The organism is Halomonas sp. KM007, assembly GCF_050709225.1.
GTDB classification, from domain to species: Bacteria; Pseudomonadota; Gammaproteobacteria; order Pseudomonadales; family Halomonadaceae; genus Vreelandella; species Vreelandella hamiltonii.
This window is the reverse complement of record NZ_CP136131.1, coordinates 3544262-3600730: the sequence shown is the minus strand read 5'-3', so window position 1 is coordinate 3600730 and position 56469 is coordinate 3544262. Positions and strand designations below refer to the sequence as shown.

The 56469-nt window shown below is 60.2% G+C and carries 54 protein-coding genes and 2 tRNA genes (2 of these 56 only partly in view); 26 read left to right on the top strand and 30 right to left on the bottom strand.

Annotated elements, in window-relative coordinates:
• Positions 1-635 carry the beginning of a cytochrome ubiquinol oxidase subunit I gene (locus RVM27_RS17120; protein ID WP_062360351.1) on the bottom strand. 781 nt of this gene lie to the left of the window's left edge, so only the first 635 of its 1416 coding nucleotides appear in the window; its start codon is at positions 633-635; its stop codon lies beyond the left edge, outside the window.
• Between the two features lie 220 nt (positions 636-855).
• The gene (locus RVM27_RS17115; RefSeq protein ID WP_498957077.1) at positions 856-1830 is read right to left on the bottom strand and encodes a sodium:calcium antiporter; all 975 of its coding nucleotides are present in this window, start codon (positions 1828-1830) and stop codon (positions 856-858) included.
• A 185-nt stretch (positions 1831-2015) separates the two neighbouring features.
• On the opposite strand from RVM27_RS17115, the gene RVM27_RS17110 reads away from it, so the two are divergent.
• The 8 genes from RVM27_RS17110 to RVM27_RS17075 all read left to right on the top strand — a co-directional run bounded on the left by RVM27_RS17110 (position 2016) and on the right by RVM27_RS17075 (position 10357).
• The gene (locus RVM27_RS17110) at positions 2016-3359 is read left to right on the top strand and encodes a PqiA/YebS family transporter subunit (RefSeq protein WP_287805981.1); all 1344 of its coding nucleotides are present in this window, start codon (positions 2016-2018) and stop codon (positions 3357-3359) included.
• Positions 3352-5028, top strand: coding sequence for a PqiB family protein (gene pqiB, locus RVM27_RS17105; RefSeq protein WP_498957076.1), 1677 nt, complete (start codon positions 3352-3354; stop codon positions 5026-5028). Before RVM27_RS17110 ends, pqiB begins: the two co-directional genes overlap by 8 nt.
• A gap of 11 nt (positions 5029-5039) precedes the next feature.
• Positions 5040-5636 carry a PqiC family protein gene (locus RVM27_RS17100; protein WP_287805977.1) on the top strand — a complete coding sequence of 199 codons (597 nt, stop codon included), beginning with the start codon at positions 5040-5042 and terminating at the stop codon, positions 5634-5636.
• Positions 5637-5883: 247 nt separating this feature from the next.
• The gene (locus RVM27_RS17095; protein ID WP_498957075.1) at positions 5884-7140 is read left to right on the top strand and encodes a DEAD/DEAH box helicase; all 1257 of its coding nucleotides are present in this window, start codon (positions 5884-5886) and stop codon (positions 7138-7140) included.
• 75 nt (positions 7141-7215) lie between these two features.
• Positions 7216-7719: a hypothetical protein gene (locus tag RVM27_RS17090; protein WP_039182141.1), complete on the top strand. Its 504-nt coding sequence runs from the start codon at positions 7216-7218 to the stop codon at positions 7717-7719.
• Positions 7720-7728: 9 nt separating this feature from the next.
• Positions 7729-8931, top strand: a complete 1203-nt coding sequence (locus RVM27_RS17085; protein WP_498957074.1) for an MFS transporter — start codon at positions 7729-7731, stop codon at positions 8929-8931.
• A gap of 29 nt (positions 8932-8960) precedes the next feature.
• On the top strand, positions 8961-10031 hold the full coding sequence (locus RVM27_RS17080; protein ID WP_498957073.1) for an asparaginase: 1071 nt from the start codon (positions 8961-8963) through the stop codon (positions 10029-10031).
• Between the two features lie 86 nt (positions 10032-10117).
• Positions 10118-10357: a DUF2789 domain-containing protein gene (locus RVM27_RS17075; RefSeq protein WP_016913978.1), complete on the top strand. Its 240-nt coding sequence runs from the start codon at positions 10118-10120 to the stop codon at positions 10355-10357.
• A 10-nt stretch (positions 10358-10367) separates the two neighbouring features.
• Here the strand turns inward: RVM27_RS17075 and RVM27_RS17070 are convergent, their stop codons facing one another.
• Positions 10368-11036: a TVP38/TMEM64 family protein gene (locus RVM27_RS17070; RefSeq protein ID WP_498957072.1), complete on the bottom strand. Its 669-nt coding sequence runs from the start codon at positions 11034-11036 to the stop codon at positions 10368-10370.
• Positions 11029-11445, bottom strand: a complete 417-nt coding sequence (locus RVM27_RS17065; protein WP_100731213.1) for an SRPBCC family protein — start codon at positions 11443-11445, stop codon at positions 11029-11031. The genes RVM27_RS17070 and RVM27_RS17065 overlap by 8 nt, the downstream gene beginning before the upstream one ends.
• Before the next feature lie 193 nt (positions 11446-11638).
• Between RVM27_RS17065 and queC the strand changes: the two genes are divergently transcribed.
• From queC to RVM27_RS17045, 4 genes are read left to right on the top strand one after another with little or no spacing between them, the layout of a single operon-like run.
• Positions 11639-12346, top strand: coding sequence for a 7-cyano-7-deazaguanine synthase (gene queC, locus RVM27_RS17060; protein ID WP_498957071.1), 708 nt, complete (start codon positions 11639-11641; stop codon positions 12344-12346).
• Positions 12346-13020, top strand: coding sequence for a radical SAM family protein (gene queE, locus RVM27_RS17055; RefSeq protein ID WP_498957070.1), 675 nt, complete (start codon positions 12346-12348; stop codon positions 13018-13020). The genes queC and queE overlap by 1 nt, the downstream gene beginning before the upstream one ends.
• Positions 13020-13853: a 6-carboxytetrahydropterin synthase gene (locus tag RVM27_RS17050; protein ID WP_498957069.1), complete on the top strand. Its 834-nt coding sequence runs from the start codon at positions 13020-13022 to the stop codon at positions 13851-13853. The genes queE and RVM27_RS17050 overlap by 1 nt, the downstream gene beginning before the upstream one ends.
• Complete coding sequence (locus RVM27_RS17045) at positions 13850-14134, top strand: CxxCxxCC domain-containing protein (protein WP_498957068.1); 285 nt, start codon at positions 13850-13852, stop codon at positions 14132-14134. The genes RVM27_RS17050 and RVM27_RS17045 overlap by 4 nt, the downstream gene beginning before the upstream one ends.
• On the opposite strand, the gene RVM27_RS17040 is transcribed toward RVM27_RS17045, so the two are convergent.
• Both RVM27_RS17040 and RVM27_RS17035 read right to left on the bottom strand, forming a co-directional pair.
• Positions 14131-18036, bottom strand: a complete 3906-nt coding sequence (locus tag RVM27_RS17040; RefSeq protein ID WP_498957067.1) for an ATP-binding protein — start codon at positions 18034-18036, stop codon at positions 14131-14133. The two genes, RVM27_RS17045 and RVM27_RS17040, sit on opposite strands and share 4 nt — an antisense overlap.
• A gap of 30 nt (positions 18037-18066) precedes the next feature.
• Positions 18067-18723 carry a MiaE family protein gene (locus RVM27_RS17035; protein WP_026001703.1) on the bottom strand — a complete coding sequence of 219 codons (657 nt, stop codon included), beginning with the start codon at positions 18721-18723 and terminating at the stop codon, positions 18067-18069.
• Positions 18724-19262: 539 nt separating this feature from the next.
• On the opposite strand from RVM27_RS17035, the gene acnB reads away from it, so the two are divergent.
• From acnB to RVM27_RS17020, 3 genes are all read left to right on the top strand, one after another.
• Complete coding sequence (gene acnB, locus RVM27_RS17030) at positions 19263-21866, top strand: bifunctional aconitate hydratase 2/2-methylisocitrate dehydratase (protein WP_287805946.1); 2604 nt, start codon at positions 19263-19265, stop codon at positions 21864-21866.
• A 143-nt stretch (positions 21867-22009) separates the two neighbouring features.
• Positions 22010-22504 carry a ribonuclease E activity regulator RraA gene (gene rraA, locus RVM27_RS17025; protein WP_287805943.1) on the top strand — a complete coding sequence of 165 codons (495 nt, stop codon included), beginning with the start codon at positions 22010-22012 and terminating at the stop codon, positions 22502-22504.
• A gap of 87 nt (positions 22505-22591) precedes the next feature.
• Entirely contained in the window at positions 22592-24475 is a 1884-nt protein-coding gene (locus RVM27_RS17020; protein WP_498941501.1) for a glycerophosphodiester phosphodiesterase family protein, read from the top strand.
• Between the two features lie 22 nt (positions 24476-24497).
• Here RVM27_RS17020 and ggt read toward each other — a convergent pair whose 3' ends face one another.
• Both ggt and ppsA read right to left on the bottom strand, forming a co-directional pair.
• Positions 24498-26285 carry a gamma-glutamyltransferase gene (gene ggt, locus RVM27_RS17015; RefSeq protein WP_287805937.1) on the bottom strand — a complete coding sequence of 596 codons (1788 nt, stop codon included), beginning with the start codon at positions 26283-26285 and terminating at the stop codon, positions 24498-24500.
• Between the two features lie 212 nt (positions 26286-26497).
• Positions 26498-28882: a phosphoenolpyruvate synthase gene (ppsA, locus tag RVM27_RS17010; protein ID WP_039182175.1), complete on the bottom strand. Its 2385-nt coding sequence runs from the start codon at positions 28880-28882 to the stop codon at positions 26498-26500.
• A 342-nt stretch (positions 28883-29224) separates the two neighbouring features.
• Here ppsA and ppsR point away from each other — a divergent pair, with 342 nt between their 5' ends.
• Complete coding sequence (gene ppsR / locus RVM27_RS17005) at positions 29225-30058, top strand: pyruvate, water dikinase regulatory protein (protein ID WP_498957066.1); 834 nt, start codon at positions 29225-29227, stop codon at positions 30056-30058.
• 9 nt (positions 30059-30067) lie between these two features.
• Here ppsR and RVM27_RS17000 read toward each other — a convergent pair whose 3' ends face one another.
• The 4 genes from RVM27_RS17000 to RVM27_RS16985 form a co-directional block, all read right to left on the bottom strand.
• A complete protein-coding gene (locus RVM27_RS17000) occupies positions 30068-30646 on the bottom strand; it encodes a hypoxanthine-guanine phosphoribosyltransferase (RefSeq protein WP_096922894.1) in 579 nt (192 codons plus the stop codon).
• A gap of 30 nt (positions 30647-30676) precedes the next feature.
• A complete protein-coding gene (nagZ, locus tag RVM27_RS16995; RefSeq protein WP_498957065.1) occupies positions 30677-31696 on the bottom strand; it encodes a beta-hexosaminidase in 1020 nt (339 codons plus the stop codon).
• 83 nt (positions 31697-31779) lie between these two features.
• On the bottom strand, positions 31780-32295 hold the full coding sequence (locus tag RVM27_RS16990; RefSeq protein ID WP_498274948.1) for a L,D-transpeptidase family protein: 516 nt from the start codon (positions 32293-32295) through the stop codon (positions 31780-31782).
• Positions 32273-32959 carry a TetR/AcrR family transcriptional regulator gene (locus RVM27_RS16985; protein ID WP_287805925.1) on the bottom strand — a complete coding sequence of 229 codons (687 nt, stop codon included), beginning with the start codon at positions 32957-32959 and terminating at the stop codon, positions 32273-32275. Before RVM27_RS16985 ends, RVM27_RS16990 begins: the two co-directional genes overlap by 23 nt.
• Before the next feature lie 224 nt (positions 32960-33183).
• On the opposite strand from RVM27_RS16985, the gene lexA reads away from it, so the two are divergent.
• Positions 33184-33861 (top strand): transcriptional repressor LexA, encoded by a 678-nt coding sequence (lexA, locus tag RVM27_RS16980; protein ID WP_287805922.1) that lies wholly within the window; start codon positions 33184-33186, stop codon positions 33859-33861.
• Positions 33862-33895: 34 nt separating this feature from the next.
• On the opposite strand, the gene RVM27_RS16975 is transcribed toward lexA, so the two are convergent.
• Both RVM27_RS16975 and purU read right to left on the bottom strand, forming a co-directional pair.
• A complete protein-coding gene (locus tag RVM27_RS16975) occupies positions 33896-34567 on the bottom strand; it encodes an energy-coupling factor ABC transporter permease (protein WP_498957064.1) in 672 nt (223 codons plus the stop codon).
• 23 nt (positions 34568-34590) lie between these two features.
• Positions 34591-35445, bottom strand: a complete 855-nt coding sequence (gene purU, locus RVM27_RS16970) for a formyltetrahydrofolate deformylase (protein ID WP_189464045.1) — start codon at positions 35443-35445, stop codon at positions 34591-34593.
• Positions 35446-35721: 276 nt separating this feature from the next.
• Between purU and RVM27_RS16965 the strand changes: the two genes are divergently transcribed.
• Positions 35722-37320 carry a ribonuclease J gene (locus tag RVM27_RS16965; protein WP_498957063.1) on the top strand — a complete coding sequence of 533 codons (1599 nt, stop codon included), beginning with the start codon at positions 35722-35724 and terminating at the stop codon, positions 37318-37320.
• A 92-nt stretch (positions 37321-37412) separates the two neighbouring features.
• On the opposite strand, the gene moaE is transcribed toward RVM27_RS16965, so the two are convergent.
• The 10 genes from moaE to RVM27_RS16915 form a co-directional block, all read right to left on the bottom strand.
• The gene (moaE, locus tag RVM27_RS16960) at positions 37413-37892 is read right to left on the bottom strand and encodes a molybdenum cofactor biosynthesis protein MoaE (protein ID WP_498957062.1); all 480 of its coding nucleotides are present in this window, start codon (positions 37890-37892) and stop codon (positions 37413-37415) included.
• A gap of 3 nt (positions 37893-37895) precedes the next feature.
• Positions 37896-38690, bottom strand: coding sequence for a cyclic pyranopterin monophosphate synthase MoaC (moaC, locus tag RVM27_RS16955; protein WP_498957061.1), 795 nt, complete (start codon positions 38688-38690; stop codon positions 37896-37898).
• Between the two features lie 4 nt (positions 38691-38694).
• Complete coding sequence (gene mobB / locus RVM27_RS16950; RefSeq protein ID WP_498957060.1) at positions 38695-39255, bottom strand: molybdopterin-guanine dinucleotide biosynthesis protein B; 561 nt, start codon at positions 39253-39255, stop codon at positions 38695-38697.
• A gap of 23 nt (positions 39256-39278) precedes the next feature.
• Complete coding sequence (locus RVM27_RS16945) at positions 39279-40508, bottom strand: uracil-xanthine permease family protein (protein ID WP_498957059.1); 1230 nt, start codon at positions 40506-40508, stop codon at positions 39279-39281.
• Between the two features lie 89 nt (positions 40509-40597).
• A complete protein-coding gene (upp, locus tag RVM27_RS16940) occupies positions 40598-41227 on the bottom strand; it encodes a uracil phosphoribosyltransferase (protein WP_039182214.1) in 630 nt (209 codons plus the stop codon).
• A gap of 97 nt (positions 41228-41324) precedes the next feature.
• Positions 41325-42008 (bottom strand): uracil-DNA glycosylase, encoded by a 684-nt coding sequence (gene ung, locus RVM27_RS16935; RefSeq protein WP_287805909.1) that lies wholly within the window; start codon positions 42006-42008, stop codon positions 41325-41327.
• Position 42009: 1 nt separating this feature from the next.
• A complete protein-coding gene (gpt, locus tag RVM27_RS16930) occupies positions 42010-42489 on the bottom strand; it encodes a xanthine phosphoribosyltransferase (protein ID WP_100731227.1) in 480 nt (159 codons plus the stop codon).
• Positions 42490-42495: 6 nt separating this feature from the next.
• Positions 42496-43041, bottom strand: a complete 546-nt coding sequence (locus RVM27_RS16925; RefSeq protein ID WP_039182221.1) for an adenine phosphoribosyltransferase — start codon at positions 43039-43041, stop codon at positions 42496-42498.
• 34 nt (positions 43042-43075) lie between these two features.
• A complete protein-coding gene (locus RVM27_RS16920) occupies positions 43076-44374 on the bottom strand; it encodes an NCS2 family permease (protein WP_287805905.1) in 1299 nt (432 codons plus the stop codon).
• A gap of 192 nt (positions 44375-44566) precedes the next feature.
• The gene (locus tag RVM27_RS16915; protein WP_287805903.1) at positions 44567-45193 is read right to left on the bottom strand and encodes a riboflavin synthase subunit alpha; all 627 of its coding nucleotides are present in this window, start codon (positions 45191-45193) and stop codon (positions 44567-44569) included.
• A 462-nt stretch (positions 45194-45655) separates the two neighbouring features.
• Between RVM27_RS16915 and RVM27_RS16910 the strand changes: the two genes are divergently transcribed.
• The 4 genes from RVM27_RS16910 (at position 45656) to RVM27_RS16895 (ending at position 48827) form a co-directional block, all read left to right on the top strand.
• Positions 45656-46699 carry a methionine ABC transporter ATP-binding protein gene (locus tag RVM27_RS16910; protein WP_096922883.1) on the top strand — a complete coding sequence of 348 codons (1044 nt, stop codon included), beginning with the start codon at positions 45656-45658 and terminating at the stop codon, positions 46697-46699.
• Complete coding sequence (locus RVM27_RS16905) at positions 46680-47333, top strand: methionine ABC transporter permease (RefSeq protein WP_026001709.1); 654 nt, start codon at positions 46680-46682, stop codon at positions 47331-47333. The genes RVM27_RS16910 and RVM27_RS16905 overlap by 20 nt, the downstream gene beginning before the upstream one ends.
• A 136-nt stretch (positions 47334-47469) precedes the next feature.
• Positions 47470-48264, top strand: a complete 795-nt coding sequence (locus RVM27_RS16900; RefSeq protein ID WP_096922882.1) for a MetQ/NlpA family ABC transporter substrate-binding protein — start codon at positions 47470-47472, stop codon at positions 48262-48264.
• Positions 48265-48359: 95 nt separating this feature from the next.
• Positions 48360-48827: a free L-methionine (R)-S-oxide reductase MsrC gene (locus RVM27_RS16895; protein WP_287805895.1), complete on the top strand. Its 468-nt coding sequence runs from the start codon at positions 48360-48362 to the stop codon at positions 48825-48827.
• A gap of 42 nt (positions 48828-48869) precedes the next feature.
• Here RVM27_RS16895 and RVM27_RS16890 read toward each other — a convergent pair.
• Positions 48870-48946: transfer RNA gene (locus RVM27_RS16890), tRNA-Val, on the bottom strand.
• Between the two features lie 20 nt (positions 48947-48966).
• A tRNA-Val gene (locus RVM27_RS16885) sits at positions 48967-49043 on the bottom strand.
• A gap of 181 nt (positions 49044-49224) precedes the next feature.
• On the opposite strand from RVM27_RS16885, the gene RVM27_RS16880 reads away from it, so the two are divergent.
• The gene (locus RVM27_RS16880; RefSeq protein ID WP_498957058.1) at positions 49225-50022 is read left to right on the top strand and encodes an endonuclease/exonuclease/phosphatase family protein; all 798 of its coding nucleotides are present in this window, start codon (positions 49225-49227) and stop codon (positions 50020-50022) included.
• Here RVM27_RS16880 and RVM27_RS16875 read toward each other — a convergent pair.
• The gene (locus tag RVM27_RS16875; protein WP_498957057.1) at positions 49997-51373 is read right to left on the bottom strand and encodes a class II fumarate hydratase; all 1377 of its coding nucleotides are present in this window, start codon (positions 51371-51373) and stop codon (positions 49997-49999) included. The two genes, RVM27_RS16880 and RVM27_RS16875, sit on opposite strands and share 26 nt — an antisense overlap.
• A 329-nt stretch (positions 51374-51702) precedes the next feature.
• On the opposite strand from RVM27_RS16875, the gene RVM27_RS16870 reads away from it, so the two are divergent.
• Positions 51703-52077, top strand: a complete 375-nt coding sequence (locus tag RVM27_RS16870; protein WP_039182247.1) for a phasin family protein — start codon at positions 51703-51705, stop codon at positions 52075-52077.
• A 100-nt stretch (positions 52078-52177) separates the two neighbouring features.
• On the opposite strand, the gene hda is transcribed toward RVM27_RS16870, so the two are convergent.
• On the bottom strand, positions 52178-52882 hold the full coding sequence (gene hda, locus RVM27_RS16865; protein ID WP_498957056.1) for a DnaA regulatory inactivator Hda: 705 nt from the start codon (positions 52880-52882) through the stop codon (positions 52178-52180).
• The gene (locus RVM27_RS16860; protein ID WP_498957055.1) at positions 52879-53982 is read right to left on the bottom strand and encodes an AI-2E family transporter; all 1104 of its coding nucleotides are present in this window, start codon (positions 53980-53982) and stop codon (positions 52879-52881) included. Before RVM27_RS16860 ends, hda begins: the two co-directional genes overlap by 4 nt.
• Positions 53983-54174: 192 nt before the next feature.
• On the opposite strand from RVM27_RS16860, the gene purM reads away from it, so the two are divergent.
• Positions 54175-55254 carry a phosphoribosylformylglycinamidine cyclo-ligase gene (gene purM / locus RVM27_RS16855; RefSeq protein ID WP_287805883.1) on the top strand — a complete coding sequence of 360 codons (1080 nt, stop codon included), beginning with the start codon at positions 54175-54177 and terminating at the stop codon, positions 55252-55254.
• Complete coding sequence (purN, locus tag RVM27_RS16850) at positions 55251-55994, top strand: phosphoribosylglycinamide formyltransferase (RefSeq protein ID WP_189463520.1); 744 nt, start codon at positions 55251-55253, stop codon at positions 55992-55994. Before purM ends, purN begins: the two co-directional genes overlap by 4 nt.
• 100 nt (positions 55995-56094) lie before the next feature.
• On the opposite strand, the gene dcd is transcribed toward purN, so the two are convergent.
• A protein-coding gene (dcd, locus tag RVM27_RS16845) for a dCTP deaminase (protein WP_039182260.1) crosses the window boundary here: on the bottom strand, positions 56095-56469 show its 3' portion. Its footprint extends 192 nt past the window's final position; the window shows 375 of its 567 coding nt (coding positions 193-567); its start codon lies off the right edge, out of view; its stop codon occupies positions 56095-56097.

The following is a 56469-nucleotide window of genomic DNA, read 5'->3' as shown; positions in this document are numbered from 1 at the left end:
GGGTCGCGACCACGCAGCAGGAACCAGGCACTCACACCGGCCACCACGAAGCCACCGGTCAGAAAAGATGCCATGGCCATGTGCGCGAAGCGGTAAGGAAAGGAGGGATTGAATATCGCTTCGGTCCAGGAAACCACGTGGAACCGATAGTCGATGAGTTCTACCCCTGCCGGCGTATGCATCCAGCTGTTGGCAGAAAGAATCCAGAACGACGAAATGAAAGTACCGATCGCCACCATGATGGCAGCAAACAGGTGAACCCCTTGTGGCACCTTGCCTCGGCCAAAGAGCAGGACACCGAGGAATGCCGCTTCAAGGAAGAAAGCGGTAACGACCTCGTAGCTGAGCACAGGCCCGAGGAAGTTGGACGCTGCCTGGGAGAAGTTGCTCCAGTTGGTGCCAAACTGGAAAGACATGACGATCCCGGAGACGACGCCCATTCCGAAAACCACGGCAAACACCTTGGTCCAGAACAGTGCCAAGCGGTCCCAAGCGGGGTTGTTGGTCTTGAAGAACAGCCCATGAAGCAGCGCTATGTAAGACGCCAGACCGATGGTGAAGACCGGAAAAATCGCATGAAACGATACAACGAAGGCGAACTGCATTCGCGATAGTAAAAGGGGGTCGAGTTCCATCACACGCTCCTAAGACCTGGATTAAAATCCCATCAATGGGTGTCACAAGCTTAGTTGAGCCTTAATGGCGCTGCATTTTAGTTATAAGCACTAAGCTTATTCTTTACATGTGTTGTAGTTTAACGTTTCGAGCGCCGTTATACAGCGATAGTTTGCCTGAAAAGCTGTGTCGCATTGACGCATACTCCTCAGACAAACCACCATTTTTCGGTGCAATCGTTTAAGACATCACCACAATGCTGACCATATAGCCTGTGTAGGCGATAAAAATGGCGAAGAGAACACCGCCTTCAACGCGGTTGATACGCCGTGGGCGACCACGCCAAGAAAATGCGAAGAGCACCATCATAAGCGTCATAAAGGTCATGACACTCCAGTCACGCACCAGCACCTCACGACCCACTTCGATAGGTGTGATGACACCCGCCAACCCTACCACGGCCAAACTATTGAACAGATTGGAGCCCACCACGTTGCCCAGCACCATATCGTGCTCTTTACGCCTCAAGGCACTGATGGACGAGGCAAGCTCGGGTAGCGACGTACCGACGGCCACCACCGTCAAACCGATGATGAGATCGCTGACACCAAATCCTACGGCAATTTCTACCGCGCCCCACACCAACAGACGCGAGCTGGCCACCAGCAGCACTAACCCCACCAGCGTCCACATCACTGCTTTACCACGTGACAGCGGCTTGCTGTCCAGGCTCTCCGTCACTTCATCGGTCAGTGCATCCGCCTGATGACGCCGTGACTGGATGATACTGACCGTAATGAAGATCCCCAGCGCGGCCAGCAGCAACACTGCCTCACCGCGGGAAATCCAGCCATCCATCAACATGTAACCGGTCAGCAGCATGACCGCCACCAATAGCGGCATCTCCTTGCGAATAACGCTGGAGTGCACCGCCAGCGGCGCTATAAGTGCCACAAAACCCAGCACCAGCCCTATGTTGGCAATATTGGATCCGTAAGCATTGCCAACCGCCAGCCCGGGATTACCCTGCATGGCCGCCAGCACGGAGACCATCATTTCAGGGGCCGACGTTCCGAATCCGATCACCAGCATACCGATCAGCAGTGGCGACAACCCCAACCACCGCGAGGTAGCAGCAGCGCCATCGATAAATTTTTCAGCACTCCAGATCAGCAGGAGGAGCCCTACCACCACTGCTACAAAGGCAAGCAACATTTCGGTTCCTTAATGTCATCGTATTAGGCACTATCGCGGCTGCATCCTTGTCGAACCGGGAGGCGGGGTCAAGCACCGAGTTCAAGAGAAGCGAGGTGTCCCTGATTTGACACTCACGTCTCGGCTCTATATTGATTTAAAATGCGCCAACTATCGAGAGTTTGCTATTACCTGATGTCTCTTTCATGAAACGACCCACCCTTTCCATGCATACCCCCGCCGTGGACTGCACGCCCCCCGAGGCACGCGTCCAGCGCAGGCGGCTGCGCGCCTGCCATGAGTGCGACTGGGTCTCGGCCCTGCCCCCTTTGGGCTCAGGTGAGAAGGCCTCCTGCCCACGATGCTCCCATGTGCTGGTCAAGCGCCACCGCTACCCCGCGCAACGTAGCATGGCACTGGCCATTGCCTCACTGGTGGCACTCATCCTGGCCGTTTCGTTTCCTTTCGTCAGCTTCAGCGTAGGCGGTATCGGCAACCGCATCGAGCTGACCCAGACGGCCACGGCGCTGATCAATTTTCATCAGCCTGTCGTGGCCATCGCAGTGATCATGACCATCGTGGTACTGCCTGCGGTCTACTTGACAGGGGTCATCTGGCTGCAGTTCGGGTTACTGCGCGCCCGCCCGCTGCCATTGAGTCGTGATATCGCTCGCTCGCTGGCCCACCTGACCCCCTGGATGATGGCCGATGTATTCATCATCGGCGCGCTGGTCAGCCTGATCAAAGTGGCCGGCATGGCACAGATCGAGCTGGGCATCTCCTTTTGGGCCTTCTGTGTGTTCGCGATCCTGCTGCTGATGACCACACAGTCCATCGACGCGGACTGGATGTGGTTTTCATTGGAGGGCGAGCCACTGGCCCCGGAAGGCACCCTGACGGGTGCCACGGCGGCGAGCCAGAACGTGACGGGCTGCCCCACCTGCGGGCTGGTCAACCGCCTGGAAAAAGGCCATGGACGGTGCGTTCGCTGCCACGAAAAATTGCACACACGGCTTCCGTACAGCTTGCAGCGCACCTGGGCGCTGCTCTTTGCTGCGGCGATCATGTATATTCCTGCCAATGTCTACCCCATCATGACCACTACCAGCCTTGGCCATACGGCACCCTCGACCATCATTGGCGGTGTCGTGCAGCTCCTGCAAATGGGGTCCTGGCCCGTGGCTGCGGTGATTTTCATTGCCAGTGTCATCGTGCCTGTCGGCAAATTGGTCGCGCTGGTATGGTTATGCCTGATGATCAATCGCAGCGACGAGCTCAACGCCAACAGCCGCACGCGGCTATATCGCATCACCGAGTTCATTGGCCGCTGGTCCATGGTGGATGTATTCGTGGTAGCGATCCTCGTTGCCCTGATCCGTGCCGGTTCGCTGATGTCGATCACTCCCGGCCCCGCAGCACTCGCTTTTGGCGCCGTGGTCGTGCTGACCATGCTGGCCGCCATGACGTTCGACTCTCGCTTGATCTGGGACTCCCCCACTCCACGCCCTGCCCGCCGCACGACGGCCACCAAGGACGCTATTGATGGCTAATGATGTCACCCCCAACACCCCCGATACTGACAACGAACTCCACCGGGCCAAAGCCTCTCGGCAGACACGCCTGTCGCCTATCTGGATCGTGCCCCTCGTGGCCGTCGTTATCGGCCTGTGGCTGGTGTATGACAACTACACCAGCCGTGGCACCTTGATCACGCTGACCATGAGCAACGCCGAAGGCATCGAGGCAGGCAGCACCTTGATACGCAGCCGCAACGTCGAGATTGGTCGCGTACAAAGCGTGCGGCTCTCTGACGACCTCTCACAAGCCGTGATGACCGCCCGAATCCAGCCTGAAGCAGAAGCCATGCTCAGAGAAGACAGCCGCTTCTGGGTCGTCAAGCCGCGCATCGGCCGCGAGGGCATCAGCGGGTTGGGAACCGTTTTGTCGGGTGCCTATCTTCAGCTGGAACCCGGCCAGTCGGATGAGCCGAGAAGGGAGTTCGCCGTCAGCGACGTGCCGCCGGTGGCCACGGCAGGACAGGCCGGACTTCAGATCAGCCTGGTCAGCCAACTGGGCAACTCCCTGCGCGTCGGCGATCCGGTTTCCTATCAGGGCTATACCGTTGGTCGCGTCGAAGACACCCGCTTCGATGCCGATTCGCGCACCATGTATCACCAGGTTTTCATCGAAGAACCCTATTCCCAATTGGTGACCGACAGCACCCGGTTCTGGACGGCCAGCGGCGTCGATTTTCGCCTGGATGCCAATGGCTTTCGGGTCAATGTCGAATCGCTCGAAGCATTGCTGGGCGGCGGTGTGACCTTTGGCGTGCCCGAAGATCTGCCCATGGGACGACCCGTTGAGCATAACGCGCGCTTCAATCTTTACGCCGATGAAGACGACGCCCGCGAAGGTACCTTCAACCGCTATCTGGAATACGTGCTGCTGGTCGACGACACGGTGCGTGGTCTTTCTCGCGGAGCGCCGGTGGAGTTTCGCGGCGTGCGCATAGGTACCGTGGCAGCGGTACCCTGGAATTTTACCGCGCCTCAACCAGATTCCAGAGCGCGGTTCGCGATACCGGTACTGATTCGCATCGAGCCACAACGGCTGGGCATCGAAAATTCAGATATCGATCTGGAAGATTGGGACAATCGCTTCACCAGAATGTTTGGCCTGGGACTGCGCGCATCGCTGAAAAACGGCAGTCTGCTCACCGGGGCGCTGTTCGTCGATCTGAACTTCCAGCGCGACCTGGCCGATGAATACATAGCGGAAACTTTCTCGGAACGGACGGTATTCCCCACCGTCGCCGGTGGCTTTGCCCAGATTCAGGGGCAGATTACCGATCTGCTGGAAAAGCTCAACGCACTCGAGGTCGAACCACTACTGGCAGGCCTGGACCGCAATTTGCAAGCCTCAGAGCATGTGCTCAACGAAGTGCGTGACGTCAGCCGCTCGATCAACGAACTGTTGAGCGACCCGGATACTCGCGCGATTGGCGGCAATTTGAACAGCACGCTGGAAGAGCTGCGCAGCACACTGCAGGGGGTATCGCCGTCGTCGCCCGCCTATCAGGAGCTGACCACGGCCATCGAGCGGCTGGACCGCCTGATGCGAGACCTGCAGCCCCTTACGCGTACGCTGAATGAAAATCCTCGCGCCCTGCTGTTCGATAACCTCGACACCCAGGACCCGACGCCCCGCGCCCCGCGCTGACAGGAGAGACCATGATTCAACCTTTTACACGACTGCTGATCATTGCCACTGCCTGCATGGCCCTGACCGCGTGCGCAAGCAGCGTCACTCCCCCAGCTCGCTACATGCTGCCCAGCCCCGCGGCCAGCAGCGCCCCTAGCCAGCCCACGGGCACGCTGGCCATCCGCGCTCCACGCTTGGCGCACTATCTGGACGTGGATGGCATCGTCATGCAGTTGGACGACATCACGTTGAACCAGGCTCGTGAACACCAGTGGGCCGAGGGCATTGGCCGTCAGCTGGAACGTAGCCTGCGAGCGCAGTTGGCCCAGCAGCTTCCCCAGCTGCAGGTGGTGCGTTCAGAGGGCGCCCTGCCAGACGCCTTGACGCTTTCAGTGGAGGTGGATCAGTTCCAGGGGCGCCACGATGGCATGGCGGTAGCCAGCGGGCAGTGGCAGCTGCGCCGCGCAGACAATAGCCTGGTCACACTGCAAAGCTTCACTACGCAAACGCCCCTGGAAGAAGATGGCTACCCTGCCCTGGTACGCGCGCTGGGTGAAAGCTGGAACCTGCTGAGCGTGGAAATCGCCGAGCAGATTCGGCGCAATGGCTATTTCACTGGCGGCTAATTCACGTCCGCATCGACAGCGCTGAGTGAGACTTTCGTGTTACACTCGGCGCCAGCGCCTTTCGCAAGCGCACCCCATCACTTCCACGCAGCCCTGCGGGCAATGGCTGCGTGGCTTTAGAACGCCCGTCGTGGCTGCCCGATCTGATTCTTAGATGCGCCCTCATGGCGCAATTACATCCTCGTATCTTGAACATGACGCCACCCCCTCACTTAGAGAGTGAGGGAGTGGCGACTGCGGAGAATGCATGAGCTTTTCTGACCTTGGTCTGCACCCTGATCTACTCAGCGCCATTGGCGCACAGGGCTATCATCAGCCCACCCCGATTCAACGCCAGGCCATTCCCGTCGTACTAGAAGGCCGAGACCTGCTGGCCAGCGCCCAGACGGGCACCGGCAAAACCGCAGGCTTCACGCTGCCCATGCTGCAACGCCTGATGCAAGGCAAACGCCCCGGCAAACGCCAGGTCCGTGCACTGGTTCTGACCCCTACTCGGGAGCTGGCCGCCCAGGTCGGTGAAAGCGTCACCGCTTACGGGCAGCACTTGTCACTGCGCTCGCATATCATTTTCGGCGGTGTCGGCCAACAGCCCCAGGTAGACGCCCTGAAAGCCGGCCTGGACGTACTGGTGGCTACCCCTGGCCGCCTGCTGGACCTTCACCAGCAGGGGCACGTGGATCTGTCTGGCGTGGAAATACTGGTGCTCGATGAAGCCGACCGTATGCTCGACATGGGCTTCATCCACGACATCAAGCGCCTTCTGCGCCTGGTGCCCAAACAGCGCCAGAACCTGCTGTTCTCGGCCACCTTCTCCAACGAGATTCAGGCCTTGGCCCAGCAATTGCTGAACAACCCGGCGATGATCGAAGTGGCGCCGCGCAACACCACTGCCGAAAAAATCGAGCAGGCCATCTACCGCGTGGACCGCGACAAGAAACGCGACCTGCTGGCCCATTTGATTCAGCGCCATGGCTGGTTTCGAGTACTGGTCTTCACGCGTACCAAGCACGGCGCCAATCGCCTGGCAGAGCAGCTGACCAAGCAGGACATTCCCGCCATGGCGATCCATGGCAACAAGAGCCAGGGCGCGCGTACTCGAGCGCTCGGGGCCTTCAAGAGTGGCGACCTGCAGGTACTGGTCGCCACCGACATTGCCGCACGTGGCCTGGATATCAGCGAACTTCCCCACGTGGTCAACTTTGACCTGCCCAACGTCGCCGAAGATTACGTGCACCGCATCGGGCGCACAGGCCGCGCGGGCAGCAACGGTGAAGCGGTATCACTGGTGTGCGTCGATGAGCATGGCCTGCTCAAGAACATCGAGCGGCTGATCAATCAAACGCTGCCCAAGCACGTCGAGCCCGGCTTCGAGCCTGACCCCAATGCCAAGCCCGAACCCATCGAAAATGGCCGCCGCAGCCAGCGTCAACCTCGCGCCCGTCGCGCGTCCGAGAGCCCGCAAGCCAATAACGGCGACGAGCGCCGCCGTCGCGCTCGCCGCTAGCCCCAAAGACCGGAATGTGCGAAGGTATCGCCTCGCATATTCCGGCGTTTCGCTGAACCAATTCATGGAGTGACTATGGCGTCTTCACAACTGATGGCAGATTATCGCCAGTGGCTGACTTTTCAGCGTCAGGAGCAGCTGAGCCGCGAGCATCAGGGTATCTCACAGCGTCTGGAAGATGCTCGCGCTTCCTCGGCACAGGTCATTCAGGCCTATCGCAGCATGGCTGAAAAAGCCTCGAACGAAGGCGCCTGCTATCGAACGCTGTTTCTGCGTGAATGCGATGACAACGCCTCCCTGCCTTGTGAAGGTTGGCTGTTCGTGCGTCGCGTGCTGAGTGAAGGCAACAGCACTCGTATCAGAGCGACACTGCTGGAAACCTTCAATTTGGCGGATGGCGCCATTGCATTAGGTGACAAACCGGCACGCAAGCTGACCCTGGAAATCTACGACAAACTGGACATCAACAAAGGCATGCGCACCCAGGTACGTGTGGATGCCATCGATACGCCCCAGGACTACCACTTCATCACCCTGCTGGATGCCGTACGCGGCGACCTGCGCCCTTACATGAAATAAGCGCTCGTCATGGTGACACGCCGCGCCGTCAGCTTCATCCTCTTGATGTTCGTGGTTGGGCTCAATCTACGCCCGGCCATGTCGTCGGTGGCCCCCCTGCTGCACAGGCTGCAGGAAAGCGCGGGGCTGTCGCCTACCGCGGCCGGCATTTTGACCACGCTGCCCGTGCTGTGCCTGGGTCTTGCCGCACCGCTGGCACCCTGGCTCAGCAAACGCCTGGGCAGTGAGCGGGCATTGAGTGCCGCACTGCTGCTGTTGGCGACCGGCCTGCTGGTACGGGGCGCTCCCTTGCCAGGGTTGCTGTACCTGGGGTCGGCCATGGCAGGCGGTGCTATCGGGATAGCGGGCACACTGCTTCCCGCCCTCGTCAAACGCGAACTGCCGCACAGCGCCGACCTGCTGACAGGACTGTACACCATGGCGCTCTGCTTTGGTGGCGCCTTGGGAGCCGGACTGAGCGTCCCGCTACTGACTTGGCTGGGCAGTTGGCAACTCAGCCTGATGAGCTGGTCACTACTGGCCTTGGCAGCCTGGCTGCTATGGTCAGGCTTTGCGCCACGCCCCGTCGCAGCGCCATCGATTCAGCCCACCTTCCGAGTGCCGCTTGCCGCTTTGCTACGCCAACCCTTGACGTGGCATGTGATGCTCTTCATGGGCATTCAGTCTTCCATGGCTTACATCGTGTTTGGTTGGCTGCCCACCCTGCTCATCGACCGTGGCTACAGCGAAGCAGACGCTGGCTGGACCATGGCCGTCTCCATCATGAGCCAACTGGCCTCGGCGCTGGCGGCCCCATGGGTTGCCCGCTGGCACAAGGACCAACGACCTGCCCTCCTCATGGTACTGGCCGCCACGGCCATCGGCTTGGCGCTGCTGTTGATTGCCCCGATGGCTTGGCGCTGGCCGGGCGCCGTCCTGCTGGGCCTTGGTCAGGGTGGCAGTTTCAGCCTGGCTCTGGCACTGCTCGTACTCCGCACCGCCAACGCACCCTTGGCTGGACAGCTTTCCGGACTGGTTCAGGGAGGCGGTTACACACTGGCCGCACTGGGCCCTTTTGGCGTGGGTGTGATGCTGCAGATGGGCGCCTCGACCGCGCACATTGCCTGGCTGCTGATCGGCTTGATTCTGGTCTGTTGCGGCTTTGCCTGTCTGGCAGGTCGCAATCGGCAGCTGGATGATCAAGGCGGTCAGCTGCGCGTCTACCTTCAATAACTCTTTTTTGCCTTTACCAGGACATGGCCATGAGTAACGCTCCTCGTTTGACAGACACCCCCTACCCACATGAGCGGGTACTGGTCATCTACACCGGCGGTACGATCGGCATGCAGCCCACCTCCGAGGGTCTGGTGCCCGCGGGCAACTTTGCCGAGAGGTTGCAAAACGCCCTTCAACAGCTGCCCATCGCTCGCCAGCAGACATTGCCTGCCTACGACATCATCAGCCATGATCGCTTGATCGACTCCAGCGCCGCCACGCCCACGACGTGGCAAACGCTGGCCGCCGACATCGCCGAACGCTTTGCAACCTACCGAGGCTTTGTCATCCTGCACGGCACCGACACGCTCAGTTGGAGCGCCTCGAGCCTGGCCTATCAGCTTCAGGGGCTGGACAAGGCGGTCATATTGACGGGGGCCATGCAACCGCTGGAGGCAGCCAATAGCGATGCTCTGGACAACGTATGCGGCGCCCTGCAATTTGCGGCCATGAGCGCCCTGCAGGAAGTGGCGATCTACTTTGCGGGACGCCTGATGCGGGGTGTCAGAACGGTAAAGCAGCACTGTGAAGCGATGACCGCGTTTGCCTCCCCCAACTATCCCCTGCTGGGCGAACGGGTAGACGATGACTACGTACTTTACCCCAGCCGGGGGCTGGCGCTTCACCAGCGTGGCGCGCCCCGCTTCGAACTCCCGGACTATGGGTGCCTTGCTCACGGGCAAGTGGTGCGCATCGCGCTGTGGCCAGGCATGGCCGCCTGGCAACTCTCCAGTTGGCTGGCGAATGACAGCGTCAAGGGGGCACTGCTGGAGCTCTGGGGAGCGGGCAACTTGCCTGACGACCCGGACCTGTTAGCCGTACTGGCGCGTGCCAGCGGAGAAGGAAAGCTGGTGGCCGCGGTCAGCCAGTGCCCGCAAGGCACCCTTCACCTGGGCGCTTACGCCGCTGGCCACGGCCTGACGGACGCTGGCGTGCTGTCCGGGGGTTCCATGACCCCCGAGGCAGCTTACACCAAGCTGGTACATTTGCTGGCGCAGCCGCTTACCCACGATGACCGGGCAACGCGCTTCGTCACTCCGTTAGTGGGCGAGCGGTAGCCAGACTGGCATCCCGGAGCAGACAGGCTATGGTTAAACAGGACACATGGAGTGCAACATAACCTTCTGAAAACAGGTGAAAACGTATGGATCAACCAGTGCATCATTTTAGTGAACTGTTTGAACAGCTGGGGCTGCGCTCGGACGCGGCTTCTATCGAACGCTTTATTGAGCGACATTCACCGTTACCCAAAGAGATGCCGCTGGCCGACGCCCCTTGCTGGAACGAAGGCCAGGCGGATTTTCTACGCGAAGCAGTGGAAGAAGATGCTGATTGGGCCGAAGTGGTCGATCATCTGGATGCCTCAATGCACAAGGCAGAATGAACGCCTGAATTCAAGCCTGACCCCGCGCCGCCTCCAGGCGGCGCCGGTACCAGCCCCCCGCCAGCAGCAGCGCCGTCAGGGCCAACAGGGGCAGCAGCACGTCCATCTGTAGCGGGTCCTCTTCCTCGATGGCTTCCAGCGCCCCGTAAATGGCGCTGCTGTAGACGGCCCATTTCACGGCCAGCCCCAGCGTGGCAGCCAATAGATAGCGCCCCAGCGCAATATGCCCCAGGCCTGCCGCAAAATTGATCACTGAGTGCGGAAACCCCGGCAGCACTCGCATGGCACATTGGGTCAGCAGGTCACTTCGCGCTTTCAGGGTATCCATGACCTTGAGCGTCAGCCCCTTGGGCTGCCACCGCTGCCCGACTCGCGCCGCCAGCAAATAAGCCCCCCAGGCGCCCGCCACACTACTGACGGTCAACATGAGCGTTGCGATCAAAGGCGGATAAAAAGGCGCGATCAACCACAGCCCAATACTACCGGGCAGGCCAATCGCAAGTGTCACCGCCATGGTCAGCATGACGGTCACCACGACTACCGGATGGTGCGACATGGTGGCGGCCCAGCGCTTCACCGCCATCAGGTCCGGGGAGTACCAAAGCCATACGTAGGCCAGCATGGCAGCCACCGCAAACGCGGCCGCCCAGCGCCAGGAGTAGAGAGATAATTTACGCATGGAGGCGTGCTTCAACCCGCTCGAGAATTTGTCGACTGACCTTTCCGACCAGTGGCCTGGCCGCCTTGTTCACCGCTTTTTCCATTAGGCGATTGCGAATGTCATAACTCAGGGTCAGTGACACCTCCGTCCCTTCCGGTACGGCGCGCAGCTGGTAGCGCCCCTGGTTCTTGACGCCATCCAGAGATTCCCAGGCCAATACCTCCGGGGGCTCGATCTCGGTCACCTCCACGTCAAACGACCAGTCCATGCCCACTGCCCGCACGTGCCAGCGGTAGCGGTTTTCGCCAAGACGATCGATCGAGCGTATCAAGTCCGAATACTCCGCAAAATCTTCCACTCGGCGTAACAAGTCAAATACGCGCTCCGGGGAGGCTCGAACGATTTCACTATGTTCTATGGTGGCCATGCGTCCATCTCTAGCGGCTTTAGAGGGGTAGCTTATCACGCCAATTCCATTGACACACCGGATGCCGCCACCCGGGGCACTGGTCAGCAAGAGCGGCATTGCGTAAACTGCCCGCCTTCCGGACCGGACCCCGGAACACCGCCCTGCGGTTCAAGCAGGCACGACATAAATTCTCCGACCATGAGTACCCAGCATGTCATCCACTGCATCACCCGGCGCCCGGGCGCCATCCACCGTCGTCATCTACTCCGGCGGCATGGACTCCTATACCGTCCTTCACCGTGCGCTGCGCGAGGGCCTCGCTGTCCATGCGCTATCCTTCGATTACGGTCAGCGCCACCGTCGTGAACTGGACGTTGCACGTCAGGTATGTGAGTCCTTGGCCATCCCTCATCAGGTCGTCGATATTCGCGCCATTCACGGGCTGATCGACAACTCGGCATTGACCAACTCGGCCTTGGCCATGCCCCAGGGGGAGTACGATGCCGACTCGCTCCACAGTACTGTGGTGCCCAACCGCAATATGATCTTGCTGTCGCTGGCCATTGCCAAGGCGGTCAATATTGGCGCCAGCCGTGTCGACTATGGCGCACACGGCGGCGATCACGTGCTTTACCCCGACTGCCGCCCGGCCTTCGTCGAGGCCATGAACGACGTGGCGCAGATTGCCAACTTCGAGCCCGTCACCGTCCACGCCCCTTATCTGGCCTCCAGTAAAGCCGACATCCTGCGCGATGGGCTCGCCATGGGCCTCGATTACCGGCATACCTGGACCTGCTACGAAGGCCAGCAACTCGCCTGTGGGCAGTGCGGCAGCTGCCGTGAACGGCTGGCGGCCTTTGCCGCCAACCAGGCCACCGACCCCCTCGCTTACGCCACCCCTGCCGAGCGAGGCCGCTGATGTACCACGTCAAAGAAGCGTTCTACACGCTGCAGGGCGAGGGTGCCCAGGCAGGGCGCGCCAGCGTTTTCTGTCGCTTTACAGGCTGTAATCTCTGGTCGGGGCGTGACGCCGACCGAGCCACGGCCAAGTGCACTTTCTGCGATACCGATTTCATTGGCACCGATGGGATCAACGGCGGCCGCTTCGAGAGTGCGCAGCAGCTGGCACGGCATATCAAACAGCTGTGGCCAGCCAGCGCAGGTAGCGCGGTGCCCTACGTGGTGTTTACCGGGGGAGAGCCGTTACTGCAGCTCGATACCCCGCTCATCGCCATGCTGCACAGCGAAGGATTCGAGGTCGCCGTGGAAACCAACGGCACGCTGCCTGCACCCGCCGGAATCGACTGGCTATGCGTCAGCCCCAAGGGCAGCAACCCGCTGGCCATTCACCAAGGGGATGAGCTGAAGCTGGTATACCCGCAGCACGACGCCCCGCCCGAGCACTTTGCCGCGCTGCACTTTCGACACTTTTACCTGCAGCCTATGGATCACGTCGCCCAGCATGCCGACACGATCCATACCACTGTTGCAGAGCGCAATGCCGCCACGGTGGCCGCCACGACGGCCTATTGCATGGCCCACCCCCAGTGGCGCTTGTCGCTGCAAACCCACAAGATCGCAGGATTCGATTGATGGCTTTATTCGTTCACCACCTGACCCATATCGATGTCTCCCTCTGGTGCCCTGAGCGCGGCTTGACCGGCTGCAGTTGGCAGGTCGACGCCCATCTGGATGGCGAACTGGGTGAAGACGGCATGCTGTTCGATTTTGGCGAAGTGAAACCCTGGATCAAGCGCACGCTGGACAACGGGCTGGATCATACGCTGCTGGTGCCCACCAAGGCGCCTGGCGTAGAGGTCAGCGAGTGCGCAGAAGGCCTGTGCATTCGCACCACCACGCCCTATCCGATGGAAGTACGCGGGCCTGCGCAGGCGTTCACCCTGCTCCCCTGGGAACACATCTCGGTGGCCAGGGTGACCCAGCTCCTGAGCGAAGAGCTGACACGCGCTCGGCCTCGCAACGTCACCCGTGTCACCCTGAACCTGCAGGAAGAGCGTATCGAAGGCGCATCCTATGGCTACAGCCACGGCCTGAAACGCCATCTGGGCAACTGCCAGCGTATCGCCCATGGCCACCGCTCCCGGCTGCATGTCTATCAACAGCAACAGCGCCAACCTGCCCTTGAGACACAATGGAGTGAATGGCTGGATAACCGCTACCTGCTGGAACAGGCCGATGTGGCGGAACAGACAGCCACCACACTGACCTGTCGCTACACAGCCGAACAGGGTGAATTCTCGATCACCCTGCCCGCTCACCGCTGCAGCGTATTGCCAACGCCCACGACCGTGGAAAATATCGCCCGTTGGCTGGCCGGCAGTATCGCCCAGCAAACTCAGCAGGAAACCTACGTGGAAGCCTTCGAAGGTATCAACAAGGGGGCTACGGCACAGGCAGCGCCATGACGACTCTGATCACCAGTGACCGAAAGGGCAGTTGTCGCATGGGCTGCGGCGCCTGCTGCATCGCGCCGTCCATCAGCTCGCCCATTCCCGGCATGCCAGACGGCAAGCCCTCAGGCGTTCGCTGTGTTCAGTTGAATGAGCAACATCTTTGCATGCTCTTTGGTGATCCCCGTCGCCCTGCCGTATGCAGCCAGTTCGACTTCGACAAGGAGGTGTGTGGCGAGGACCGAGAAGAGGCCCTCGCCACACTCTACGGGTGGGAAACCGCCACAGCCGGTTAGACCTCGCCTCCCAGGCTCACCGGGTGCGGCAAGCGACGGTCCAGCAGGCTGATCCAGCGCACCAGCACCGGTGCATCGCTATGGCTTACCTCGCCCAACAGTCGACGAAACACCTCTTTCGCTTTCTGGTCATTGGGCGCTATACGCGTAAGCCATAGCTCCAGCGCCGCCAACTCCTGATGGCGGTTGCCATGCTCGCGGGATTGCTGAATGGCCATTTCCGCCAACGCCTTGACCTCGTGGGCAGGGTGGCCCAGCAGGTCACGCACGCGGGCCAGCTGGGTGGCCAGTTCGGGCAGGAAAAGAGTCGTGCGCTCACGGGCAATCACCAGGCACTGGTCGAGATACTCTTCGGCTGCGTGCAGCTCACCCAGCTCGATACAGGCATCGGAGTACCACAACACGGGCCGCTGGAAGCGGTCTCGGCCGTTCAATTCGGCCATCTGATCCAGGCTGTCGTGCATTTGCACCAGCCCGCCCTGATCCCCCGCCAACGCCCGCTGCCAACCCAGCACCCCCTGCGCGGAAATCTGCCAAAGCTGCAGGTCTGGCGTACCGGTCATGGCCGCGGCTCGCTCGGCATGCCGGGCCGCCAAGTGCACATGGCCCAACTGACGATACAATGCCGCCGCAAACATCAGCGCCATGGCCAGGGTACCCGGGTGGCCGATCTGCTCCGCCAGCCGAATGGCCGCCGCGACATGCCACTCTGCGCGATGGTAATCACCTCGCAAGCAGAGCGCCCAGCCCTGAAAACAGGCTGCCGTTACCTGGGGATGGTCCGAGAACGGCAGCCACTCGATCATCATCGGGGCATTCAGCGGATCGATTTCGTCCAGATGGTCGTGGGCCTGCTGAATGCGCCCCGCCCAGTATTCACAGTGCGCTCGTGCGTAATCTGCCAGTCGACGGTAGCGCGGGTCTTCCAGCCGAGCGGCAATATCCGCCAGGGTCGATGCCAACGCAAAGGCGTCGGCATGGGCATAGCGCTGGCTACGCCCCACCCATAGCCCCCACTTGACCAGGAAGATCTGCTCGAGGTCTTCCGGATCTTCAGGGGTGTCGCCGCCGCTTTGACGCAGCAGCTCCCGGGCTCTCACAAAGCTTTCATGGGCCGTAGGCGAACCGTGCCCTTCCAGGGCGAACGCTGCCTGGCCACGCACCGTCAGCAGGCTGACTTCACGCGCCACCTCATGGGCTACGTGGCGCAAGCTGGCCAGGCCGAAATCGGCCATGCGCAGCGCCGTGCGGTTGGCGCTCACTTTGAGCGCTTCGCGAGCAGAGAGCTCGAAGTAGCGGGCCCCACGTGCATAGTGGCCACTGCGCCGCAGATGCGTGGCAAAGTCTCCCGGATGGCGACTGATCCATACTGGAAAACGCTCTTCGATCAAGGTCACGACCTGCTGATGCAGCTTGACCCTGACATCACGAGGACAGGAAAGATAGGCAGCCTCCTGAAGCAGCTGGTGGCTGAACTGGTACTCGTGATCACCGCCCTCCTTGTCGATGGGTTCGATGATCTCCAACGCGCGCATGTGCTCCAGCGCCTGGCACAATCGCGGCTTTTCCCAACCGCTGCATTCTGTCAGAAAATCCAACCGGAAACGTTTGCCCAAGACCGCTGCGATATGGGCAATGACACGATCACCTTCCAACTGATCGATTCGGCTGGCCAGGAGCCCCAGCAGCCCCTTGGGCAGCTCGTCCAGGTGCACGCTGCGACCTTCGCGACGATCCATGTCGAGGCGCCGACAAATTTCCTGCATGTAAAGCGGTACGCCATCACAGCGCTCAATGATCTGGTTGCGCAGCCTTGGGCTCAGATGAATACGGTAGCGACGAGAAAGCTGCGACAGCAGCCGTGAGGACTGCAATGCATCCAGCCTGCCCAGGGTGATCTGCTGATCCCAGTGCAGCTTGACCGGTAGCGGTTCGCGGCCGTGGTGGCTGGCCACCATCATGAAGGCCGTATTGATCGGCAGGCGGGCCTGCAGCCCTGCCAACACCTTGAAAGACGGCTCATCGAGCCACTGAAGGTCATCAATCATCAGCACCAGCGTTTGTGTCGCGGCACGATGGTCGATCAGCCGGTGCAAGAGCTTCACCACCAGCTCCACGGCTTCGCCATTTTGAGTCAGCTGGGTGATTTCCTGAACTTCGCGGACCCCGAGAGCTTCTTCGAGCAGCTGTTGACGCGCACCGTCAGCAGTATCGAGCCCCAACGTTGCCTGCAGTGCATGCACCGACTCGCGCGTTGGTGGGTGCTCAAGGTGCCAAGCCAGCAGTGAACGCGCCACTCCGTAAGGGTCCAGTACCGAAAGCCGAGTGGTCGGAAGCCAGCAGATTGCCGCATCGCGACTCAACTCCAGCTGACGGAATCCCACCATCAGCGCCGACTTGCCCATGCCCGAGGCACCACGCACCAGCACGCTTTGCCGCAAACCGATGCCGGCACGTGCCAGCGCATCGCGCAAGGTGCGTAGCGAGGTTTCCCTTCCCACCAGGCTCGGCGGCAAAGCGTCACGCCCGCCTTCGTTCTGACCCAGCGCCAGCGCACGCAAACGCACTCGGCCATCGCTGGCCACCAAGCGCGATACCAGCCTGGGCTGCAAATCCAGCGCGGGGGGCATGTGCTGGCTGGCCTCCTGAGAGATGACCAGCTCGCTTCCCTCGGCGGCACTCATCAGCTCCAAAGACTCTTGCGTCACCTGACCCAGCGGGTCGGCCAGCTGGCGCTCCGGCAAGTAGACCACGCGCCCGCTGTGCAGCCCGGCCGCCAGCTCGAACACCGGCGGTTCGGCGTCCCCGGTCCAGTGGCGACAGCTCTCCTGGGGTAGCGCCTGACGGCAGTGTTCATAAAGCGCCACCAGTTCCGCCAGTTGATGGGCGGGGCCATGGGTACCGAAGCAGGCCAGACCCAAGCCCCCCGTTGCCCCCGGCAGCCAGAAACCGCCCAGATGGTGGCACTGCTGCTCCAACCATCTCAACAGTTCCAGCTGTAGGGCCAAGCAGTTGCGTGTAGCCGCGCGATCCGGCCAGTCACCCTTCAAGCGCAAGCGGATGGCCATCACCGAAAGCTGACGCAGCTCGATCTCATCTTCGCGCAGCGGCTTGCTATCCGCAGCCAACGCGCGCGAAAAGGCCCCTTGTGGCGACATCGCGCGGGGGTCGTGGTGCCCATCCGACCAGAAACTGGCCAATTGCACGAAACTGGGCTCAGGCTGTTGTCCGGAGAGCGCCAGCAGTTGAAGGTAGCTGTTGTATTGCTCGTGAGCCGCAGCCATCTGGTTCTGCTCGGCTAGCTGCCGCACCCAGCGCTCGTGGAACGGGCCGTAGCCTGAAAAGCGGCTGACCAGTCCTTCCAGCATGGCATCCGGCACTTCGGCATGTGTTTCCAGCACCTGTTCGGCAAAGCGGATGACTCGTTGGCGCCACTCATTGCGCACTTGCACCAGCCAACGCTGGAACTCGCTGCAGTTGCTGAGCTGCAGTTCCTCGATCAGATCCCCCTGGTAGCACTCCATCAGCGCTTCCAGCGTCTCCAGATCCTTGGGCCCTTCCAGCAGTTGCTGCAGCTCATGCAAATCCACCTGCCAGTGGGACGGCAGATGAAAGGCAATGGTCTGCCGCGACACGTTGAGGACGTGATCGGCATGCTCGCCCATGGATTGGCGCAGGCAATGCAGCGCATGGCGCAGGTTGGTTCTGCCCGAGGAGAGGCCTTGGTCTGGCCACAGCAGCTCCGCAAGGGCGGCACGATTGACGGGCTGGCGATGAAGCAGCAGGTACACCAGCAGCGCCTTGACTTTGTCGTAGCTGAAATGAGTGAGCACGTCCTCCCCTTGAGTCAAGGAGAAGTGACCAAACAGGGTCAACTGATCTGTCTGTTGAGCATCACGCATGTTACACATCCTGCCTTGGCTAGCGGCGCATCACGCAGGCACGCCACTATGAAAACGAAAAGCCGTATCTGGAGACATGATCAGTTCCGCCTCACGAGCAACGAAGAAGGCGATGCGTTCGTCGATAGGCGCATCGGTCTGCTGGCGAGCCAGCAAGAGATAGTCTTCGAAATGACGCCCTTCGGACTTGACCAGGGTGCGATAGAACTTGGCCAGCTCTTCGTCCAGGTAAGGAATGAGTCGCGCGAAGCGCTCACAGCTGCGCGCCTCGATCAGAGCGCCGATGATCAACAGGTCGATCAAGCGCTCAGGATCCTGACTGCGTAAATGCTTTCTAAGGCCTTCGGCGTAGCGTGACGCCGTCAGATGGCGATAAGGAACACCACGGCGTTCCATCAAGCCCACTACCTGCTCGAAATGAAGCAGCTCCTCGCGAGCCAATTGCGACATCTTGCTCAACAGCAGCGGCTGATCCACGTAGCGATACAGCAGGCTCATGGCCGTGGAAGCCGCTTTTTTTTCACACTGTGCGTGATCGATCAGCAGTGTTTCCGGGTTGGCCAATGCCCATTGCAACCAGGCATCGGGGGTCGGGCAAGCTAAAAAGTCATGCAAACTTTCTGGCAACAGATCATCCGCTTGCAGCGCATGTTCCGCTGTTTGCAACGCCATTAATTGTATCGACATAACACCAGCACCAAGCGTTTATCACACTATTGTACAATATATAAACGCCAATGGCGTCCGTTCCCTGATTGGTTCGAGGATGAACAAACGTGTCTTCCAGCCTCGCCTAAAAATGCATTGACACTATTGACACTAATGTATAGCAAGCCTGAATCACGCTCCACACGGGAATCATGCTTGCCGAGGCTACCCAGCTCTACAGGCCAGCGCTCGCTTGGCAGCCATGGTAACGCGGCATCACGATAATCACACCAGCCGTCACCCAAAAACACGCCTCTTGGTAAAAACTTTCATGTTTACGGCACATTAATCAAAAAAGCTGCCCTCAGGAAAGCGTCTTTCAACATCTCAACACAAAGTACAAGTAGGCATCCTGCCTGACTTCTTAACATTGTCGACAGTTTCCCGTAGAATCCGAGCCATCCACCAGACGCTGATTCTCAGGCGTATGTCATGTGATCGAAGGATGTCCTTGTTACCGTGCAGGCGTCTTTTGCTAACACTGATGATCACTACCAAGAAGATGAGAGGGCCCCAACGTGCTTGAAGCTTACCGCCAACATGTCGAGGAACGCGCTGCAGAGGGCGTCCCAGCCAAGCCCCTGACCGCCGAACAAGTCGCCGACCTGATCGAGCTGCTGAAGAACCCGCCGGCCGGAGAAGAAGAGTTCATTCTGGACTTGATCACCAACCGGGTACCGCCGGGCGTCGACGAAGCCGCCTATGTCAAAGCGGGCTTCCTGACCGCGTTGGCCAAAGGCGAGGCGTCCTCGCCGCTGATCGACAAGGTCCATGCCGTCAAACTGCTGGGCACCATGCAGGGCGGCTATAACATCGTTTCCATGGTCGAGCTGCTCGATAACGAAGAGCTGGCCCGTGAAGCAGGTGAGCAGCTCAAGCACACCCTGCTGATGTTCGATGCGTTCCACGATGTGGAAGAGCGCGCCAAGAATGGCAACGCCGTCGCCAAGGACGTCATGCAGTCCTGGGCCGACGCCGAGTGGTTCCTTTCCAAGCCTGCGCTGGAAGAAAAAATCACGCTGACCGTCTTCAAGGTCCCGGGTGAAACCAACACCGACGACCTGTCGCCCGCGCCGGATGCATGGTCACGCCCCGATATTCCACTGCATGCCAACGCCATGCTTAAAAACGAGCGCGAAGGCATCGAGCCTGAAGTACCGGGCACCACGGGCCCGCTCAAGCAGATCGAAGACGTCAAAGCCAAAGGCTTCCCGGTTGCCTATGTAGGTGACGTGGTAGGTACCGGCTCTTCGCGTAAGTCAGCCACTAACTCTGTGCTGTGGTTCTTTGGTGACGACATTCCTTACGTGCCAAACAAGCGCGCTGGTGGCTTCTGTTTCGGCGGCAAGATTGCCCCGATCTTCTTCAACACCATGGAAGATTCCGGTGCCCTGCCGGTAGAAATGGACGTTTCCAAGCTGGAAATGGGCGACGTCATTGACGTTTATCCCTACGAAGGCAAAGTGTGCAAGCACGGCACCGATGAAGTGTTGAGCACTTTCGAACTGAAAACTCAGCTGATTCTCGATGAAGTGCGTGCAGGCGGTCGTATTCCGTTGATCATCGGCCGTGGCCTGACCGGTAAAGCGCGCGAGTCGCTAGGCTTGGCGCCTTCAGACGTTTTCCGACTGCCCGATCAGCCGGCCGATACCGGCAAAGGCTTTACGCTGGCACAGAAGATGGTGGGCAAGGCCTGCGGCATGGACGGCGTTCGTCCCGGCATGTACTGCGAACCGAAGATGACCACCGTAGGCTCCCAGGACACCACTGGCCCGATGACCCGCGACGAGCTGAAAGATCTTGCTTGTCTTGGTTTCCAAGCCGATCTGGTCATGCAGTCCTTCTGCCACACGGCGGCTTATCCGAAACCGGTTGACGTAGACACTCACCACACCCTGCCCGACTTCATCATGAACCGTGGCGGTGTTTCACTGCGCCCCGGCGACGGTATCATCCACAGCTGGCTGAACCGCATGCTGCTGCCGGACACGGTCGGCACCGGCGGTGACTCCCACACCCGCTTCCCGCTCGGTATCTCCTTCCCGGCAGGTTCTGGTCTGGTTGCCTTTGCTGCTGCCACTGGCGTCATGCCGCTGGATATGCCCGAGTCCGTTCTGGTGCGTTTCAAGGGTGAGCGTCAGCCTGGCGTCACGCTGCGCGACCTGGTTCACGCCATTCCTCTCTACGCCATCAAGCAGGGTCTGCTGACGGTCGAGAAATCCGGCAAGAAAAACGCCTTCTCCGGCCGCGTGCTGGAAATCGAGGGCCTCGAAGACCTCACCGTCGAGCAGGCTTTCGAGCTTTCCGATGCCTCGGCCGAGCGTAGTGCGGCTGGCTGTACCATCACGCTGTCCGAAGAGAGCGTGACCGAGTACCTGAAGTCCAACATCACGCTGCTGAAGTGGATGATTGCCAACGGTTATGGCGACGCCCGTACCATCAGCCGCCGTATCGAAGGGATGGAAGCGTGGCTGGCCAACCCGTCACTGATGCGTGCGGACAAAGATGCCGAGTACGCCGAAATCATCGAGATCGACCTCAGCGAGATCAAGGAGCCTGTTCTCTGCGCTCCCAACGATCCGGACGACGCTCGCCTGCTCTCCGACGTGGCTGGCGAGAAGATCGACGAAGTGTTTATCGGTTCGTGCATGACCAACATCGGTCACTTCCGTGCCGCCGGTAAGCTGCTGGAGAAACAGCCTGCGGGCAGCCTGAAGACCCGCCTGTGGTTGGCGCCGCCGACCAAGATGGATCAGCACCAGCTGACCGAAGAGGGTTACTATGGCATTTACGGCCGTGCAGGCGCCCGCATGGAAATGCCGGGATGTTCACTGTGTATGGGTAACCAGGCGCGTGTGGCTGCCAAGAGCACCGTCGTGTCTACGTCTACACGTAACTTCCCGAACCGCCTGGGAGATGGCGCAAACGTCTACCTCGCCTCGGCGGAGCTGGCAGCGGTCGCAGCGGTGGAAGGCCGCTTGCCGACAGTGGCTGAGTACCAGCGTTACATGGGCGAATTTGACGCCTTGGCTGGCGAAATCTATCGTTACATGAACTTCCACGAAATCGAGGAGTACCAGAAGGTCGCCTCGAACGTGATTCCAGTAGCCCAAGAGGCCTAAGCGCCACGGCTACTGCCCCATCGCCGATGCTCGCAACATCGCAGAGACGCCACGCGACTCTGAGCCGATGACCGAACGCCCCTTCCTTCGCAGGTCGGGGCGTTTTTATTATCAGCGGCGTCACTCACTGACAGGAGACTCTCATGACGACCACACCTTACGTCGTTACCCCCGATCTGTGCGACCAGTACCCCGAGGTCAAGGTGCTCGAGCCGATGTTTGCCAACTTCGGCGGCGTCGATCACTTTTACGGGCCTATTCGTACCGTCAAATGCTTCGAAGACAACACCATGGTCAAGCAGGCCGTCGCCGAGCCCGGTGAAGGCGCCATCCTGGTGGTGGATGCAGGCGGCTCTCATCGCTGCGCCATGCTGGGCGACATGCTGGCTGAACAAGCTGCCAAAAACGGTTGGGCAGGCGTCATCATGTATGGCTGTGTGAGAGACGTAGACATTCTGGCGACCCTGCCACTGGGCGTGCAAGCGCTGGGCAGCCACCCTCGTCGCAGCGAAAAACATGGCGAAGGCCAGCGCGACGTGGCAGTGACCTTTGCAGGCGTCACGCTGCAGGTGGGTCAATGGCTCTACGCCGACAATAACGGCATCATCGTCGCCGAACAGCCGCTCAAACTCTCTTGAACGCGCCTAACCCCGGCTAACCCGCCAGACTTGTCAGTGGTGGCAGATAGTGCCACCCTGATATTTCATTTTCATGCCACGGACACCATGCAGCCGCTCAAGCCACTGGGCTATGCCCTCCTTCGCACCCTTCGTGACCACCTGCGCCCACTGATTGCCTACCACCTGCTGTTCACGCTGTTGGCATCGGCCGTGGTGTTGCCGCTGGTGGCTTGGGCTTCCCAGCGATTCATGGCGCAGCTCAACCGTACCGTGGTCACCAACGATGCCTTGCTGGCGCTGCTGTTCAGCCCCCTGGGATTGTTCACCCTGCTGGCGGGCCTTGCGGTCACTTTCTTGCTGATCTACTGGCAGCAAGCGGGCATGCTTCAAGTGGCCAGCAGGCCCAAAGACAACCACTACCGCCTGGCACTGGAGGCCCTGTGGCTCAGCACTCGGCGCCTACCAGCACTGCTGCTGCTGGTGATCCTGCAGGTGGGTGCCCACCTGCTGCTGCTGGCCCCCTTCATGGTCGCCATCGCCTGGCTATACGACCTCTGGATCAGCGGTCTTGACCCCTACTATCTACAGCGTGTACGCCCGCCGGCACTGTGGTACTTCATTGCCTGTGCGTTGCCGGTCGTGCTGCTGTGGATGAGCCTGGCTGCCTGGCTGTATCTGCGCTGGCTACTGGCTCTGCCGCTGGTGGCGCTGGAACAGTGCCACCCGCTGCAGGCCCTGAAGCGCAGCGTGCACCTTACCCGGGGCTGGCACCGCTCCATTGGCGCAGCGGTGCTGCTGTTACTGCTCGTCATCATTGCCTTGCCGATTGCCACCACCTGGCTCTATGACACACTCATCACGCCGCTGCTATGGTGGCTGCCCGAGCACAGTGCCGTTCTGGTACCGGCGATGCTGGCCTATCTGACCGGCTATGTCCTGATCACCCTGACCATCACGTTTCTGGGTATTACCACCCATGCGCTGCTGTCGGCCTGCCTTTACTTGCAGCTTGCCTATCGGGAGGCCCGGCCTGCCGCTTCCGAGAGCGAACAGACAGGCCGCTTGGCCTGGGCATTGGAAGTGTGCGTCTTGCTGATTGCCGCACTGCAAGCCTGGTGGATACTCAACAGCTTCGAAATACGCGACAACGTCGCCATCATCGCCCACCGAGGCAGCTCCATGGTGGCGCCTGAAAACACCTTGGCCGCCGTGCGCCAGGCACTGGACGATGGTGCCGATGCCGTCGAGCTGGACGTGCGTCTCAGCGCCGACCAGCAGGTCATGCTCTACCACGACCGCACGCTGGCTCGGCTCACCGGTGACCCCAGGGAGTTTCGCGAACTGACCCGCGACGAACTGAGCGAGTTCGATGTGGGCAGCTGGTTTGGCGATGCCTTCCAGAACGAACGAATCGCCGGGCTGGACGAGACCCTGGCACTGGTGAAGGGCCGCGCCGCGCTGATGATCGACATGAAACCGCTACCGGGCCAGGAGGAAGCGCTGGCTCAAGCGGTACTGGATGAACTGGATGAAGAAAACGATCGTCGCTACCGCTGCTGGGCCACCCAGCACGATGCCTTGAATGGAATGGCCGCCTGCGGATTCCCGCATACGCTGCTGGAAATGCGCATGGCCACCATGTCGCCCGCGCTGGTCAACTTCATCAAGCAGCGGGCGCCCGAGCTGAGGGTGACACTGCTGGCGCAGCTGATACTCCCCGGCACGCTCGACCGTCGTCAATTCGATGCGCTGGGCTTGCGACATAACCGCATTACCCGACAGGAAATCCGTCTGGCGGCACTGTATGGTTATGAAATCCATGCCTGGACGGTGAATGACCGAGCCAGGATGTCGACGCTGATCGATCTTGGCGTAGATGCCATCATCACCGACTATCCTGACCGCTTGAGGGAACTGATCGAAGACCGCCACGCCATGAGCGATGGCGGCCTGATGCTGGTAAAACTGCGCAACTGGCTACGTCAGTAGCGCGCGACGGCGGGCAAGGACATCACTCACCCATGACCACGCCCTCACGACGCGGGTCGGCGCCACCGTACAAGGTGCCGTCCTCCAGCTTCATGATGGCTTGCAGGCCACTGGTCAACTCCCGCTCACTCACCTGATGCCCGCGCCCACGCAGTGCCTCGGCGGCCTCCTCCGAGAATCGACCCTCTTCCAGGTAGACATCGCCTCCCAGGGTGATGGCATGAGGCAGATTCAGCGCTTCCTGAGCATCGAGCCCCCAGTCACGCATGGCCACCAGGCTTCTGGCCGTGTAATGAATGATCGCTGCGCCACCTGGCGAGCCCAGGCTGGCCACCAGCTCACCGCTTTCCAGATCGAAGACCAGCGTCGGGCTCATGCTGGAACGGGGACGTTTGCCAGGCTCAACGCGATTGGCCACGGGGAGGCCTTCGCTTTCCGGCTCGAAGGCAAAATCGGTCAGTTCATTATTGAGCAGATAGCCCCCTGCCAGCCCCGTGCCCCCGTCTGCCAGGATACGTGACCCAAAGGCTTGCTCGATGGTCGTGGTCATGGCCAGCGCATTGCCATCGCCGTCCACGATGCTGATGTGGCTGGTGCCATACTCAGGCTGTTCGGGCTGGCTGGCAAAGCTCACTTCCAGCTCACCGGGGTTGCCAGGCTCGACGCTATCGCCCAGTGACGCTTCACCCATCAGGCGACTACGCTGGTTGAGGTATTCAGGGGCCAGCATCGTGCGCCAATCGCCTCCCGGCGCCTCGACAAAATCAGGATCACCGATGTAGCGACCTCGGTCGGCAAAGGCCAGCCGAGACGCTTCAAGGAACTGATGCAGCCAACCGCTACTGGGAGCACCGTTATCCAGCGGTGCTTCGATCAACGGCTGCTGATCGAGAATACCGAGGATTTGCATGACGGTGATATGGCCCGACGACGGCGGTGGGAAGCCACACACTTCCCACTCCTGCCAAGGCGTACAGATCGGCTCACGCTCCACCGGCTCATAGCCGCTGAGGTCGTCCAGGCTCATCTCGCCCGGACGCTGTGGATGGGACTGCACTCGGGTCACCAGATCCTCGGCAATCGCACCTTCGTGGAACGCGCTGCTGCCCTCTTCTGCCACTCGGCGCAAAATGGCGGCCAATGCGGGATTGGTCAATGTGTCACCAACGGCCAGCGGCTCGCCTTGCTCATCGTAGTAGTACGCTCGGGCCAACGGGTCCTCGCGCAGCGCCGTATCGTTGGCCAGGCTGGTATGCAGCCGATGGCTGACGGCAAAGCCCTCTTCCGCCAACGTAATGGCAGGGGTGAAAAGCTCTCGCCAGGCGAGTTGGCCATGTTCGGCGTGGGCCTGCTCCAGCATGCGCAGTACCCCCGGCACCCCCACAGAGAGACCGCTGGCCACCGCCTCCATGAACGGCAGCGGCTCGCCATCTTCCATGAACAGCTCACCGGTGGCCGCGGCAGGCGCGGTCTCGCGACCATCGAAGGCCTGCACATTGCTGCCGTCGTAATGCATCAAGAAGGCACCGCCGCCGATCCCACTGGACTGCGGCTCTACCAGGGTCAGCACCATTTGCACGGCCACCGCCGCATCGATGGCATTGCCACCGGCCTTGAGCACTTGATAACCCGCGTCAGTGGCCAGCGGGTTCGCCGCAGCAACGGCAAAGGATTCAACGGCCCAACCGGGCTTCTCCTCATACCCTGAGCCTACTTCCGGCGACATCTCGGGGGCCTGGTAACTAAACCCCCAGCTCACCATAGGAACGAGTAGTAGGCCCGTCAGGGGGATTGCCCGTTTAGGCAGCATAATTTATCTCCTTTTAACCAGGACACAGGCAGACATCGCACAGCGCCTCGGGGGCGGCGTCATCCAGAGCGGCGTCATCCAGAGCGGCGTCATCCAGAGCGGCGTCATCCAGAGCGGCGTTACCCAGAACAAAGCGTAGCCTATAAAACCCGTGCGCCCGGCACAATGGCCGGGCGCAAAATCAAACAGCAGGCTCACGAATGCCATGCCGCTCAGGCGATACTTTCTCCGGCCAGCATGAACCAGGTCTCGAGGACCGCGTCCGGGTTCAGCGACACCGAGTCGATTCCTTGCTCCATCAGCCATTTGGCCAGGTCCGGGTGATCCGAAGGCCCCTGGCCACAAATCCCCACGTACTTGCCTCGTGCCTTGCACGCCTGAATGGCCATGGCCAAAAGTTTTTTCACCGCCGGATTACGTTCATCGAACAGGTGGGCCACGATGCCCGAGTCACGATCCAGCCCGAGGGTCAACTGTGTCAGGTCGTTGGAGCCAATCGAGAAGCCGTCGAAATATTCGAGGAACTCGTCGGCCAACAGCGCATTGGCAGGCAGCTCGCACATCATGATGACCTTGAGGCCGTCAGGGTCGCTGCTGCCACCGCGCTTCAGGCCGTTGGCGGCCAGCAGCTCGACCACTTCACGGGCTTCATCCGTGGTGCGTACGAAAGGCACCATGATCTCGACATTGGTGAAGCCCATCTCTTCACGCACGCGCTTCAGCGCCCGACACTCCAGCTCGAAACAGGGGCGGAAGGCATCGGAAATGTAGCGAGAAGCGCCACGGAAGCCCAGCATGGGGTTCTCTTCACCTGGCTCGTACAGCTTGCCGCCTATCAGGTTCTCGTATTCGTTGGATTTGAAGTCCGAGAGGCGGACGATCACCCGCTGCGGATGAAACGCCGCCGCCAAGGTGGAAATCCCCTCCACCAGCTTGTCGACGTAGAAACTGACCGGGTCGGCGTACCCTGCCGTACGCAGGTCGATCACCTGCTGAAGGTCAACCGGCAGCGTTTGATAATCCAGCAGCGCCTTGGGATGTACACCAATCATGCGGTTGATGATGAACTCCAGGCGCGCCAGCCCCACGCCCGCGTGGGGAAGGCTGGCAAAGCCAAAGGCACGGTCCGGGTTGCCCACGTTCATCATGATCTTGAAGGGAATCTCCGGCATGGCATCGACGCTGGAGACGTTGCAATCGAAGGCCAGCAGGCCCTCATACACATGACCGGTATCGCCCTCGGCACAGGAGACCGTCACGTCGCTGCCTTCCTGTAGCTGCGTGGTGGCATCTCCACAGCCCACCACCGCGGGAATGCCCAGCTCACGGGCAATGATCGCCGCATGACAGGTACGCCCGCCCCGGTTGGTGACGATGGCCGATGCCCGCTTCATGATCGGCTCCCAGTCGGGGTCGGTCATGTCGGTGACCAGGATGTCACCCTCTTGAATCTTGTCCATCTCGTCAGGACTGAGCACGATCTTGACCGCACCACGACCAATGCGTTGCCCGATGGCCCGGCCAGTGATCAGCGTGCGGCCCTTTTCGCGCAGCTGGAAGCGCTCCAGCTTGCCGCCCTCCTGCTGGGAAACGACGGTTTCAGGACGTGCCTGCACGATGTACAGCTTGCCGTCATCGCCATCCAGCGCCCACTCGATATCCATGGGCCGCTGGTAATGCTGCTCGATGGTGACCGCCTGACGGGCGAGGTCCATGATCTGCTCGTCGTCGATACAAAAACGCCCGCGATCCTTGTAAGGCACGTCAACGGTTTCCACCGAACGACCTGCGCTGGCATCCTTGCCGTACACCATCTTGATCAGTTTCGACCCCAGGGTACGACGCAACACGGCCGGACGCCCGGCGGCCAGCGTGGGCTTGTGCACATAGAACTCGTCAGGGTTGACCGCCCCTTGCACTACGGTCTCACCCAGCCCCCAGGAGGCGGTGACGAACACCGCGTCCCGGTAGCCGGACTCGGTGTCCAGGGTAAACATGACACCGGACGCACCGGTTTCGGAGCGCACCATTTTCTGCACACCGGCCGACAGGGCAACGTTCTCGTGGGCATAGCCCCGATGGACGCGGTAGGAAATTGCGCGATCATTGAACAGCGAAGCAAAGACTTCGTGAACCGCATGCTTGATGTTGGCCAGGCCTTCGATATTGAGGAAGGTTTCCTGCTGACCGGCGAACGATGCATCCGGCAGGTCTTCCGCCGTTGCCGAGCTGCGCACCGCTACCTTCAGGCCGGGGTGTTTTGCCTGCAACTGCTGGTACGCCTGCTCCAGTGCCGCTTCGAAGGTGGGCGGCAACGGCGTCTCGATGATCCACTGGCGAATACGCTTTCCAGCTTCGGCCAGCGCCTTGACGTCGTCGACGTCGAGCCGTGCCAGGGTGTCGTTGATACGGTCGTTGAGGCCTTCGTGGGAGAGAAACTCGCGGTATGCATGGGCCGTAGTGGCGAAACCGCCGGGCACCGTGACACCCACACCGGCCAGATTGGAGATCATTTCGCCAAGCGAGGCGTTCTTACCACCCACGCGTTCGACGTCCGCCATACCCAGCTGATCGAACCACAGAATGTACTCTTCCACGCAACCCCCTCACTCAGACATTGATGCAACCGTTGGGACGACACCCATTCACGCTGTCACCCTAGCATCGCGGCCCCCTATTCGCCATTGGTCTAACAGCGCAGGGAGTGGAGGATTTTTACAACAACTGCCGGAAACGCGGCGTTTATGTAGTCAGGACAGGACGCAGACCTGTTTGCGCGAGCACAATTGCGAGCCCAATCGCAAGTACCCTGCACACGCAAACCCTGCTCACGAAAACCCTGTACTCGAAAACCCTGCACTCGAAAACGTTGTGCTGCCATGGCACACGGCACACAATGAGCGCTCGTAAATCAGTTGGATGAGGATGGCGGACAGACTATGAAACGAACAGCCTTTTTTATTTCCGATGGCACGGGGATCACGGCAGAAAGCCTGGGGCGCAGCCTGTTGGCGCAGTTCAGTGACGTGGACATCAACATGATCACCAAACCCTACATCGACACGTTGGAAAAGGCTCAGGCCGTCGCCGAGATCATCGAGTCCACCGCGATGCGCGACGGTGTTCGCCCCATCATCATCGACACCATCGTCGACCAGCAGATCCGCAACGTCATCCGCCAGGCCTCCGGCTTCAAGGTCGATATCTTCTCGACGTTTCTGGAACCGCTGGAGCAAGAGCTGGGAACGCACTCTTCCTACAGCGTGGGGCGCACCCACTCCATAGGCAGCGACGATGTCTACATGGACCGTATCCACTCGGTGCATTTTGCACTGGATAACGATGACGGTGCCCGCACCCATCAATACGACAAGGCAGACATCATTCTGGTAGGGGTATCTCGCTGCGGTAAAACGCCAACGTCCTTGTACCTGGCGCTTCAATTCGGCATTCGCGCGGCCAACTATCCGCTGACAGAAGACGACCTGGATGAAGATGGCCACTTGAAATTGCCGAAAGCGCTGGCACCCCACCGGCACAAGCTGTTCGGCTTGACCATCGATGCCCGGCGACTGGCGGCCATTCGCAACGAGCGTCGCCCCAACAGCCGCTACAGCTCCATGGATCAGTGCCTGCAGGAAGTCGAGCAGGCCGAATCGCTCTACCGCAGCATGAGCATTCCTTTCATCGACACCACACGCTTCTCCGTGGAGGAGATCTCCACCCGCATGATTGCCGAAACCGGCCTGGCAAGACGTTTCTCGCCCCGCTAGGCCAGTGCTTTACATGCCCTTGGGCGCAAAAATACCCGGGGCATTTCGCCAGTAGCCTTTGTAGTCCATGCCGAAACCGAAGACGTAGCGGTCGGCGACTTCCAGACTGCAGTAATCGGCTTTCAGACCAGGCACCGCTTTGCGGTCGTGCTGCTTGTCCACCAGTACGGCGGTGGTCACGCTGGCGGCCTGGGCTTCCTTGCAGTACGCCAGGATGGCCGCCAGGGTGGCGCCTTCATCGAGAATATCGTCGACGATCACCACATGCCGACCCGCCATGGGGACTTCCGGAGAGACCCGCCAGAACAGCTCGCCGCCGCGCAGTTCATTGCGGTAGCGGGTAGCGTGCAGGTAGTCCACTTCCAGTGGGAAACCCAGACGTGTCAGCAAATGACCGGTGGTGATCAACCCCCCGTTCATGACGCAGTAGAAAACCGGCAGCTTATCGCCCAGGTCACGGGTAATCTCTTCCGCCATACGGTCCAGCGCACGCTCGACCTGCTCCTGTGAAATCAAACAGTCGGCGTTGTCCATCAACTCGCGCATGGAGTCCAGCGACTCCAGCGCCTCTTTATCCAATTTGGACATCGAGCCTCTCCAAAACAGTCTACGGGTCAATTAGCTGGCGTCAGCCACCAGCGCTTCCAGCCTGGCGTGGGTCTTGCGCCAACGGCCCAACGCGGCCAGTGCTTCCAGCTGCGGCCGCGCCCGGCCATAACGCAGCTTGGCGGGTCGCTTGTTGAATACGTCATGACAGGCCTGCACCACTTCCAGCGCCGCCTCACGATCGTTGCAGATCAGCAGCATGTCGCAGCCCGCTGCCAGGGCAGCCTTGGCGCGCTCGGCGGGGCCACCCGCCTCATGGGCGCCGGCCATACTCAGGTCATCCGAGAAGATGCACCCTTTGAAGCCCAGCGATTCACGCAGCATGCCTAGCCAGCTGGGGGAAAAACCAGCCGGGCGGGAATCGAAGGCAGAGTAGACGACATGGGCGGGCATGACGCCGTTGAGCAGCGTGGCAAGCTGGCGGAAGGGCACCAGGTCGTGCTCCTTGATGGCCGAGAGCGGACGCTCATCGACAGGGAGAGTGGTGTGCGAATCGGCCCCCACGCCGCCGTGGCCGGGAAAGTGCTTGCCCACAGCCGCCATTCCCGCCTCATGCAATCCGTGCACGAAGGCTTGCCCCAGCAAGGCGACGTGCTGAGGGTCGCGGCTGAAGCTGCGCTCCCCGATCACGCTGGAAATACCGCTGTCCACGTCCAGCACGGGGGCAAAGCTGATGTCCAGGCCACAGGCGGCCATTTCCATGCCCAGCAGCCAGCCGGTATCTTTGGCCAGCGCCAGCCCTACCGACTGATCATGGGCAAACACGTCGCCAATCCGAGCCATGGGCGGCAGGCGCGTCACGCCTTGCCGGATACGCTGAACCCGGCCGCCCTCTTGGTCGACGGCCAATAGCAGGTCGCCACGCACACGACGAATGCTGTCACACAGCTCCCGCACTTGGGTGGCGCTTTCCACGTTACGAGCAAACAGAATCACGCCACCTACCGCGGGATTCTTCAGCAGGCGCTGGTCTTCCTTGGTCAGGGTCTGGCCTTCCAGGTCGAGCATGACCGGGCCTAGAGGTTGAGTCATCGTACTGGGTCCAGGAAAAAGGGCGTCATTCTAGACCACCCGTGTGATCTTTCAAAATGTGGAGTATGCCAGCGGGGACAACGTCAATGCAGCCATACTGGCGTACCCGGCACAGCCCGTTTGAAAAGCCAGAGCAGGTCGGCATTACGTAGACGCACACAGCCGTGAGAAGCAGCAAGGCCCATGGGCTGGTCAGGGGGAGTACCGTGCAGGTAGATGTAGCGACGCTGGGAATCGACACGGCCGCCGCGATTGATACCGCGCTCCAGGCCACATAGCCACAGTATGCGGGTCAAGATCCAGTCGCGCTCGGGGAACTCGACCGCCAAATCGGCAGAGTAGACCTCTCCGGTCCAACGACGCCCCCGAAAGACCGCATCCTCGGGTAGCCCATCGCCAATGGCTGCCCGCACATAGTGCCAGCCCAGTGGCGTACAGCCACTGCCCTCCTCTTGCCCCACACCGGCTTTGCCCGTGGAAACAGCGCATTCGTGCTTTAGCTCGCGCCCCTGCCACCAGCGCAGGCGTTGGGCCTGGGTGTCGATTTCCATCCAGCCACCTTCAACGGGCGGCAGATCAGCCAACCTGGGCGTTTGCATGAGGCTTCTCATCCACGGTTGCTGCAGGCAACGGCATTGGCGCGCTCATGGCCGCCACCACGACGGGGCGCAGGCGTCGGATCAAGTCGCGTACCGTTACCTGCTCCTGATAATCCTTGGCGGCGATATCGCGCAGTGCATCCAGGCCAGACAGAGTGAAAATTACCGTGCCCAGCATGAAGTGCAGCCGCCAGAAGCGCTCGGCATCTGGCAGCTCGGGCGTTGCCCGGCGCACCAACTCCGTGAAGCGCGTGAAGACATCACCATACTGCTGCTGAATATAGCGACGCAGGTGTCCTTGCGCCTGGCTGTAAGCCAGCCCCAGCAGCCGCATGAACACTTTCAGGCTATGGCGCTCGGCAGGCACGGCCAGCACGGTGGTGGCCATGGTTTCCAGCAGCACCTCCAGAGGAATGGCCTGGCCTTCGTAGCGCGCTTCCAGCTCGTCCAGCGCAGTATGGAAGCGTTCGGAGAACGGGTCCAGGTAACGGGCAAATACCGCCTGTATCAGCGCTTTCTTCGACCCGAAGTGATAATTGACGGCAGCAAGGTTGACCCGCGCTTTACTGGTGATATTGCGCAGTGATGTTTCGGCAAACCCCCGCTCTGCAAAGAGCACCTCTGCCGTATCCAAAATACGTGTGACCGTATCCGACTGGGCCATAGCGCCCTCCCAAAACAGGTGTTTAAAACATGGCGATCGCGTTGGCGAATAGTATGCCATTCCCCCTGCTGGCTCAAACGATTATCCCGCTCGAGGTTCAGGCCGCGTGCCCCGGTACGGATTGCAACTCATCATGTACTGGACAGAGCAACATACTGTATACTTAAACACATACTGATTTTACGGACATGTAGCGACTGTCTTTTCACTGTTTGGAGTCTGATATGTCACGCCCACTCACCGCACGCCAGCAGCATGTATATGATTTTATCGTGAAGACCATGGGCGAGCTTGGCTACCCCCCTACCCGCGCCGAAATCGCCAAGGCGCTGGGCTTTCGTTCCCCCAACGCTGCTGAAGAGCATCTGCGCGCACTGGAGCGCAAAGGTGCCATTCGCATCATTCGCAATACGTCACGCGGCATTCGCCTGCCCAACCAGGAACCGCTCGACGCCACGCCCCCGGCAGCCGAGCCTACCAGCGCCGCCAACGATGCCACGCCCAACGGGCTGCCGGTCATTGGCGAAGTCGCGGCAGGCAGTCCCATTCTGGCAGCGGAGCATATCGACCGTTACTGCCCGCTCCCTGCAGAGTACTTCACCCCCAAGGCCGACTATCTGCTGCGAGTTCGCGGCCTGTCGATGAAGGATGTGGGTATTCTGGAAGGCGATCTGCTGGCGGTGCATCGTACCGACCGCGTGCGTGACGGTCAGATCGTCGTCGCGCGCCTGGAGGACGAGGTCACGGTCAAGCGTTTTAAACGCCAGGGGCATCACGTCACGCTGCTCGCCGAGAACGAAGACTTCGCCCCCATCGAAATCGACCTGAGAACTCAACAGCTGGATATCGAAGGCGTCGGGGTAGGCGTCATCCGAGGTGGCAACGGCCAGGCACTGGGTTAAAATACTGGGCTAGGACACTGGACCAAGCCACCGCCTACTGCATATCGATGTAACGATGATCGTTGAACGTGGCGACCCAGTGCGGGTGGTAGACCAGCAAGATACTCAGCAGCATGCCCGTGATGAAGGCTTCCGAGGGCATCAGCAAGGGTAAAAAGCGGGCATACTCCTGAGCCAGATAGATCGCTTCAGGGTCGGTGCCCGCCACCAGAATCAGCCCCACGGCCGCCAGCCCGCCTCCTAGCGTGGCCAGCGCAGCACCGAAAAAACCGCAGGCAAACAGAAACACCATCAGGTTGTCCGGCAAGCGGCGATCCACGATACGCCATACCACCCCCGTGATCACGGCGGGCACCAGTCCCGTCACCAACACGTTGGGCCCCAACAGCTCCCAGGCATTGCGCCCGATCACCACCATCGCCACGTTGAGCAGCAGGTTGCTGATCAAGGCCAGGGGCACCTTGAACACCAACGTCATCAGCACCGTGAACACCAGATGCAGGGTCAACCAATCGACCGCCTGGGCCCGCAGCTGCCACATCAGCATCACGGCAAGCGTCGCGGCCATCCAGCGATGCTGCAAACCGGTATCTTCCAGCAGCGGCTGCCAGGGGCGCTGCCAAAGCACCCACCCCAGCGCACCTGCCGACACCAGCCAGGTAGCCAGCAGTGCCCAGATGGCCAGCACGCTTTGTGCAAAGGACATGGCGCCCCTCCCCGGTGGGCGAGTTAGCTGAACACGACGGTCTTGTTACCGTGAATCAATACGCGATCTTCCAGATGCCAGCGCAGGCCGCGGGCCAGCACGGCTTTTTCCACATCACGGCCAAAGCGCACCAGGTCGGTGGGCGTATGGCAGTGGCTTACCCGATGGATATCCTGCTCGATGATGGGCCCCGCATCCAGCTCTTCGGTTACGTAATGGCAGGTGGCACCGATCAGCTTGACGCCACGCTCGTAAGCCTGGTGGTAAGGCTTTGCCCCGGCAAAGGAGGGCAAGAAGCTGTGATGAATATTGATGACGCGCCCGGCATAGCGCTCGCACAGCGAGGGGGGTAGTATCTGCATGTACCGCGCCAACACGACACAGTCGGCCCGTGCCGCATCGATCTGGGTTTGTACCTGCTCGAAAGCCGCCTGCTTGTTGGCTGGGTCCACCGGCACGTGGTGATAAGGAATGCCGTACCACTCGGTGAGCGAACGCATGTCGTCATGATTGGAAATGACGCTGACGATATCGCAATCCAGCTCGCCTGCCTGCCAGCGATACAGCAGATCCACCAGGCAGTGGGATTCCCGGGAAACCATCAATACCACGCGGCGGCGCTTCTGGGTGTCCACCAGTGACCACTGCATATCGAATTCGGCGGCGACGGGTTCGAACGCCGTGCGCAGCGCCTCGGCCGACATGCCCAATGAATCGGCGAGAATTTCGTAACGCATGAAAAAGCGACCCGTCTCCAGGTCGGAGTGCTGGCTGGCCTCGGTAATCGAGCCGCCCTGCTGGGCAATGAAGCTGGAAACACGCGCCACGATGCCCACCTGATCCGGGCACGACACAACTAAACGGTAATAATGAGACATCAATGAACACTCTTGCGTATGTAACGGCACGTTCGCCAGGGACTTACCTGCCGACAGGCAAGCCTCACCAGGCGCACTAGTGTAACGCAAGCGCTGCAACCAAGCACTGTGTGGTGCAGTGCCGCGATGATTGTTACAGGCCCCTCCCTTCCCGTATAGTTAAGAGATTACTTCCCAGGCTTTTCATGACCGATGCATCCACCACGCGTTCAACTTCGTCCCCGTCGCCGCCCGCCCCTGCACCTGCTTCCGCTAGGTGGATGCGGTGAAATTGGAATGAATCTTACGCTGTATGGATACGACGATCAGTGGATCGCCGTCGATTGCGGCATGATGATTCGTCAAGATCTGCCCAACTCGCCGCTGCAGGTACCCAACACCGACACCCTGCAGACCCTCGGTATTACGCCTGCCGCACTGTTCATCACCCATGGTCATGAAGACCACATCGGCGCCGTGGCCTGGCTATGGCCGCGCTGGGGCTGCCCTATTTTTGCCACCCCACTGGCGGCGGGTCTGCTGCGCCACAAGTTTGCCGAACACCAGCTCAGCAGCGCTGCCATCGAAATCATCGAACCCGGCGATGCGGTTGAGCGCGGGCCCTTTACCCTGCGTTATTTGAGTGTCACCCACTCCATACCTGAAAGCTGCGCCATCATGATGCAGGCAGGCGACTATCGGGTTCTGCACACGGGTGACTGGAAACTGGACCCGGAGCCGCTCATCGGTGCGCCGGTGAATGCCGCCCATTTCCGCGCGCTGGCCCCTCTGGACCTGGTGGTGGGTGACTCCACCAACGCCCCCATGCCAGGGCAGTCGGCCAGCGAAGGCGACGTCGCCAAGGCACTGGCCAGCACCCTTGCGAAGTGCAAGGGGCGCGTCGTGGTGTCGTGTTTCGCCAGCAATCTGGCGAGGGTTCTGGCCATCGGGCGTGCCGCACAAGCCTGCGGACGCCGCGTCAGCTTGATGGGCCGATCCATGGAGCGCATGGTGAGCGTGGCCAGAGGGTTGGGCTACCTGGACGATTTTCCGGCACTGGTACCGCCCCACGATCTTGGCTATTTGCCCCCCGAAGAAGTCGTGATCATTGCCACGGGCAGTCAGGGTGAGCCACGCGCCGCGCTTCAACGACTGGCGCAACGCCGTCATCCCTTCGTCGACCTGGAGCCCGGTGACAGCGTCATTTTTTCTGCCAAGGCCATCCCGGGCAATGAGCGCCCCATCGAACAGCTTAAAAAACGTTTGTTACAGCTGGGGGTCGATCTCTTCGATGAAAACAATCATCCCGAGCTGCATGCCACAGGGCATCCAGCCCAAGAAGAGCTCAAGAAGCTTTACCAATGGGTACGCCCAAAAGCCCTGCTACCCGTGCACGGTGAAGCTCGACATCAGCAGGCCCACCAGGCACTGGCCGAACAGCTGGGCATCAGCGCGCCCCTTGCGCCGGTCAATGGCGACATGATCGCGCTGGACAACCAGGGCCTGCGCCTGGAAAAACGCCACCCCCAGCCACCTTGCATCGTCGATCAAAACAGCGTGAGGCCCCACCCCGGGCTCGAGCACCAGACTCCCGGCGCACGGCGCGGCAGCCTGTTTCTGGCACTACCGGTGACCGCCACCGAGACCGGCTGGTGGCGCATTGGACGGATGATGCTGGATACCACGGGAGCCTGCCCGCTGGATGAGGAGAGTTTCAGCGATTGGCTGGACGATCAGTTGGAAGAGATCGAGGCCGAGACCCTGGCAGACTTGCGCCAGGCGCTGCAACCGCGCCTGATGCACTGGCTGGCCAACCACCTTCAGCACATGCCTGAGGTGCACCTGCAGATCATGGCCGCCGATATGCCGACCGAGGAAGAACTCGATCGGCAGTAGTTCATGCGGTAGTTCATGCGGTAGTTCATGCAAAAATTCAGGCAAAAATTCTTGCCAAAGTTCATGCCGAATTCAGCAGGCCCAAGCGCGGGTCATGACCAGCGCTCGGCATCCTGCTGATCGGTTTTGCGCTCCTTGACCCAATACGTCCCCTGGCGTGTGCGCTCCTTTTTCCAGAACGGCGCCTGGGTCTTGAGATAGTCCATGACGAAGTCGCAGGCCAGGAAGGCATCCCGGCGATGGGCACTGGCGACCAGCACGCGAACGATAGGGTCACCTGGCGCCAAATCTCCCACCCGATGAATGATGCGCACCGCCTGGAGCGACCAGCGCTGCCAGGCCTGCTCGGCGATCTCCATCAGGCTGCGCTCGGTCATTCCCGGGTAATGCTCCAGCGTCAAGCCCAGTACATCGGGCGACTCGTTGAAGTCGCGCACCAGCCCGGTAAAGCTGACCACCGCACCGATATCCGTGCGACCCTGCAGCGCCTGCTCGTAGCCATGAGCCATGGAGAAGCTGTCCTCGGTGACCTCGACCACGAGCGCTTTATGCGGATGTTCAAGCAGCGCCATGGCTCAGCCTCCCGTGACCGGTGGGAAGAACGCCACTTCGTCATCGTCGGTAATCCGCGAACTATCGCTGGCCATGACCTGGTTGATGGCACATAACGTACGCTGATCGGACAGTAGCGCATAGCGCGCATCCCGGGCGCTGAGCGCCGCCTTCAGGCCCGCGACGTTGCGGCTCGGCAAGCGGTCCAGATCCACCGACACATCGCTTTCCCCGACCCGCTCGCGCAGCTCGGCCAGAAACTTGACCCGCACGCAGGGAGATGAGCAACGCTCCCCAAGGCTTACTTCCCCGGATGCCCCTTCGCCGGTCACGATGGGCGCGGGCATCAGGCGCTGGTAGTCTCCCCGGCTGCCTCCCTGCTTGCTCTCCAACTGCACGGCTTCGATGCGCATCTCTTTATCGACGGCCTTGCACATGTCATACAGCGTCAGGCAGGCCACGGACACGGCCGTCAGGGCCTCCATCTCTACCCCCGTCCGGCCATTCAGGCGACACAGCGCCGTAACGTTGACCCAACCGTTGTCGTGGTCGATCTCGAAGTCCACCGACACCTTGGAAAGCGCCAAGGCGTGGCACAGCGGTATCAGCTCGTGGGTGCGCTTGGCCGCTTGAATACCGGCGATGCGCGCCGTGGCCAGCACATCACCCTTGGGCAAGGCACCGTCCGTCAGCAGCTGAAGCGTCTGAGCGCTCATCACGATTCGTCCAGAGGCAACGGCCTCTCGGCGTGTCTCAGCCTTGTCGCCAACATCGACCATGTTGGCTTCGCCTTGGGCATTGAGGTGGGTTAACTGCATCGTGTCACCTTTTGCTAGCAATCAGAGAGTGGCGCTGCTCGGCAGCCCAGTCGAACACCCAGCGGGCAATACCATCAATGTCGTCGAGGTTCAGCCGCATCACATCCTCACGCAGAGGCACAGGCACCGCGCCACTCAGCGCAACGGCCACCCCATGCGGGTCATCGAGGATGTGCGCATCACCAATGCCCTCTCGGTAGAGCACCAGCTTGGCGATGGGCCAGGCTTTGAAACCTTCGACGATGACCAGGTCAGGTGCATGCGGTGCCATAAGCGAAAGCAGATACGCCAGATCCGGCTCTTCCTCTGTCGGCATATCCATCATCAGTGCCAGACGGCGACTCGATGCCACCAGCATCGGGGCCGCTCCGGCCTTGCGCAACTGGTAACTATCCTTGCCAGGCTGATCCACCTCGAACTGGTGATGGGCATGCTTGATCACCGCCACCGACAGCCCAAGTGCTCGCAGCCGAGGCAGCAGCTGTTCGAGCAGCGTGGTCTTTCCCGTCCCGCTCCACGCGGCGACACCCAGCACCGGAAACGCACAGTTTGGTGACTCTTTCATGGCATACCTCGTCAACTGAGCGACTATTCGCCTTCTTTCTCTGCAGGCAACAGCCAGTTTAACGCAATGCCCACCAAGGCTGCCAAACTTACGCCCTGCAAGGTGAATTGACCACCCCCGAACTGCATGCCGCCAATGCCGAAGACCAGAATCAGCGACACCACCACCAGATTACGCGCCGCCGTCAGCGACTGCCCTGCGCGCACCAGGGTATTCATGCCCACCACGGCAATCGAGCCAAACAGCAGAGTCATGATGCCGCCCATCACCGGACCGGGAATGGTTTGCAGCAAGGCACCCAGCTTGCCGACGAATGCCAGCACGATGGCCAGCACGGCGGCAATCACCATGTATTTCGGGTTGAACGCCTTGGTCAGCGTCACCGCGCCGGTCACTTCGGAATAAGTGGTATTGGGCGGACCACCGAACAGCGCCGCCGTGGTCGTGGCCAGGCCGTCACCCAGCAGCGTGCGATGCAGGCCGGGTTTTTCCAGGTAGTTCTTGCGAGTCACCGAACCAATCGCCACCATGTCGCCGATATGCTCCACAGTGGGTGCGATCGCCACCGGAATCATGAACAGAATTGCGGCCCAGTGAAAACTGGGGGCAGTGAAATTGGGTACCGACAGCCAGGCCGCTTCCCTGATCGGGGCAAAATCGACCACCCCCATCAGCAGGGCCAGTACGTAGCCCACCGCAATACCGCCCATGATGGGCACCAGACGCAGCAAACCACGCCCGAACACAGCCAGCACCAGCGTCACCAACAGGCTGGCCATGGAGAGAAAGATCGCCGCACCGTAGCCAATGTTGTCACTGGTTTCACCGGTGGCCATGCTGACCGCCACTGGCGCCAGAGCAAGGCCAATGACCATGATGACCGGCCCCACCACCACCGGTGGCAACAAGCGGTGCAACCAGGCCGTGCCTTTCAGTCGAACGGCCTGTGAAATGGCCACGTATACCAACCCGGCGGCCATCAGCCCACCCATGGTGGCAGAGACTCCAAAGCTCGCAATCGACCCCTGAATGGGGGCAATGAAAGCAAAGGAAGAAGCCAAAAAGACCGGCACCGTCTGGCGCGTAATGCCGTGGAAAACGAGCGTGCCCACCCCAGCGGTAAACAAGGCCACGCTGGGGTCCAAGCCCGTCAGCAGCGGTACCAGCACCAAGGCACCAAATGCGACGAACAGCATTTGTCCGCCGGTCAGCAGTAGTTTAGGCCACGACTCTTGTGCACTATTCGTTGTCATTGCACCACTCCAGGAAGGTCTATCGTAGATAACGGAGGCAAAAAAATGCCCCCAACGCGGTGCGTAAGGGGCTGTATGTTACGGAGCGCTTAACGCGTCCCGAAAATCTTGTCGCCGGCATCTCCCAAGCCGGGGACGATGTAGCCATTCTCATCGAGTCGGTCATCTACCGACGCGGTGTAGATTTCTACATCAGGATAAGCATCTTGCACCCGTTTGATCCCTTCAGGGGCAGCCACCAGCACGATCACTTTCATGTGTTCACAACCGCGCTCACGCAGCATGTCCAGTGTCGCCACCATGGAACCACCGGTCGCCAGCATGGGGTCGATGACGATGGCCATGCGCTCTTCGATATCGTTGGCAAACTTGGCGAAGTATGGCACCGGCTGCAGCGTTTCCTCATCACGATAAAGGCCCACCACGCTAACCCGCGCACTGGGGATGAGGTCGGTCACGCCTTCCAGCATCCCCAGGCCTGCGCGCAGGATAGGCACGATGGTCACCTTTTTGCCCTTGAGGCGCTGTGTCGCGATAGGCTCACCGTTCCATCCCTGAATCTCGTGATTTTCAAGCTCCAGACCCTTGGTCGCTTCGTAGGTCAGCAGCTTGGCCACTTCACCCGCCAATTCACGAAAGCTTTTCGTGCTCAGGTCAGCTTCACGCATGAGTCCCAGTTTATGCTGAACAAGCGGATGGTTAATGGCGTACACACTCATGGGACTTCCTCACTACAGGGGATTCGGGGTGGCAATCAGGATCGTATCGACACGCGATCAAAATTGCGCGCCATTCTACCCGCAACTGACCATCAGGTTAAGGCTTTTCCGGCAATTGCCACGTAATAGGCGTACGGCCCTGCTGCTGGAGGAACTGATTTGCCTTGGAAAAATGGTGATTACCGAAGAAGCCACGGTGTGCCGACAGTGGCGAAGGATGGGGCGACTCCAGTACCAAATGGCGCTGGGTATCGATCAGCGCTTTCTTCTGGCGGGCATGGCTGCCCCAGAGCAGAAACACACAGGGCTCGCCGTGCTGGCTGACGGTTTCGATGGCCCGGTCGGTGAACGACTCCCAGCCCTTGCCGCGATGCGACGCTGCATTGCCCTGCTCCACGGTCAGCGCAGTGTTCAGCAACAACACGCCCTGCTTGGCCCAGGGTTCCAGGAAGCCATGGCGCACCGGTGTAAAACCTACGTCCGCCGCCAACTCTTTATAGATGTTGACCAGCGACGGCGGCACCGGCACCCCTGGCTGTACCGAAAAACACAGGCCATGTGCCTGGTTGGGGCCGTGGTAGGGGTCCTGACCGAGAATGACCACCTTGACCGAGGCCAGCGGGGTCAGCTCAAACGCACGAAACCAGAGGGACGAATGAGGATAAATGACCTTCTTGGCCGCTTTTTCCTGAGCCAGAAAGGCTTTCAAGGCCGACATGTAGTCGGCCTTGAACTCTTGCCCCAGCCACTGTTGCCAGTCATTGGGTAGCGGAGTCGACATGTTACTTCTTCATCTGGTCGGCGAGAGGCTCGACATAGGCAATGCCCATGTCCCAGGGAAACTGAATCCAGCACTGCTGTGCCACTTCGGTCAGGTACTGATCCACCAGCGGCCGACCTTCGGGCTTGGCGTAGATGGTCACGAAATGCGCCTTGGGCAGCATTTCACGCACCGCACGCGCCGTCTTGCCGGTGTCGACCAGATCATCCACCAGCAGCCAGCCTTCGCCGTCGTGGTCGACGCCTTTCATGATGTCCAGACCACCCTGGCTCATGTGGTCGTAGCTCTTGATGCAGATCGTGTCGATCAGGCGGATGTTGAGTTCACGGGCAATCAGCGCCGCAGGAATCAATCCGCCTCGGGTAATCGCCACGATCCCCTTGAAGTCACGCTCGATCAGCAAATGGCACAGCTGACGAACGTCACGATGAATCTGATCCCAGGAGACGGTGAAGTGTTGGTGGTAGCGTTCGCTGCTCATGGGGCGTTACTCGTCTTCATTAAAGGAACAGACCGCGAATACGCTATAGCCCGCATCGCGAATTTTGGTAGAGCCACCCAGTTCAGGCAGGTCGATGATCGTTGCCGTCTCGACGACCTGGCCGCCGCAGCGCTGAATGAGGTTGGCCGCTGCCAGCATGGTACCGCCGGTGGCAATCAGATCATCCATCAACAAAATACGGTCATTCTGCTGAAAAGCGTCGGCGTGCAGCTCGACTTCCGAATGACCATATTCCAGCGTATAGGTCTCGCTGATCGTCTTGAACGGCAGCTTGCCCTTCTTGCGCACCGGCACGAAGCTGCAGCCCAGCTCATAGGCCAACGGGGCGCCAATAATGAAGCCACGAGCGTCAATCGCCGCGATGGCATCCAGGTTCATCTCCTGGTAGCGGTGCACGAAGCTATCGATCAGCTTGCGAAAGGCAGCGCTGTTTTGCAGCAGCGGAGTGATGTCACGGAAGTTCACTCCTTGCTCTGGCCAGTCAGGAACCGTGCGAATAACGGACTTAATGTAATCGCCGTAGATGCTCATCGCGTCTCTCATTGATTAGTCAAAATGCGGGCAGTTAGCCCAGGAACAGGAATTTTGCTGCAAACAGCAGCGCCAGCACGACCACTGCCGGATTCAGGTCGCTGAATCGACCTGACAGGGTCTTGATGGCAACGTAGCTGATGAAGCCCAGGGCAATACCCTCGGCAATTGAGAAGGTCAGCGGCATGGCCAGCGCAGCGATCAGCACCGGCGCGGCGTCTGTGGGGTCTTCCCAGTTGGCATGCGCCAGGCTACCCGCCATCAGCACCGCCACGTACAGCAGAGCGCCCGCCGTGGCATAGGCCGGAATGGAACCCGCCAGCGGCGCAAAGAACAGGCTGATCAAAAACAGTACGCCAACGACCACCGCCGTCAGACCGGTACGGCCGCCCGAGGCAATGCCCGCTGTCGACTCGATGTAACTGGTCGTGGTGGAAGTACCCAGCGCAGCACCGGCCATGGACGCCGTGCTATCGGCCATCATGGCACGACCAATGCGCGGCAGCTTGCCGTCCTTGTCCAGCAGCTTGCCACGGTGCGCCACGCCCACCAGCGTACCCGAGGTATCGAACAGGTCCACGAACAGGAACGCAAAAATCACGCTCAGCATGGCCACGTCCAGCGCACCCATCAGATCCATGGCCATGAACGTCGGCGCGATGGAAGGCGGCATGGACATGATCCCGCCATACTGGTTGTGGCCCAGCACCATGGCCATGACGGTCACACCCAGAATACCGATCATCACCGCACCGGTCACGCGCAGGTAGGCCAGCGCGGTAATCACGAAAAAGCCCAACAAGGCGTAAATGGCCGACGGCTGGGACAGGTCGCCCAGCGCCACGTAGGTCGCCGGATTGGACACCACAATGCCCGCATTCTTCAGGGCGATCATCGCCAGGAACAGGCCGATACCCGCCGCAATGCCCAATCGCAGCGACAGCGGAATCGAGTTGATGATCCACTCACGAATTTTGAAGATACTCAACAGGAAGAAGGTCAGGCCCGAGAAGAATACCGCCCCCAGCGCGGCCTCCCAGGTGTAGCCCATTCCCAGCACGACACCATAGGTAAAGAAGGCGTTCAAACCCATCCCCGGCGCCTGGGCAATGGGGTAGTTGGCCCATAGCCCCATCACGAAACAGCCAATGGCCGCCGCCAGACACGTCGCCACGAACACGGCACCGTAATCCATGCCGGCTTCGGAAAGAATGCTCGGGTTGACGAAGATGATATAGGCCATCGTAAGGAACGTGGTGACCCCTGCAATCACCTCGGTTTTTACGTTGGTCTTCTGCTCGGCGAGCTTGAAGTAGTTGTCCAGAAATTTCATGTCGTTTTTATCCTTCGCGCTTACGCTGGATGCGTCCCTTGGTGCGAGAAAAGCCGCACATACTACCGAAAGGCACTGCGCGATGCGAGTACCCCGTGTGCAGCGAATGAAAGGGCGATGGCGCCCCTATCTTATGATTAGCAAACTTCAGGCCATAAGCTAACCGATTGGTCAACACTGGCCGATAATTTTCTACAGTCGACTCGCCAGCACCCGCTCCACGGTCTCCACGATGACCTGGGTTTGCGGGTCGATCTCGATATTGACCCAGTCCCCGACCAGTCGCTCCTTGAGCATGGTGCGCGACAGCGTTTCGGGAATCAGGTTGACGCTGAACTCCACCCCTTCCCCAGCGCCAGCCGGTCGTACGTCCCCCACGGTCAAGCTGATACCATCCACGCCAATGTAGCCTTTCTCGAACACGAACCTGGCCATCGAGGGGGGCAGCAAGAACCACAGCCGACGATTGTTGGAGGCTTCCTCGATGGTCACGACCTTGGCCATACAGATGACGTGCCCGGACATGGAGTGCCCGCCAATTTCATCACCAAAACGGGCTGCACGCTCTATATTGACGCATTGCCCCACCTCGATTGCACCAAGATTAGTCAATCGCAGCGTTTCACGCATCAAATCAAAGCTGACCTTCTCACCTTCGATGCGCGTGACGGTCAAACAGACCCCGTTATGTGCTACCGACGCACCAATTTCCAGCCCCTCACGCAGCTCTTCGGGCAGCGCCACCACGTGGGTACGAAACGCCTCCAGCTCCAGCACTTCGACGACTTCGGCGATACCTTGCACAATACCGGTGAACATGGACTTTCCCTCTGTTGATTCGCCAGCGAACTGGCTCAAGCTGTAAAAATTTCCGCAAGCTTACACCCTATGCCCCAACCTTGTGCAGTGCAGGCCCGGCAAGTGCTTGAACAGCGTGTTTTTTGCTGTCCAATGCGGCCTGAAAAGGCCTAATTCAGAATCAAAAACTAAAAACAAGCCTAAAAAAAGCGGAAAAATCTGTATAAGCACGCTTAAACATGAAATAGACCGTATTTAATTGACAATTCTCCTACCTCTCTTTAGACTTTCGCCGCAAATGTAATGACGCCGATTTGTACCCAGATTGCGGGCGTCCACGCGGTTCCTGTAACCATGTGAAGTGCAGCTAAAAGGGTGTGTCCAGCGTTGATGGCCACCCGCAAGGGTGGCCTTTTTTTTGTTACCCTCCCTACGCTCGCCTCTTCCGCACTCCGTCTTCGGCCTAACATTAAGGCAGACGCTATGATTGAACTTAGCAATGTAAGCAAAACCTACGGCAGCGGCCCCAGCGCCGTTCACGCCCTTCAGGATGTCAATTTAACGATCCCCAAGGGCAGCATTCACGGCGTCATCGGCTTATCCGGCGCAGGTAAATCGACCCTGATCCGCTGCGTCAACCTGCTGGAGCGCCCCACCAGTGGCAAGGTACAGGTCGACGGCCAGGAAATGACTCAGTTGAGCCGCCGCGACCTGAATCAGGCACGCCATCGTATCGGCATGATCTTTCAGCACTTCAACCTGCTCACCACGCGCACCGTCTTCGATAACGTGGCGCTGCCGCTGGAGCTGATGGGTGAGAAGCGCAGCGCCATCAAGAACCGCGTATTGCCACTGCTCGACATGGTCGGCCTGGCCGACAAGGCCAAGCAGTACCCCGCGCAACTCTCAGGTGGTCAGAAACAGCGCGTGGCCATTGCCCGGGCGCTGGCCAGCAAGCCCAACGTACTGCTCTGCGACGAGGCCACGTCGGCCCTGGACCCGCAAACCACCAGCTCCATTCTGGAACTGCTGCGCGACATCAATCAGCAGCTGGGCATTACCATCCTGCTGATCACTCATGAGATGGAAGTGGTCAAATCGATCTGCCATCGCGTCAGTCTGATTTCCGGCGGGCGACTGGTAGAAGACGCCGAAGTCGGCGATTTCTTTACCGCACCAGCCACCCAGCTAGGTCGCGAGTTCCTCAACGACTTCCTGCAACTGAGCCCACCCAAGGAGCTGCTGGAGCGCTTGCAAGCGCAGCCCGGCGAGCAGACCCACCCGGTGGTGCGGCTGACCTTCTCGGGCGATGCGGTCTCCACGCCGCTGATTTCACGCCTGGCGCGCGAATGCAGCGTGGATGTCAGCATTTTGCAGGCCAAGGTCGAGTCGATTCAGGAGCGCACGCTGGGCTTGATGATCGCCGAGCTGCTGGGCACTCCGGCACAGACCGAGCAAGCCATGTCTTATCTGGAATCGCATCAACTACAGGTGGAGGTACTGGGTCATGTCCAGCGCAATGTTTGATCTCGTGTTACAGGCGACGCTGGACACCCTTTACATGGTGGCCGTGTCCGGCGTCATCGCCACACTGCTGGGCCTGCCGCTGGGGGTGCTGCTGTACGTCACGCGGCCTCGGCAGATTCTGGCCATGCCGGTACTCAACCAGGCACTGGGCATCATCACCAACGTAGGCCGTTCGATTCCGTTCATCATTCTGATGGTCGCCATCATTCCTTTCACGCGAATGCTGGTCGGTACCTCCATCGGCATCAATGCCGCCTCGGTTCCTTTGACCATCGCGGCCATTCCCTTCGTCGCCCGTTTGATCGAAGGCGCGCTCAACGAAATTTCGCCCGGCCTGATCGAGTCCGCCCAGTCGATGGGCGCCACGCCCTGGCAAATCATCACCAAGGTGCTGATCCCTGAAGCACGCGGCGGCATCATCACCGGTCTCACCATTACCGTGGTGACCCTGGTGAGCTACTCGGCCATGGCAGGCGCCGTTGGCGGCGGCGGCCTTGGCGATTTGGGCATTCGCTATGGCTACAACCGCTTCAACCCGACCATCATGCTGATCACCGTGGTGATTCTGGTGGTCATGGTGCAAGGCTTCCAAAGCCTGGGAGACTATCTGGTACGCAAAAGCGATCGCAAGTAAGCCACCGACGGCTCAGCGAAATGACATAGCTTTTAGCTTTGATCAGCATAGCCACATATAGCGAAAACGAATTAGACTTGCGTTTCTTATTACCGCATCATTGCAACACGATTCACCACAACACTGGAGCAACGCCATGCAAAAACTCGTTATTGGCAGCCTGACCGCCCTGGCACTGGCCATCAACGTCGCCAACGCCGACACGCGCACCATCAAGATGGGCACGGTCGCTGGCCCGGAAACCGAAGTCATGGAAGTCGCGGCGCGCATTGCCAAGGAAGAGTTCGACCTGAACGTCGAAATCATCGAGTTTACCGATTACGTGACGCCCAACGCGGCACTGGCCGATGGCAGCCTGGATGCCAACGCTTACCAGCACGAGCCCTACATGCAAGCCATGATCAACGACCGTGGCTACGACTTTGCCATCGCCGGCTACACCTTCGTGTACCCCATTGGCGCCTACTCTGAAAAATACAGCAGCATCGATGAGCTGCCGGACGGCGCTCAGATCGCCCTGCCGAACGACCCTTCCAATGAAGGTCGCGCTCTGATCCTGATGCACAACGAAGGTCTGATCACGCTGAACGATCCGACGTTCCTGGAAGCCACCCCCATCGACATCGCTGAAAACCCGCGCGGCTTCCGCTTCCGTGAAATTGAAGCAGCGCAGTTGCCTCGCGTACTGCCCGACGTTGACATGGCCTTCATCAACAACACCTTTGCTCAGCCAGCAGGCCTCAGCCTGGATGACGCACTGATCAAGGAAGGCCCCGAGTCCCCCTACGTCAACCTGATTGCCGTACGCGGCGGTGACGAAGAGCGTGAAGAGATTCGCCAACTGGTCGAAGCCTACCAGCGCGACGAAGTCATCGAGAAAGCCACCGAGCTGTTCAAAGGTGCCGCCGTACCTGGCTGGATCGAAGACTAATCCGCCGAGCAGCACACACGCTTTGCCATCAGGCCAGCCGCGAGGCTGGCCTGATGCGTTTTGATCCGAGACATTGATCCGAACCGGGAAACAACATGACCCCCATCGATTATGACCTGCTCAATCGACAGCTCGCTGCCCTGCTGGACACACGCGACTGGCTGACCAACAGCGCCCAGACCAGCGCGTTCATCCAGCAATCGCTGGAACAGCTCAACTGGGTAGGCTTTTACCTGCAGCGCCAGCCGGAAATATTGACCCTGGGCCCCTTCCAGGGCAAGCCCGCCTGCAACCCGATTCCGTTCAGCAAGGGAGTATGCGGCGCAGCGGCGCGCAGCCGCATCACCCAGCGGGTCGACGACGTACACGCCGTAGCCGACCATATTGCCTGTGATGCGGCCTCCCAGTCCGAACTGGTCGTCCCCATCGTTCAGGATGGCTGGCTATGGGGCGTTCTGGATATCGACAGCCCCCAGCTGGCCCGCTTCAGCGCCCAGGACCAGGCCGGCATCGAGGCGCTGGTCGATACCTTCATCCTCCACACTGATCTGCCCCGCCCATAACGCAAAAAGCCCCGAGCAGTGCTCGGGGCTTTTTGGGGAATCTGGTAGGACCAGGCGGATTTGAACCGCCGACCTCCACGATGTCAACGTGGCGCTCTAACCAACTGAGCTATGGTCCTGAAACGTGGCTGCACATGGTTGGTAGGACCAGGCGGATTTGAACCGCCGACCTCCACGATGTCAACGTGGCGCTCTAACCAACTGAGCTATGGTCCTGCTGTGCAACGGATGCGTATTCTACGGCTTTATATCTGAATTGCAAGTCATTTTTACGTCTTCTTCTCTGCAAGGCTCTGGCAACCGCCTGAGCTGGAAGAATTATATCGACACTTGATAAACGTAACCACTAAGCTTCATCTACGTTAAATCGTCCTATCATGATGCCAGGAGATATCGCTTGCTCGGTCCATTACTGGGTTGTACCGCTCTGACACTCCTGTTCGCCACGCTGCTGGCCAGAGTCCGCCTACGCTGGTGGTGGGTTCGCAGCGTCGAGTTTCCACGTTTGCAGCTGGCGACCGCCGCGGCGCTCTGTGCGCTGCTGAGCGGCCTGATACTGCCTGCTGGCAATTGGCAGAGCATTGCTCTGGCAGCTTCCCTGGTGAGCCTGTTGCTTCAACTGCGCTACATCATCCCTTGGACCCGCTGCTGGCCAGTCCAGGTCAAGGCCACCCACGCCGACAGCCAGGCCCCGACGCTGACGCTGCTGATCGCCAACGTGCTCACGCCCAACCGCCAGTCAGCGAAACTGCTGGCCATGATCGAGCGCCACCAGCCAGACGTGGTGCTCACTCTCGAATCCGACCAGTGGTGGCAAGAGCAGCTCGATAGCGTTCTCCACGAACAGTGGCCCCACAGCGTCAAGGTGCCGCTGGACAACCTGTATGGCATGCATCTCTATTCGCGCCTGCCGCTGAGCAACCCACAGGTAAAGTGGCTGATTCAGGACGACATCCCTTCCATCCACACGCGCGTCACCCTGGACAACGGCGAACAGATTCGCTTCTACGCCCTGCACCCCAGACCGCCCGCCCCCAGCGAGAGCGAAAAGTCGCTGTGGCGCGACGCCGAGTTGCTATGGGTAGGGCAAGAAGTCCACGAAGAGCCTTTCCCCACCATCGTGGCGGGCGATCTAAACGATGTAGCCTGGTCGCGCACCACGCGGCTGTTTACTGAGGAATTCCCCCACGCGTGAGCACCGCCGGGTCCAGCAAGCGCTCCAGGGTCGCGCGGTCCAGGTCGGTTTCTTCCTCGGCCACGTCGATGATGGGCCGACCCGCCTGATACGCCTTCTTGGCAATGGCAGCGGCGGCGTTATAGCCAATGACACTGTTCAGTGCCGTGACCAGAATCGGGTTGCGCGCCAGTGGCCCCTGCAAATTGTCCTCGCGCACCTTGAAAGTGGCGATGGCCCGCTCGGCCAGCAGCGTGGCGGTGTTGCTCATCAGTGTAATGGAGGTCAGCAGATTGGCCGCCACCAGCGGTAGCATCACGTTCAGCTGAAAGTTACCGCTCTGCCCGGCCACGGTCACCGCCGTATCCAGACCGATCACCTGAGCCGCCGCCTGGGCCGCGGACTCGGGAATCACCGGATTGACCTTGCCAGGCATGATGGAGCTCCCCGGCTGCAGCGCCTCCAGCTCGATCTCACCCAACCCTGCCAGCGGCCCAGAGTTCATCCAGCGCAGGTCATTGGCAATTTTCATCACCACACAGGCAAAGCCGCGCAGCTGCCCGGACAGCTCCACGGCAGCATCTTGAGAGCCCAGGCTGGCGAAGAAGCTGTCGTTGGGCACCAGGGAAAGCCCTGTTTGTCGACTCAGGTCCTCGGCCACCCGCTCGGCGAACCCTGCAGGCGCATTGATGCCCGTGCCCACTGCCGTACCGCCTTGCGCCAATCGGCACAGCCGCTGCTGGGCGCTGTCAAAACGCTCGATGGCCTGCCCCACCTGGCTGGACCAGCCGCCCAGTTCCTGGTCCATGCGCAGCGGCATGGCGTCCATCAAATGCGTGCGCCCGGTCTTCACGACGTGGGAAAGCCCTTCGGCACGGCGGTCGATGGTCTCTTTCAGCTGCACCAGAGCAGGTCGGAGCTGGTCATGCACCGCAATCGCCGCGGACAGGTGAATGGCGGTCGGGATGACATCGTTACTGGACTGCCCCATATTGACGTGATCATTGGGCGTGACCTCGACCCCTTCACGACTCGCCAGGGTCGCCAGCACTTCATTGACGTTCATGTTGGTGGAGGTGCCCGACCCCGTCTGGAACACATCCACTGGGAAGTGCTCATCGTACTGCCCGTCGATCACCGCCATGGCCGCCTTTTCGATGGCCGCGGCGCGCTGTTCATCCAGCAGCCCCAGCGCCTGATTGCTGCGCGCGGCAGCCAGTTTGATGCGCGCCACGGCGTGAATGAACGCCGCGGGCAGCGGGGTGCCCGACACCGGGAAGTTGTTCACTGCCCGCTGTGTCTGGGCACCGTAAAGGGCTTCTGCGGGCACTTCCAGCTCGCCCATGCTGTCTCGTTCAATCCGCGTGCTCATGGTGCTCTCCTTTTCCAATTGGCTCATCGAGTTCAGTTCGCTCGTCAATGGCTGGCATAGCCAGCACCGACGAACAAATGATAATGATTATCCATAACTTAAAGTGTAGCGATGTTCCGTGGATCGGTAAACAGCGTCCCCACAGCATGGAGGGCAAGAGGCGATTGCGCCATGTTGCACTGCACAAAAACAGCTGTTATGCTGCAAAGCAAGATGAGGTCAGCAGTTGCAGTAGCGATTTCAGGAACGCGGTTGCTGAGCCTTGAATATTGAATTGCCCTACTCGATCAGCAATCCGTTTGCCCAAGACAAGGCCAGGAGACATCACCATGCGTACCTTCAACACCAACGAAATGACTCAGCAGTTCGACAACCTGTTCATGGCACCTGCCCGTGCTTACATGACCCTGAGCATCGACTACTCTGAAAAACTGCTGAATGCCCAGCTGGACGCGAACAAAGCATACGTGGACACCGGCATCGCTCAGGTGCGTCAGCTGATGAGCGTCAAGGATGCCGATGGCCTGCGCAGCTACATGGAAAGCCAGCAAAAAGTGGCCAAGGACCTGGCCGAGCGCGTCAAGGGCGACGCTGACAAGGTGGTATCGCTGCAGCAGGATTTCCTGCAGAAAAGCCAGAAGCTGACCGAAGAAAACGTCAAGCAGGCGCAGGCAGCCGCCAGCAAAATGAGCAAGAGCGCCTGATCAAACGCCAGGCTGGTGGCACGTGAGTGAGGCCAGCCCAACGTAAAAAGCCCCGAGCACGCTGTGCTCGGGGCTTTTTCATGGTGCCTGCCAATGATGTCTACCAGTTGAGTGCGCCTTTCACGAAAGGGATGGTCAGCTTGCGCTTGGCCGACAGCGACGCCTGATCCAGGGTCTCCAACGCCCGACACAGCTCGCCAAGCTCTCGGGGGCCGCGATGGAGGATATACCGCCCCACATCGTCGGGTAACTCCATTCCCCTGACCCGAGCCCGCAGCTTCAAGGCGGCCAGGCGCTCCTGGTCATCCAGCGGGTGAAGATGAAACGTCACCCCCCAGGTCAACCGTGAGGCCAGGTCCGGTAGCACGACGTCCAGCCGCCTGGGCGGCGCATTGGCGGCGATCAAGAGCGCTTTGCCAGCATCTCGCAAGCGATTGAACGCATGGAACAACGCCTCTTCCCAACGCTTGCGCCCGATGACGTATTCGAGGTCGTCGATGGCCACCAGGTCAAGGCGCTCGATATCCTCCAGCATCAGCGGTGGGAAATGGCCCAGGTCGGCCAACGGCAGGTAAAGGGCACGCTTGTCCAGATCCGACGCCGCGTGGCAGGCCGCCTGCAACAAATGACTACGGCCGCTGCCCGGCGCGCCCCAAAGATAGATGAACGGCTCGGCGTCTGGCGACAGCTGTTGCGTCAGATGCTGCACCAGAGCTGCATTACCGCTCGAGGGATAGTAATTGTCCAGCGTTGCGTCATCACGCAACCCCACCCCGAGCGGTAACTGTGCCGGCAATCGGCTCATGAAGACTCCCTTTTGTCCTGGAGACCCAGTTCGTGCGGCGGTAACGTCGGCTCCAGCGTCTCATCATACAAGGCACTGTTCTGGTAACGCTCTTTGACTTCCTTGAGCAGCACCATGATGACCGAGGCCGCCGGCAAGGCCAGAAGCACCCCGGTCAGGCCAAACAGATTGCCCCCCGCGAGTACCGCAAAAATGACCGCCACTGGGTGCAAGCCAATCTTGTCACCCAGCAATTTGGGCTGCAGCACGACACTTTCGATGACTTGCCCCAGGCTGAATACCCCCAGCACTCCCAACAGCGCCCACCAGCTGTCGAACTGGAACAATGCCACCACCAAGGCACTGCTGAGCCCAACGATGAACCCCAGAAAGGGGACGATGCTCACCAGGCCAGAAATGACACCGATCAACAGGCCAAAATTCAGCCCCATCAGGGTCAGACCCACCGCATAAATAATGCCCAGGCACAGCATGACCAGCAACTGCCCCCGCAGGAAAGCCGCCAACACCTCGTCGCAGCGCTTGGCCAACCGAGTGGCGTCATCGACCCAGTGGCGTGGAATCAAGTCGATCAGATTGTTCAGCAACCGGTTCCAGTCGAGCAACAGGTAAAAGGTGACCACCGGGATCAACGCCACGTAGGTCACCCACGTGGCAAACGCCATGCCCGAACGGCCGATCTGACCAAGCGCCTGGGCCAGGTAGCTACCGGCATCGCGCCAATTTTCAGCCAGGGTCTCCTGAACATTGTCCAGCTCGGAACGCAGGTCATACCCCGTCCACTCCTGCACCTGCGGGGCCAGGTAGTTTTTCACCCAGTCGAACACCCCCGGCACCATCTCCCCAAGCTGCTTGATCTGCTGGATGACCAGCGGAATCAGAATCAACAGACTGATGGCCAGCACCAGCAATAAAATGAGGAATACGCTACTGACCGCCCACACCCGCTTGAGACCCAGCCGCTGAAAATAGTTGGTCAACGGGTCTGCCAGGTACGCCAGAATCAGTCCGGCAATGAAGGGCATCAAGACGGCATCCAGCAAATACACAACGCCAACCAGGGCCACCAAAAACAGGATGCCCCACCACGAATGTCGCATTTAACTCTCTCCTTCCCGGATAAACGGTCAGCGTCAAGCAATGAATAGTAACAAAACCTGGCCAGCACGCATCTGATAACGTGTCCATCGGTGCGACTTACGTCGCGCAGTGATACAATCGCAGGCTGTTATCGCTCCGGCACTGGCAATTTGCCAGCACAATCGCTTTGCATAGGCTTCACAGGACCCGTCATGACCGAGACCTCCTCTTCCCAGTCGACTCCCTCTCTCAGCTACAAGGACGCAGGCGTCGATATTGATGCAGGCAATGCCCTGGTGGACCGCATCAAGCATGTGGCCAAGCGCACGTCACGCCCGGAGGTCATGGGCGGCCTCGGCGGTTTCGGCGCCCTGTGCGAGCTGCCTGCGGGTTACCGTCAACCGGTACTGGTCTCTGGTACCGACGGCGTAGGCACCAAGCTGCGTCTGGCCATGGACCTGGGCAAGCATGACACTATTGGGATCGACCTGGTAGCCATGTGCGTCAATGACTTGATCGTGGCCGGTGCCGAGCCGCTGCTGTTTCTCGACTACTATGCCACGGGCAAGCTGGACGTGGATATCGCCGCCGACGTGGTCACCGGCATTGGTGCAGGCTGCGAACTGGCCGGCTGCGCACTGGTAGGTGGTGAAACCGCAGAAATGCCCGGCATGTACGAAGGCAGCGACTACGACCTGGCTGGCTTCTGCGTTGGCGTCGTAGAAAAGTCAGAGATTCTCGACGGCAGCAAGGTGGCCGAAGGCGATGTGCTGCTCGGTCTGGCCTCCTCTGGCCCCCACTCCAATGGCTACTCCCTGATTCGCAAGATCCTCGAAGTCAGCCAGGCGTCGCTGGAAGAGCAGGTGGACGGCAAGCCGCTGAGCGAGGCACTGATGGCCCCCACGCGCATCTATGTGAAATCGCTGCTCTCGATGATGCGTGAAACGGAGCTGGCGGTGCATGCGCTGTCGCACATCACCGGCGGCGGCCTGTTGGAAAACATTCCCCGCGTGCTGCCCGACCACCTGGCGGCACAGATCGACCTGACCACCTGGCAGCGCCCGGAAGTATTCAACTGGCTGCAAGCCAAGGGCAACGTCAACGAAACCGAAATGCACCGCGTGCTGAACTGCGGCATCGGCATGGTGGCGGTAGTGCCTGCGAGCCAGGCGGAAGCCGCCAAGGCTCACTTGCAGGCTCAAGGTGAAACCGTGTACCAGATTGGTCGCATCGTGGCACGCGAGGACGAGGCCGTGGTACTGAACAACCTCAAGGCAGGCCCGCAGGCATGAGCAGTACCGAGTACAGCACGGACACCATCAACGACCTGACCCCGGAACCCGTGGGAGCGCGCCGTGTGGTGGTGTTGATCTCCGGCAGCGGCAGCAACCTGCAGGCCTTGATCGATGCCCAGCAGCACGACCGTCTGGGCGGCGAGATCGTCGCGGTCATCTCCAACGAGCCGGACGCTTACGGTCTGAAGCGTGCCCACGAAGCGGGTATCGAAGCGGTGGCTCTGCCCCACCGTGAATACGATAGTCGCGACGCCTACGACGGCGCGCTGATCAAAGTGATCGAACGCCATGAGCCGGATCTCATCGTTCTGGCGGGCTTCATGCGGATTCTGACGCCACGCTTCGTACAGCGCTTCCTGGGCAGAATGCTCAACATTCACCCGTCGCTGCTGCCTGCCTACCAGGGCCTCAACACCCACGCCAGAGCCTTGGCCGATGGCGTTGCCCAGCATGGTTGCAGCGTGCATTTCGTCACCGAAGAGCTGGACGGAGGGCCGGTTGTCTTGCAAGCCGAGCTCGCCGTCACCGCCGAAGACAGCGTCGAGACCCTCAAGGAGAAGGTCCACGCCCGTGAACACCTGATCTTCCCGATTGCCGTTCACTGGTTCCTTGAAGGACGCTTGCAATACACCGCCGAAGGCGCACGCATGGACGGCCACCTGTTACCGCCCCATGGCATGCGTCTTTCCCATGCGGATGCCGCCGAAGAGCTGGACGAAGAAGCCAACGACGCCTGACCCATCGTTGCGCCCAATCCAAAACGCCCTGATGCATCACTGCATCAGGGCGTTTTTTCTCCTGCCATCTGACGATGGCTGATTACTCAGTCCTTCCCCATCACGTTCTGGGCAAGGTCACCCCACGCTGTCCCATGTACTTGCCGCCGCGATCCTTGTACGAGGTTTCGCAGACCTCGTCGGATTCGAGGAACAGCATCTGGGCAACGCCTTCATGGGCATAGATTTTGGCAGGCAGGTTGGTCGTGTTGGAAAACTCCAGCGTCACGTGGCCTTCCCACTCCGGCTCCAGCGGCGTCACGTTGACGATGATGCCGCAGCGCGCGTAGGTCGATTTGCCCAGACAAATGGTCAGCACGTTACGCGGAATACGAAAGTACTCCACCGTGCGCGCCAGCGCGAACGAGTTGGGGGGAATGATGCATACGTCCCCTTTTACATCGACGAAGCTCTTGTCATCGAACGACTTGGGATC

What these genes read in the sequence shown, in the direction of transcription:
- RVM27_RS17040 (WP_498957067.1), bottom strand. Translation starts at nt 18,036, where the DNA reads ATGCGTGATGCTCAACAGACAGATCAGTTGACCCTGTTTGGTCACTTC.
- mobB (WP_498957060.1), bottom strand. Translation starts at nt 39,255, where the DNA reads ATGAAAGAGTCACCAAACTGTGCGTTTCCGGTGCTGGGTGTCGCCGCG.
- RVM27_RS16975 (WP_498957064.1), bottom strand. Translation starts at nt 34,567, where the DNA reads ATGTCCTTTGCACAAAGCGTGCTGGCCATCTGGGCACTGCTGGCTACC.
- hda (WP_498957056.1), bottom strand. Translation starts at nt 52,882, where the DNA reads ATGAGCCGATTGCCGGCACAGTTACCGCTCGGGGTGGGGTTGCGTGAT.
- RVM27_RS16985 (WP_287805925.1), bottom strand. Translation starts at nt 32,959, where the DNA reads ATGGCCCAGTCGGATACGGTCACACGTATTTTGGATACGGCAGAGGTG.
- RVM27_RS16920 (WP_287805905.1), bottom strand. Translation starts at nt 44,374, where the DNA reads ATGAAATTTCTGGACAACTACTTCAAGCTCGCCGAGCAGAAGACCAAC.
- RVM27_RS17110 (WP_287805981.1), top strand. Translation starts at nt 2,016, where the DNA reads ATGAAACGACCCACCCTTTCCATGCATACCCCCGCCGTGGACTGCACG.
- RVM27_RS17000 (WP_096922894.1), bottom strand. Translation starts at nt 30,646, where the DNA reads ATGTCCAAATTGGATAAAGAGGCGCTGGAGTCGCTGGACTCCATGCGC.
- RVM27_RS16900 (WP_096922882.1), top strand. Translation starts at nt 47,470, where the DNA reads ATGCAAAAACTCGTTATTGGCAGCCTGACCGCCCTGGCACTGGCCATC.
- purM (WP_287805883.1), top strand. Translation starts at nt 54,175, where the DNA reads ATGACCGAGACCTCCTCTTCCCAGTCGACTCCCTCTCTCAGCTACAAG.
- RVM27_RS16965 (WP_498957063.1), top strand. Translation starts at nt 35,722, where the DNA reads ATGAATCTTACGCTGTATGGATACGACGATCAGTGGATCGCCGTCGAT.
- RVM27_RS17090 (WP_039182141.1), top strand. Translation starts at nt 7,216, where the DNA reads ATGGCGTCTTCACAACTGATGGCAGATTATCGCCAGTGGCTGACTTTT.
- ung (WP_287805909.1), bottom strand. Translation starts at nt 42,008, where the DNA reads ATGTCGACTCCGCTACCCAATGACTGGCAACAGTGGCTGGGGCAAGAG.
- RVM27_RS16905 (WP_026001709.1), top strand. Translation starts at nt 46,680, where the DNA reads ATGTCCAGCGCAATGTTTGATCTCGTGTTACAGGCGACGCTGGACACC.
- RVM27_RS17095 (WP_498957075.1), top strand. Translation starts at nt 5,884, where the DNA reads ATGAGCTTTTCTGACCTTGGTCTGCACCCTGATCTACTCAGCGCCATT.
- rraA (WP_287805943.1), top strand. Translation starts at nt 22,010, where the DNA reads ATGACGACCACACCTTACGTCGTTACCCCCGATCTGTGCGACCAGTAC.
- gpt (WP_100731227.1), bottom strand. Translation starts at nt 42,489, where the DNA reads ATGAGCAGCGAACGCTACCACCAACACTTCACCGTCTCCTGGGATCAG.
- RVM27_RS17065 (WP_100731213.1), bottom strand. Translation starts at nt 11,445, where the DNA reads ATGGCCACCATAGAACATAGTGAAATCGTTCGAGCCTCCCCGGAGCGC.
- RVM27_RS16925 (WP_039182221.1), bottom strand. Translation starts at nt 43,041, where the DNA reads ATGAGCATCTACGGCGATTACATTAAGTCCGTTATTCGCACGGTTCCT.
- RVM27_RS17115 (WP_498957077.1), bottom strand. Translation starts at nt 1,830, where the DNA reads ATGTTGCTTGCCTTTGTAGCAGTGGTGGTAGGGCTCCTCCTGCTGATC.
- ggt (WP_287805937.1), bottom strand. Translation starts at nt 26,285, where the DNA reads ATGCTGCCTAAACGGGCAATCCCCCTGACGGGCCTACTACTCGTTCCT.
- queC (WP_498957071.1), top strand. Translation starts at nt 11,639, where the DNA reads ATGTCATCCACTGCATCACCCGGCGCCCGGGCGCCATCCACCGTCGTC.
- RVM27_RS16870 (WP_039182247.1), top strand. Translation starts at nt 51,703, where the DNA reads ATGCGTACCTTCAACACCAACGAAATGACTCAGCAGTTCGACAACCTG.
- pqiB (WP_498957076.1), top strand. Translation starts at nt 3,352, where the DNA reads ATGGCTAATGATGTCACCCCCAACACCCCCGATACTGACAACGAACTC.
- RVM27_RS17085 (WP_498957074.1), top strand. Translation starts at nt 7,729, where the DNA reads ATGGTGACACGCCGCGCCGTCAGCTTCATCCTCTTGATGTTCGTGGTT.
- upp (WP_039182214.1), bottom strand. Translation starts at nt 41,227, where the DNA reads ATGAGTGTGTACGCCATTAACCATCCGCTTGTTCAGCATAAACTGGGA.
- RVM27_RS16990 (WP_498274948.1), bottom strand. Translation starts at nt 32,295, where the DNA reads ATGCAAACGCCCAGGTTGGCTGATCTGCCGCCCGTTGAAGGTGGCTGG.
- purU (WP_189464045.1), bottom strand. Translation starts at nt 35,445, where the DNA reads ATGTCTCATTATTACCGTTTAGTTGTGTCGTGCCCGGATCAGGTGGGC.
- ppsR (WP_498957066.1), top strand. Translation starts at nt 29,225, where the DNA reads ATGAAACGAACAGCCTTTTTTATTTCCGATGGCACGGGGATCACGGCA.
- RVM27_RS16945 (WP_498957059.1), bottom strand. Translation starts at nt 40,508, where the DNA reads ATGACAACGAATAGTGCACAAGAGTCGTGGCCTAAACTACTGCTGACC.
- RVM27_RS16910 (WP_096922883.1), top strand. Translation starts at nt 45,656, where the DNA reads ATGATTGAACTTAGCAATGTAAGCAAAACCTACGGCAGCGGCCCCAGC.
- RVM27_RS16915 (WP_287805903.1), bottom strand. Translation starts at nt 45,193, where the DNA reads ATGTTCACCGGTATTGTGCAAGGTATCGCCGAAGTCGTCGAAGTGCTG.
- RVM27_RS17100 (WP_287805977.1), top strand. Translation starts at nt 5,040, where the DNA reads ATGATTCAACCTTTTACACGACTGCTGATCATTGCCACTGCCTGCATG.
- RVM27_RS16860 (WP_498957055.1), bottom strand. Translation starts at nt 53,982, where the DNA reads ATGCGACATTCGTGGTGGGGCATCCTGTTTTTGGTGGCCCTGGTTGGC.
- moaE (WP_498957062.1), bottom strand. Translation starts at nt 37,892, where the DNA reads ATGGCGCTGCTTGAACATCCGCATAAAGCGCTCGTGGTCGAGGTCACC.
- queE (WP_498957070.1), top strand. Translation starts at nt 12,346, where the DNA reads ATGTACCACGTCAAAGAAGCGTTCTACACGCTGCAGGGCGAGGGTGCC.
- nagZ (WP_498957065.1), bottom strand. Translation starts at nt 31,696, where the DNA reads ATGACTCAACCTCTAGGCCCGGTCATGCTCGACCTGGAAGGCCAGACC.
- RVM27_RS16895 (WP_287805895.1), top strand. Translation starts at nt 48,360, where the DNA reads ATGACCCCCATCGATTATGACCTGCTCAATCGACAGCTCGCTGCCCTG.
- RVM27_RS17050 (WP_498957069.1), top strand. Translation starts at nt 13,020, where the DNA reads ATGGCTTTATTCGTTCACCACCTGACCCATATCGATGTCTCCCTCTGG.
- RVM27_RS17075 (WP_016913978.1), top strand. Translation starts at nt 10,118, where the DNA reads ATGGATCAACCAGTGCATCATTTTAGTGAACTGTTTGAACAGCTGGGG.
- RVM27_RS16875 (WP_498957057.1), bottom strand. Translation starts at nt 51,373, where the DNA reads ATGAGCACGCGGATTGAACGAGACAGCATGGGCGAGCTGGAAGTGCCC.
- RVM27_RS17045 (WP_498957068.1), top strand. Translation starts at nt 13,850, where the DNA reads ATGACGACTCTGATCACCAGTGACCGAAAGGGCAGTTGTCGCATGGGC.
- purN (WP_189463520.1), top strand. Translation starts at nt 55,251, where the DNA reads ATGAGCAGTACCGAGTACAGCACGGACACCATCAACGACCTGACCCCG.
- RVM27_RS17070 (WP_498957072.1), bottom strand. Translation starts at nt 11,036, where the DNA reads ATGCGTAAATTATCTCTCTACTCCTGGCGCTGGGCGGCCGCGTTTGCG.
- RVM27_RS17080 (WP_498957073.1), top strand. Translation starts at nt 8,961, where the DNA reads ATGAGTAACGCTCCTCGTTTGACAGACACCCCCTACCCACATGAGCGG.
- moaC (WP_498957061.1), bottom strand. Translation starts at nt 38,690, where the DNA reads ATGCAGTTAACCCACCTCAATGCCCAAGGCGAAGCCAACATGGTCGAT.
- RVM27_RS17035 (WP_026001703.1), bottom strand. Translation starts at nt 18,723, where the DNA reads ATGTCGATACAATTAATGGCGTTGCAAACAGCGGAACATGCGCTGCAA.
- lexA (WP_287805922.1), top strand. Translation starts at nt 33,184, where the DNA reads ATGTCACGCCCACTCACCGCACGCCAGCAGCATGTATATGATTTTATC.
- RVM27_RS17020 (WP_498941501.1), top strand. Translation starts at nt 22,592, where the DNA reads ATGCAGCCGCTCAAGCCACTGGGCTATGCCCTCCTTCGCACCCTTCGT.